Source organism: Acrocarpospora catenulata, from assembly GCF_018476525.1.
In the GTDB taxonomy this organism is placed as follows: domain Bacteria; phylum Actinomycetota; class Actinomycetes; order Streptosporangiales; family Streptosporangiaceae; genus Acrocarpospora; species Acrocarpospora catenulata.
The window spans coordinates 1-49,253 of the sequence record NZ_JAHCST010000068.1 but is presented as its reverse complement, the minus strand read 5'-3'; the positions used below and the strand labels follow the sequence as shown (position 1 = coordinate 49,253).

48 protein-coding genes are annotated in these 49,253 nt (G+C 68.2%); 33 read left to right on the top strand and 15 right to left on the bottom strand.

What is annotated here, in order from left to right:
- The coding region (locus KIP79_RS39555) for an AMP-binding protein (RefSeq protein WP_214110150.1) at positions 1–934 on the bottom strand (934 nt) is incomplete at its 3' end.
- Between the two features lie 392 nt (positions 935–1,326).
- Between KIP79_RS39555 and KIP79_RS39550 the strand changes: the two genes are divergently transcribed.
- Complete coding sequence (locus KIP79_RS39550) at positions 1,327–2,313, top strand: hypothetical protein (protein ID WP_214110149.1); 987 nt, start codon at positions 1,327–1,329, stop codon at positions 2,311–2,313.
- Here KIP79_RS39550 and KIP79_RS39545 read toward each other — a convergent pair whose 3' ends face one another.
- Entirely contained in the window at positions 2,314–2,556 is a 243-nt protein-coding gene (locus tag KIP79_RS39545; RefSeq protein WP_214110148.1) for a cell division protein SepF, read from the bottom strand.
- Positions 2,557–2,578: 22 nt separating this feature from the next.
- Positions 2,579–2,950: a nucleotide pyrophosphohydrolase gene (locus KIP79_RS39540; RefSeq protein WP_308170126.1), complete on the bottom strand. Its 372-nt coding sequence runs from the start codon at positions 2,948–2,950 to the stop codon at positions 2,579–2,581.
- A 36-nt stretch (positions 2,951–2,986) separates the two neighbouring features.
- Here KIP79_RS39540 and KIP79_RS39535 point away from each other — a divergent pair, with 36 nt between their 5' ends.
- The 4 genes from KIP79_RS39535 to KIP79_RS39520 all read left to right on the top strand — a co-directional run bounded on the left by KIP79_RS39535 (position 2,987) and on the right by KIP79_RS39520 (position 6,038).
- Positions 2,987–3,574, top strand: coding sequence for a phosphoribosylanthranilate isomerase (locus KIP79_RS39535; RefSeq protein ID WP_214110146.1), 588 nt, complete (start codon positions 2,987–2,989; stop codon positions 3,572–3,574).
- Positions 3,575–3,616: 42 nt separating this feature from the next.
- Entirely contained in the window at positions 3,617–4,537 is a 921-nt protein-coding gene (locus tag KIP79_RS39530) for an NAD(P)H-binding protein (RefSeq protein ID WP_214110145.1), read from the top strand.
- A 615-nt stretch (positions 4,538–5,152) separates the two neighbouring features.
- Positions 5,153–5,428: a hypothetical protein gene (locus tag KIP79_RS39525; protein WP_214110144.1), complete on the top strand. Its 276-nt coding sequence runs from the start codon at positions 5,153–5,155 to the stop codon at positions 5,426–5,428.
- A 70-nt stretch (positions 5,429–5,498) separates the two neighbouring features.
- Positions 5,499–6,038: a DinB family protein gene (locus KIP79_RS39520; RefSeq protein ID WP_214110143.1), complete on the top strand. Its 540-nt coding sequence runs from the start codon at positions 5,499–5,501 to the stop codon at positions 6,036–6,038.
- Between the two features lie 5 nt (positions 6,039–6,043).
- Here KIP79_RS39520 and KIP79_RS39515 read toward each other — a convergent pair whose 3' ends face one another.
- Together KIP79_RS39515 and KIP79_RS39510 are read right to left on the bottom strand one after the other, a co-directional pair.
- Positions 6,044–7,060 (bottom strand): LLM class flavin-dependent oxidoreductase, encoded by a 1,017-nt coding sequence (locus tag KIP79_RS39515; RefSeq protein WP_214110142.1) that lies wholly within the window; start codon positions 7,058–7,060, stop codon positions 6,044–6,046.
- 36 nt (positions 7,061–7,096) lie between these two features.
- Positions 7,097–7,480: a LysR substrate-binding domain-containing protein gene (locus KIP79_RS39510; RefSeq protein ID WP_308170125.1), complete on the bottom strand. Its 384-nt coding sequence runs from the start codon at positions 7,478–7,480 to the stop codon at positions 7,097–7,099.
- On the opposite strand from KIP79_RS39510, the gene KIP79_RS39505 reads away from it, so the two are divergent.
- The gene (locus tag KIP79_RS39505) at positions 7,389–8,138 is read left to right on the top strand and encodes an MBL fold metallo-hydrolase (RefSeq protein ID WP_214110140.1); all 750 of its coding nucleotides are present in this window, start codon (positions 7,389–7,391) and stop codon (positions 8,136–8,138) included. The two genes, KIP79_RS39510 and KIP79_RS39505, sit on opposite strands and share 92 nt — an antisense overlap.
- A 7-nt stretch (positions 8,139–8,145) precedes the next feature.
- On the opposite strand, the gene KIP79_RS39500 is transcribed toward KIP79_RS39505, so the two are convergent.
- From KIP79_RS39500 to KIP79_RS39475, 6 genes are read right to left on the bottom strand one after another with little or no spacing between them, the layout of a single operon-like run.
- Entirely contained in the window at positions 8,146–8,673 is a 528-nt protein-coding gene (locus tag KIP79_RS39500; protein WP_214110139.1) for an SMI1/KNR4 family protein, read from the bottom strand.
- A 14-nt stretch (positions 8,674–8,687) separates the two neighbouring features.
- Positions 8,688–9,536 carry a sugar phosphate isomerase/epimerase family protein gene (locus tag KIP79_RS39495; RefSeq protein ID WP_214110138.1) on the bottom strand — a complete coding sequence of 283 codons (849 nt, stop codon included), beginning with the start codon at positions 9,534–9,536 and terminating at the stop codon, positions 8,688–8,690.
- Complete coding sequence (locus KIP79_RS39490; RefSeq protein ID WP_214110137.1) at positions 9,533–10,582, bottom strand: Gfo/Idh/MocA family protein; 1,050 nt, start codon at positions 10,580–10,582, stop codon at positions 9,533–9,535. Before KIP79_RS39490 ends, KIP79_RS39495 begins: the two co-directional genes overlap by 4 nt.
- Positions 10,579–11,052, bottom strand: a complete 474-nt coding sequence (gene rraA, locus KIP79_RS39485; protein ID WP_214110136.1) for a ribonuclease E activity regulator RraA — start codon at positions 11,050–11,052, stop codon at positions 10,579–10,581. The genes KIP79_RS39490 and rraA overlap by 4 nt, the downstream gene beginning before the upstream one ends.
- Positions 11,053–11,063: 11 nt before the next feature.
- The gene (locus KIP79_RS39480; RefSeq protein WP_214110135.1) at positions 11,064–12,188 is read right to left on the bottom strand and encodes an MFS transporter; all 1,125 of its coding nucleotides are present in this window, start codon (positions 12,186–12,188) and stop codon (positions 11,064–11,066) included.
- Positions 12,189–12,204: 16 nt separating this feature from the next.
- Positions 12,205–12,903, bottom strand: a complete 699-nt coding sequence (locus KIP79_RS39475) for a GntR family transcriptional regulator (RefSeq protein WP_214110134.1) — start codon at positions 12,901–12,903, stop codon at positions 12,205–12,207.
- Positions 12,904–13,142: 239 nt separating this feature from the next.
- Between KIP79_RS39475 and KIP79_RS39470 the strand changes: the two genes are divergently transcribed.
- The 11 genes from KIP79_RS39470 to KIP79_RS39420 all read left to right on the top strand — a co-directional run bounded on the left by KIP79_RS39470 (position 13,143) and on the right by KIP79_RS39420 (position 26,176).
- Positions 13,143–14,285, top strand: coding sequence for an ABC transporter substrate-binding protein (locus KIP79_RS39470; RefSeq protein ID WP_214110133.1), 1,143 nt, complete (start codon positions 13,143–13,145; stop codon positions 14,283–14,285).
- Positions 14,286–14,306: 21 nt separating this feature from the next.
- Positions 14,307–16,055, top strand: coding sequence for an ABC transporter permease (locus KIP79_RS39465; RefSeq protein WP_214110132.1), 1,749 nt, complete (start codon positions 14,307–14,309; stop codon positions 16,053–16,055).
- Positions 16,048–17,157, top strand: coding sequence for an ABC transporter ATP-binding protein (locus tag KIP79_RS39460; RefSeq protein ID WP_214110131.1), 1,110 nt, complete (start codon positions 16,048–16,050; stop codon positions 17,155–17,157). The genes KIP79_RS39465 and KIP79_RS39460 overlap by 8 nt, the downstream gene beginning before the upstream one ends.
- Positions 17,158–17,171: 14 nt before the next feature.
- Complete coding sequence (locus KIP79_RS39455) at positions 17,172–18,248, top strand: isocitrate/isopropylmalate dehydrogenase family protein (protein ID WP_214110130.1); 1,077 nt, start codon at positions 17,172–17,174, stop codon at positions 18,246–18,248.
- Entirely contained in the window at positions 18,245–18,919 is a 675-nt protein-coding gene (locus tag KIP79_RS39450) for an aspartate/glutamate racemase family protein (protein WP_214110129.1), read from the top strand. Before KIP79_RS39455 ends, KIP79_RS39450 begins: the two co-directional genes overlap by 4 nt.
- A complete protein-coding gene (gene otnK, locus KIP79_RS39445; protein ID WP_214110128.1) occupies positions 18,916–20,133 on the top strand; it encodes a 3-oxo-tetronate kinase in 1,218 nt (405 codons plus the stop codon). The genes KIP79_RS39450 and otnK overlap by 4 nt, the downstream gene beginning before the upstream one ends.
- The gene (gene otnC, locus KIP79_RS39440; RefSeq protein ID WP_214110127.1) at positions 20,130–20,741 is read left to right on the top strand and encodes a 3-oxo-tetronate 4-phosphate decarboxylase; all 612 of its coding nucleotides are present in this window, start codon (positions 20,130–20,132) and stop codon (positions 20,739–20,741) included. The genes otnK and otnC overlap by 4 nt, the downstream gene beginning before the upstream one ends.
- Complete coding sequence (locus KIP79_RS39435; RefSeq protein ID WP_214110126.1) at positions 20,738–21,796, top strand: Ldh family oxidoreductase; 1,059 nt, start codon at positions 20,738–20,740, stop codon at positions 21,794–21,796. Before otnC ends, KIP79_RS39435 begins: the two co-directional genes overlap by 4 nt.
- Complete coding sequence (locus KIP79_RS39430; RefSeq protein ID WP_214110125.1) at positions 21,784–22,089, top strand: putative quinol monooxygenase; 306 nt, start codon at positions 21,784–21,786, stop codon at positions 22,087–22,089. The genes KIP79_RS39435 and KIP79_RS39430 overlap by 13 nt, the downstream gene beginning before the upstream one ends.
- Complete coding sequence (acnA, locus tag KIP79_RS39425) at positions 22,086–24,665, top strand: aconitate hydratase AcnA (protein WP_308170124.1); 2,580 nt, start codon at positions 22,086–22,088, stop codon at positions 24,663–24,665. Before KIP79_RS39430 ends, acnA begins: the two co-directional genes overlap by 4 nt.
- Before the next feature lie 101 nt (positions 24,666–24,766).
- Positions 24,767–26,176 carry a hypothetical protein gene (locus tag KIP79_RS39420; RefSeq protein ID WP_214110124.1) on the top strand — a complete coding sequence of 470 codons (1,410 nt, stop codon included), beginning with the start codon at positions 24,767–24,769 and terminating at the stop codon, positions 26,174–26,176.
- A 56-nt stretch (positions 26,177–26,232) separates the two neighbouring features.
- Here KIP79_RS39420 and KIP79_RS39415 read toward each other — a convergent pair whose 3' ends face one another.
- Positions 26,233–27,015 (bottom strand): neutral zinc metallopeptidase, encoded by a 783-nt coding sequence (locus tag KIP79_RS39415; RefSeq protein WP_214110123.1) that lies wholly within the window; start codon positions 27,013–27,015, stop codon positions 26,233–26,235.
- A 578-nt stretch (positions 27,016–27,593) separates the two neighbouring features.
- Here KIP79_RS39415 and KIP79_RS39410 point away from each other — a divergent pair.
- The 3 genes from KIP79_RS39410 to KIP79_RS39400 are packed head-to-tail and all read left to right on the top strand — an operon-like array spanning position 27,594 to position 31,544.
- A complete protein-coding gene (locus KIP79_RS39410) occupies positions 27,594–28,211 on the top strand; it encodes a TetR/AcrR family transcriptional regulator (RefSeq protein WP_214110122.1) in 618 nt (205 codons plus the stop codon).
- The gene (locus KIP79_RS39405) at positions 28,208–29,845 is read left to right on the top strand and encodes an MDR family MFS transporter (protein ID WP_214110121.1); all 1,638 of its coding nucleotides are present in this window, start codon (positions 28,208–28,210) and stop codon (positions 29,843–29,845) included. The genes KIP79_RS39410 and KIP79_RS39405 overlap by 4 nt, the downstream gene beginning before the upstream one ends.
- A 4-nt stretch (positions 29,846–29,849) precedes the next feature.
- Positions 29,850–31,544 carry a cation:proton antiporter gene (locus KIP79_RS39400; RefSeq protein WP_214110120.1) on the top strand — a complete coding sequence of 565 codons (1,695 nt, stop codon included), beginning with the start codon at positions 29,850–29,852 and terminating at the stop codon, positions 31,542–31,544.
- 36 nt (positions 31,545–31,580) lie between these two features.
- On the opposite strand, the gene KIP79_RS39395 is transcribed toward KIP79_RS39400, so the two are convergent.
- Positions 31,581–32,114 carry a MarR family winged helix-turn-helix transcriptional regulator gene (locus KIP79_RS39395; protein ID WP_214110119.1) on the bottom strand — a complete coding sequence of 178 codons (534 nt, stop codon included), beginning with the start codon at positions 32,112–32,114 and terminating at the stop codon, positions 31,581–31,583.
- A 65-nt stretch (positions 32,115–32,179) separates the two neighbouring features.
- On the opposite strand from KIP79_RS39395, the gene KIP79_RS39390 reads away from it, so the two are divergent.
- The 3 genes from KIP79_RS39390 to KIP79_RS39380 all read left to right on the top strand — a co-directional run bounded on the left by KIP79_RS39390 (position 32,180) and on the right by KIP79_RS39380 (position 34,929).
- Positions 32,180–33,061 (top strand): EamA family transporter, encoded by an 882-nt coding sequence (locus KIP79_RS39390; RefSeq protein WP_308170123.1) that lies wholly within the window; start codon positions 32,180–32,182, stop codon positions 33,059–33,061.
- Between the two features lie 129 nt (positions 33,062–33,190).
- Positions 33,191–34,357 carry a helix-turn-helix domain-containing protein gene (locus KIP79_RS39385; protein ID WP_214110118.1) on the top strand — a complete coding sequence of 389 codons (1,167 nt, stop codon included), beginning with the start codon at positions 33,191–33,193 and terminating at the stop codon, positions 34,355–34,357.
- The gene (locus tag KIP79_RS39380) at positions 34,354–34,929 is read left to right on the top strand and encodes a PIN domain-containing protein (protein WP_214110117.1); all 576 of its coding nucleotides are present in this window, start codon (positions 34,354–34,356) and stop codon (positions 34,927–34,929) included. The genes KIP79_RS39385 and KIP79_RS39380 overlap by 4 nt, the downstream gene beginning before the upstream one ends.
- A gap of 324 nt (positions 34,930–35,253) precedes the next feature.
- Here KIP79_RS39380 and KIP79_RS48810 read toward each other — a convergent pair whose 3' ends face one another.
- Positions 35,254–35,388 (bottom strand): hypothetical protein, encoded by a 135-nt coding sequence (locus KIP79_RS48810; protein WP_256447668.1) that lies wholly within the window; start codon positions 35,386–35,388, stop codon positions 35,254–35,256.
- A 623-nt stretch (positions 35,389–36,011) separates the two neighbouring features.
- On the opposite strand from KIP79_RS48810, the gene KIP79_RS39375 reads away from it, so the two are divergent.
- From KIP79_RS39375 to KIP79_RS39340, 9 genes are all read left to right on the top strand, one after another.
- Positions 36,012–36,269 (top strand): hypothetical protein, encoded by a 258-nt coding sequence (locus KIP79_RS39375; RefSeq protein ID WP_214110116.1) that lies wholly within the window; start codon positions 36,012–36,014, stop codon positions 36,267–36,269.
- A gap of 131 nt (positions 36,270–36,400) precedes the next feature.
- Positions 36,401–38,470: a DEAD/DEAH box helicase family protein gene (locus tag KIP79_RS49865; RefSeq protein ID WP_214110115.1), complete on the top strand. Its 2,070-nt coding sequence runs from the start codon at positions 36,401–36,403 to the stop codon at positions 38,468–38,470.
- A 53-nt stretch (positions 38,471–38,523) separates the two neighbouring features.
- Positions 38,524–39,063, top strand: a complete 540-nt coding sequence (locus tag KIP79_RS49860; protein WP_214110114.1) for a winged helix-turn-helix domain-containing protein — start codon at positions 38,524–38,526, stop codon at positions 39,061–39,063.
- Complete coding sequence (locus tag KIP79_RS39360; protein ID WP_214110113.1) at positions 38,973–39,608, top strand: transposase; 636 nt, start codon at positions 38,973–38,975, stop codon at positions 39,606–39,608. Before KIP79_RS49860 ends, KIP79_RS39360 begins: the two co-directional genes overlap by 91 nt.
- 115 nt (positions 39,609–39,723) lie before the next feature.
- Positions 39,724–41,787, top strand: a complete 2,064-nt coding sequence (locus KIP79_RS39355; RefSeq protein WP_214110112.1) for a DEAD/DEAH box helicase — start codon at positions 39,724–39,726, stop codon at positions 41,785–41,787.
- Positions 41,788–41,825: 38 nt separating this feature from the next.
- Complete coding sequence (locus KIP79_RS39350; RefSeq protein WP_214110111.1) at positions 41,826–44,489, top strand: site-specific DNA-methyltransferase; 2,664 nt, start codon at positions 41,826–41,828, stop codon at positions 44,487–44,489.
- Between the two features lie 271 nt (positions 44,490–44,760).
- The gene (locus tag KIP79_RS39345; RefSeq protein ID WP_214110110.1) at positions 44,761–45,114 is read left to right on the top strand and encodes a four-carbon acid sugar kinase family protein; all 354 of its coding nucleotides are present in this window, start codon (positions 44,761–44,763) and stop codon (positions 45,112–45,114) included.
- 15 nt (positions 45,115–45,129) lie between these two features.
- Complete coding sequence (locus tag KIP79_RS48795) at positions 45,130–45,261, top strand: hypothetical protein (protein WP_256447667.1); 132 nt, start codon at positions 45,130–45,132, stop codon at positions 45,259–45,261.
- A complete protein-coding gene (locus tag KIP79_RS39340; RefSeq protein ID WP_214110109.1) occupies positions 45,254–45,610 on the top strand; it encodes a cyclase family protein in 357 nt (118 codons plus the stop codon). The genes KIP79_RS48795 and KIP79_RS39340 overlap by 8 nt, the downstream gene beginning before the upstream one ends.
- A 19-nt stretch (positions 45,611–45,629) precedes the next feature.
- Here KIP79_RS39340 and KIP79_RS39335 read toward each other — a convergent pair whose 3' ends face one another.
- Positions 45,630–46,772, bottom strand: coding sequence for a zinc-dependent alcohol dehydrogenase (locus tag KIP79_RS39335; RefSeq protein WP_214110108.1), 1,143 nt, complete (start codon positions 46,770–46,772; stop codon positions 45,630–45,632).
- Positions 46,773–47,065: 293 nt separating this feature from the next.
- Between KIP79_RS39335 and KIP79_RS39330 the strand changes: the two genes are divergently transcribed.
- Positions 47,066–49,111, top strand: a complete 2,046-nt coding sequence (locus KIP79_RS39330) for a WD40 repeat domain-containing serine/threonine protein kinase (protein ID WP_214110107.1) — start codon at positions 47,066–47,068, stop codon at positions 49,109–49,111.
- Positions 49,112–49,253 lie beyond the last annotated feature (142 nt).

Sequence of the window (49,253 nt, the reverse complement as noted above, 5' to 3'; positions counted from 1 at the left end):
CGGGGGTGTGGTGGAGGAGGGTGAAGGGGGTGGTGAGGTCGGTGGGTGGGGGTGTCGTGAGGATGACGGTTTGGAGGGTGGTGAGGGTGTTGGGGGTGTGGTGGTGGGCGGTTAGGAGGGCTTGCAGGCGGTGGGGGGATAAGAGGGTGACGGTGGCGTGGTGGTGGTCGATCAAGGTGGGGGTGAGGGGGGCGGGGGTGAGGATGGCGGTGCCGCCGGCGATCAGGCAGCGGCCCAGGTAGGTGGTGGTTAAGGGGGCGGCGAGGTGGCCGGAGATGAGGTAGCGCTGGAAGGCGGTCATCGCGGTGGCCAGGGTGGGGGGCCAGTCCTCCGGTTGGAAGGCCAGGCCGTACCGGCGGTAGGAGAGGGGGCGGGCGGCGGGGCGGCCGGTCGCGTCGGTGTGGAGGGTGAGGCGGGCGGTGTCGTCCGGGTGGGCGGCGGGGACGAGGGGTGCCGCGGGGTGAGCGGCGAGGGTGGTGAGGTCGAGAGTCTGGGCGGTGGCCCCGGGGGCGGTGCCAGAGGTGGTGCCTGGGACGGTGCCAGAAGTGGTGCTTGGGACGGTGCCAGAGGTGGTGCCAGAGGTGGCGCCTGGGGCGGCATGAAGGGTGACGCCGGGGGCGTCGGGGGTGGTGATGAAGGCGTCGATTGGGTGGTTGAGGGCGGTGGTGATCTGGGAGGGTGTCCAGCCGGGGCGGAGGAGGGTGACTCGGCAGCCGAGGGTGTGGGCGGCCAGTTCCGCGGCGTATGCCTCGGGGGAGATGGCGGTCGTCAGCACGACGCCCGAGCCTGGTCCCAGCCCGGCCGCGCGTAGGCCCGTCACCATTCTGGCGACGGTTGCCCGCAGCTCGCCGCGGGTCACCGCGCGCTCGCCGAATTCCAGGGCGGTACGGCCGGGCTCGATCCGCAACGCGTCCAGGACGGGGGCCGGGAACATCGATCTCCTCCTCAATGGGGATCACGGGAATCCGGCCGTTATAACAGCCCAGCAATCCCCAGACAACAGGGTGCCAAGGTAGACAATCACATCGGTATGTGACGGCACCCCAAGCTGGAGGACGAGCCTCCGCTCGACGGTGGCCATGGGCGGACATACAGGCCAGACGTCGCCGAGCGCGGCACGGCGGGGTGCGGATCGACGTGCCGGTGTCGGGGCGGCACGGGCCTGCCGTACCTGATCGTCGGTTTTGGGGAGCCGTGTCATGCGTAAGGGGATTTGGGGGCGACAAACCCCCATTTCTTCCGGTAAGTCGTCTACCGTGGCCCTCAAGGGCACGGCCCACCCCACCAGTTCCAGGTGTACGGCCGGACCCTCGAAAGGATCCCCCGATGACCGACCCCGAGAACCCGCTGCTGGCCGCGTCCCAGTGGGTCCGGCCCGGCGAGCCCGGGCTTAGCGCGTGCTGGGAGAACGTGGTCAGTGGCATCGAACGAGGCTGGCTGAGCACCGAGGACGTCTACGAAGTGATCACCCGGCTGCGGGCCGGGCACGACATCGGGTTCCAGGGGCTCTCCTTCGACCGGCTGGGCAACCGGCTCCGGGTCACCAACCACGACGTGGAGGCGTGGTGCCCGCCGGAGGAGATGATCCGGCTGCTGACCACGCTGATCCAGGGCCTGCCGCCGTCCGCGCGGGACTTCCCGGCCATCGCCGTCGTCTGGTCGCACACCGGCGACGGGGAGTTCCCGTACCGGGCGGAGGCGGCGGGCGACGAGCTGACCATCCGGGTGAACGACTTCCCGGCCGAGCCGCCGTACACGCTGATCGTGAACGGGCGGGCGCACCTGGACCTGGAGGACTGGCCGCCGGGCTGGGTCCGTCCCGAGATCCCGCTGCCCCTGGCGGAGGGGGCGCAGGCGCGGCGGCGTCCGGTGCCGCTGGACGCCGGGCTGCTGCTGGAGTGGGCCGAGATGCTCTGCCGGTTCGGCTCGGACGATCCCACGCTGGTGGCCCCGGCGCTCGGGTTGCCCGGGGAACTGCTCCCCCGCCGGGGCGAGGTCGCGTTGCGTCCGGCGCCGCCCGGGGCGGCCGAGCTGGTGATCGGGAGCCGGGACGGGCGGTTCCGGTACGTCAAGATCATGCTCGCGACGACCACCATCATCCGGGCGGACCTGGACGCGCGGCTCGGTGCCGGATACATCCCGCCCCGGTTGCACTGGGACAGCCCGCACACCCTGGTCTACCGGGTGGAGGTGCCCGGCGCGCCCTACAGCTGCGACGTGGCGGCGGACTTCTACTTCACGGAGGAGCCGAAGGCCACGGCCACCGTGCTAGAGGTGACCTTGCGGCGTATTCCGGTCTATCCGCTGATGTGATCACTCGCGGCTTTCCGAGGGCCCGGCGAGACCGGCGGGAAGCAGCAGGAAGACCTTGTGCGTGAGGCGGTCCATGTCGCCGCCCCGGCCGAACACCAGCCCGGCGGCGAAGTCGATGAGCTGCTTGGCCTCGCTGTCCGGGAGCTCGGTCAGGTCCATCACCACGGGGTTGCCGGTGCGGAAGTAGTGCCCGACGTAGATGACCTCGTTGTAGTTCTGCGGGCGCAGTGTCTTGATGAGCACCCTGCTCAGTCTGCCCGTGCTGTCACGAGTGCGGTAGCCCGTCCTGGAACGGGGGCGCCTTCCGTGCCGAACCCCGATAGGTCGGCACGTCGTAGCGCCGCTCGTTCTCGCCGAGTTTCGCGTGCGCGGCCTCCACCAGGTCCACGCCGACCGCGTCGGCCAGCCTGACCAGGTACAGCATCACGTCCCCCAGCTCGGCCCGCACCCGGCCGAGGGCTTCCTGGTCGAGCTCCCCGGACTCCTCCGGCGTCAGCCACTGGAACTCGGCGAGCAACTCCCCCGCCTCCCCCGCCAGCGCCATCGCCAGGTTCTTCGGCGTGTGAAACCGCTCCCACTCCCTGGCCCGTACGAACTCCCGCAGCCTGTTCGCCAGCTCGTCCAGCTCCCTCGTCACGTCTGGCGACCCTACCTTGGCCTTAGGGTGCTGCATGTGTACGTCAAGATCTGTGGCCTTCGTGAGCCCGAGCATGTCGCCGCCGCGGTCGAGGCGGGCGCCGACGCCATCGGTTTCGTACTGACCAGGAGCAAGCGGCAGGTGACCCCGGCACGGGCGCGGGAACTGGCGGCGGCCGTGCCGGAGCGGGTGCTGACCGTGGGCGTCCTCATGGGCGAGTCGCCCGAGGTCGTCCGGGCCATGGCGGTGGAGTCCGGCGTACGCGCGGTGCAGTTGCACGGTGATCATCCGCACGGCGACTTCCTGGCTCTCAAGGACATTCCGCTGGTACGGGCGGTGGCGGCCGACGCCGACCTTCGTTGCGGTGTCTTCGGCGAGGACCTGCTCATCGTGGACGCCCCGAAACCGGGTTCCGGCGAACCGTGGGACTGGTCGGCGATCCGTGGCCGTCCATCGGGGAACTGGATGCTGGCCGGTGGGCTGGACCCGGCGAACGTGGGGCGGGCCATCGCGGAGGCCGAACCGTGGGGAGTGGACGTCTCCAGCGGCGTGGAACGCGACGGCGCCAAGGACGCCGGCCTCATCCGGGCCTTTGTGACCGCCGCCAAAGGTTCTTTGCGCTGATCATTGATTGCGGTGTGACCATCGGGGGCAGGGCCGAACCTTGTGGGGGATCTCAGGCCGATCCTGGTCACCGGTGCCGCGGGGGGAGTCGGCGCGGTCGGCCGGGCCGTGGTCGAACTGCTCCGCCAGGACTCGCTTCCCGTACGGGCGTTGGTCCACCGTGAGGACTCCCGTGCCGAAAGGCTGCGAGCCACCGGAGCGGAGGTCGTAGTCGGAGACCTGACCCGCGCTCCGGATGTACTGCGCGCCGTCGACGGCTGCCGCCGCATGTATTTCGGCATGAGCGTCTCAGCGCAGTACCTGGAAGGCGCGCTGACCACCGCCGCGGTCGCCCGCCATTACGGCGGCCTGGACGCCTTCGTCAACATCTCCCAGATGACCGTCTCGCAGATGACCTTCTCCAGCACGGCGGAATCAACCCAGCAACGCCACCACTGGCTGACCGAACAAGCCCTCAACTGGTCCGGCCTCCCCGTGATCCACCTCCGCCCCACCGCCTTTCTGGAGAATCCCCTCTTCACCGTTTTCATGTTCGCCTCAATCCAAAAGGACGGCACCATCCGCCTTCCCTTCGGCTCCGCCCGCACCTCCCCCATCGCCGCCCACGACGTGGCCGAGGCCGCCGCCTCTCTCCTCCGCTCCCCGGAAGGCCACATCGGAAAGACCTACGAGCTGACCGGCCCCCAATCCCGCGATTTGGCGACCATGGCCGGCGAATTGACGCAACTGCTCGACCGCCCGGTGACGTACCTCGACATTCCCCTCGGCCAATGGATCGATCAGTATCTCCGCCCCCAGAACCTCCCGCCCCACCTCTTCGACCACCTCGCCACCATGGCCCGCCTCCACGCCGAAAACCGCTACGACCGCCAAACCGGCGACTACACCCTGCTCACCGGAAAACCCGCCTCGGACTTCCGCGCCTTCCTCAACCTCCACCCGGAGTTCCGGGAACGCGATTAATCCGCCCCTGGAATTGCAGTCACCTCCAGGGCGGATCCAAGTGCCGGCCGCCACGATTCATCTCCGTCGGATCACGTACAGGTCGGGAGAGACATGAGCAGGCTCGTACACGGACTTGTGGCCGGTCTGGCGGCGGGGGCCGCCCTGGGAGTGATGGGCGTGGCCATCGCCGCCCCGACCGGTGGAAGCGGGGTGATCACCGCCTGCGTACGCCCGGACGGAACCGTGCGAATCCCCCAGTCCACACCGGATCCCACCCCGAGCGCGCCCGAGTCCCTGATCGCGACCCCATCCCCGTTGCCGACCCGCTTGCCCCCCTTGACGTGCGAGCTCGACGAGACGGAGATCAGCTGGAACCAGGTAGGCCCGACGGGGCCCAGGGGGCTGCAAGGCCTGACGGGAGCACAAGGTCCCGTGGGCCAAACCGGGCCCGCCGGCGCAACCGGCCCCAAGGGTGACACGGGAGAAAGGGGTTCCACGGGCTACCCCGGAGAAAGAGGCCCCGCAGGTCCGCAGGGCAACACGGGCCCCATAGGTCCGAAGGGCGACCCAGGGCCCGCGGGTCCGAAGGGCGACCCGGGCCCCGCCGGGCCGGCCTGGGATTGGAAGCCCAGAATGGTGCTGGAAACGAAGATCCTCCTCCCCAACGAGGGCGCCGCGGTGGCCGCGACGTGCCCCGCGGGCAGGGAGCTCCTCACCGCCGGCTGGGACGCGCGAGACGCTGTCAGCGGCGCGTACTACAAGGGCCTGCAATTCAGCATGGCGGCCCAGAACATGGGCGTGCCCTACCCCACCTCATATGAGGTCGTGGTGCACAACCCGGCGACTTTCCCGGTACGGCTGGCGCTACTGGCGCACTGCGTGGACTTCCCTCCGCCACCGGCCGGATGAATCCGAGCTGAGCGGGTGCGCGCTCCGGACGGCTTCCCTGGCGGGGCCGCCGATCCTAGACTCATCGCACGTGATCAACATTGATGAGCACGGCCGTCCGGAGCCGCCGATCGCGGGCGACGAGGTCGCGACCCTCCTGGGCTTCCTCGACTACCACCGCGCGACGCTGGCGTGGAAGTGCTCGGGCCTGGACGCGGAGGGGCTGCGGGCGACCGTCGCCCCCTCGCCGATGACCCTGGGCGGGATGCTCAAGCACATGGCCTTCGTCGAGCACCACTGGTTCTCCCGCGAGTTGCACGGGCACAAGTTCCAGCCCCCCTGGGACACGGTGGACTGGAAGTCCGACCCCGACTGGGAGTGGAACTCGGCCGCCGAGGACTCGCCGGACCAGCTCCGTCAACTCTGGGAGGCCGAGGTCGCTCGTGCGCGCACCCTGGTGGCGGAGGCACTGGCCGACGGCGGCCTGGATCGACCGGCCCGGCGGTCGTGGTCCACCGGCCAGACGCCGAGCCTGCGCTGGATCGTGGTCCACATGATCGAGGAGTACGCCCGCCACAACGGCCACGCCGACCTCCTCCGGGAATCGGTGGACGGGCAGACCGGCGAGTAACGGGGTCAGCAGGCCTGAAGGCGGGGCAGCACCTCGGCGCCCAACCGGGCGATGTTCTCCCGGGTCCGGGCCGGACAGCCCGTGCCCTCCACCATGAGGATCAGATGCCGCAGACCGGTCGCCGCCGCCGTGGCCTGGATCACCTCGACACAGTGCTCCGGCGAGCCGACCGGGTGGATCGCGCAGAGCCGCTCGACATAACCGTTCGCGTCGGTGCGGGAGCCGCCTTGGCCGTCGACCCGTACGTAACCGGCCAGTCCCGGCTCCAGCCACCGGGGCATTTCGGTACGCACCTCCCGCACGGCCGCCGCCGTGGAGTCGGCCACATGGGCCAGCACGGCGGCCACGTGGCCGTTCACTCCATGGCCGGTTTCATCCCCGGACAGAGGTCCCGCCTTGGCCGACCGCTCATAGTGCGCGATCATGGCGGCCTTCTCCTCGTCGTCGATGTGCATTCCCAGCAGCATGGGCAGCCTGCGCGCCGCGGCCAGCCGCACGGTGCTCTCCGACGTACAGGCCACCAGCGGCCGCAACCGGGCGGGCGGCATCATCGGCACCCGGCCAAACCTGAAGAACTCGCCGTCCGCGCCCACCTCGTCCTGTGAGAGAGCCGCGCACAGCAGATCGAGACCTTCGGCGAACCCGCGCTCGAACCGGGCCAATCCGGTACCGAACACCTCCAGGTCCCGCCACGGGCCACCACGACCGACCCCGAGCAGAAACCTGCCGCCGGAAGCGTGGTGGAGAACCGCCGCCTCCTCGGCAAGCGCGACCGGATGCCGGGTCGACAAGGTGGCCACCGCCGTACCAACCGCGATCTTCGTAGTCCGCCCCAGCGCGACACCCGCCAGCGTGGTGGCAGAGGGACACACCCCGTAGGTCATGAAATGGTGCTCAGCGATCCACGCATCATCGAATCCGGCAGCCTCAGCCGCCGCCACGGCCTCGACGGTCTGCGAAAGGACCTCTCCCGGAGAGCGCTCCGGACGACACGGGGCAATCAGGAAAACACCCAGACGCATCTTCCCGTTCTAGACCACACCCGTCGGCAAGGTCCATCAGGTGTGGGCCGATCGGTAGGTGCTCGCGGCGATGTGGGCGAACGAGCGGATCAGCGGGCTGGGGCGGTCGGTGACCCAGGCGACCACGAGGCGGCTTGGGGGCATGTCGGTCAGAGGCACCGCGATCAGGCCATCGGGCAGGGGGTGAGCGAGGGGCGCCAGGCCGACCGTGCCGTTGCCGTTCCAGAGGGCCGCTTGCACGCATTCGTGGACGGTACGTACGACTGGGCCGGCGCGGAACTCGCCGGCGGGTGTCATCCCGTTCCAGTAGGCGCGCCAGACGGGATCGGTGCCTCCCGGCAGTTGGAACCACGGCCGGTCGGCGAGGTCGCTCAGCTTCAGGGGGCCGCGGTCGGCGAGCGGATCGTCCACCCTGACCACGACGCACTTCCACCCCGAGCACGCATTCGGCGCACAAGCCTTCGCAGGCGAGGCGACGTATCTCGTCAACAGCGCGCAGGCCGCGGACCTCGCCGCCAAGGGGTCGAGTTACCTCGAAATGTTCCGCGGCCTCGGCGCGCCGATCGCGCGGGAGCTGGAGGGCGTCAAGCTGGTCACGCCCGACAAGGTCTACGACGACGTGTACGACCTCGACCTGGGCGGCCGGGTCGTGCGACTGCGTGCCACCGGACGCGCCCACAGCAAGGGCGACCAGGTGGTGACCGTCCCCGACGCGGGCGTGCTGTTCACCGGCGACCTGGTGGAGGCCGGGCAGTTCTCGATCTTCCCTTGGTTCCCGCCGTACGACACCGACGTGTCAGGGCTGCGCTGGATCGAGATGATGCACCGGCTGGTCGCCACCGAGCCGGACATCGTGGTGCCCGGTCACGGCGACATCTCCGGCCCCCAACTGCTCGCCGATGTCCGCGACTATCTCGAACTACTGCGGGACGAAACCTGGACGCGCCGCGACTCGGCCATGAGTGAGGAGACGATCGTCGCGGAGGTCAGGGCACTGATGATCGAGCGGCACCCGGAGTGGGCCGGCCGGGACTGGATCGAGAAGGGCGTCGGCTGCTTCTGCGCGGAGCACGCGTGAGGCACCGTCATTCCGCCAGGCGTTCCCGGGCCGCCGCCCACTGCGCCATCTCGATGTCCTCGGAAGGCTCCTCCCCGTACCATCCGGTCTCGGCCAGCCAGGTTTCCAGCCAGGCGGTCAGGCTGTCGGCGTCCACGTACCAGGCGTTGTGCCAGTCGTCCTCGATGCCGTTCGGTTCGAACAGCAGGATGGGCACGTCGGGGTCGCGGCAGTCGGCGGCGGCGTACATGCCGCAGCCCCAGTCCAGCAGGGGAAGAACCTCCGCCGGCCAGGAGGTCCGGCGTTCGTCGTGGTACGAACTCACCGCTGTCCGGCCGTCTCCCACCAGGGGCAGTACCTCGTAGGCGGGTCCGAAACCTCCGTTGGCCACTTCCGTGTACAGCCGGACCAGCTTCGGCGGAAGCGAGAAACCCAGCGAACGCTCCGCCTCGGCGACCTCGGCAGCGGTCACGGTGCGGGGTAACCGGTCCCCGGCCGCCTTGGCGGCCACCCGCGCGAACAGCTCATCGCCCACGTCGCCATGCGCAAGATTCATGTGCTGATCATGGCCTAAACAGGACCGGCAGCGTGCCAGCGCACCAGATCGGCCCGCACCCGTGCCGCGTCCGCCTCAGCGGCGTCCTGGACGATCAGCGGCACCGGGGCGATGCGGGCCAGCTGCGCGAACACCGCGGGGTAGTCCATCATTCCGGTTCCGGCGGCGGCGTAGCCGGAGACGACGACGTCCTTGGCCTGGGCGCCGACGATGCGGTCACCGAGCAGGTCGATCGCTTCGCCGATGATCTCGTCTTGACGGGCGACGGTCGCCGGGGTGAGCAGGTTGGCCGGGTCTAGCACGATGCCGATCGGTGCGTCCGTACCCAGTTCGGTGAGCAGCCGCGCGGCGGTGGGCGCGTCGCGGACGAGGTTGCCGGGTTCGGGTTCCACCCCCAGGCTTACGCCTGCCGCACTGGCCGCCTCAAGCAGGGGCTCCAGGGTTCGGCGCAGGTCAGCCCACGCGTCAGGAGCGGTGTTGCCGGGGTGGGCACGCCACATGTTCTCCGGGTCTCGCGTGCCGGTGCACAGCGTGACCACATCGGCGCCCAGCTCGGGCGCCAGACCGATCAGGCGTACCGCGTGGCTGGTCTGATGTGCGCGAAGCGCGGCGTCCGGGTGAATCACGTTGTAGGTGGCCGACACGCTCGGGATGGCGAGGCCGACCTCGTCGAAGGCGTCGCGCACCCTGGCGAAACAGTCGCTGTCCACGCCCTCGGCGAGGGTGGGCAGGCCGATCGCGGCGAAGTTCCAGTGCGCCAGCGCATAGCCGGCGCCCGCCACCGCGGCGGCTACCTCGGTGGGGGTGGCACGGACGAAGGTACGCGCGAAGATGCCGAGGCGGCTGGCCAGGTCGCCGCTCACAGCGTGATCTCCTCGCCGTCGGCTGCCGCTGTGGCTTCGATCAGGCGGATGGCGTGCAGCCCGTCGCGGACGTCCGGGACCGGGCGGCTGCCCTCCCGGACCGCTCGTGCGAACGCCTCGGCCTGCCGCTCGTAGGCGTCGCCGTCGGTCAGCTCCGGCATGACGGTCTCACCGTCGGCGTACGCCCGGACGCTCGACGCCTGCCGGTAGAAGGGGAACGGCGTGTCGACCCGGATCGAGCCGGACGCTCCGAAAACCTCGATTCCCTCCGACGGCACGCCCGGCACGTCGACGGTGATGCTCACGGTGCCGATCGCGCCCGACGCCATGGTCAGCAGCACCTGCCAGACCTGGTCCCGGCCGTGCTGCCGATGCCGCGCGATGACCGACCCGACATCGCCGAGCAGGAACCGGACCGTGTCGAAGATGTGCGCACCGTGGGTGGCCAGCAGATACCGCTGCCGATCCGCCTTGAACGCCGTCTCGCTCTCACGGGCTGCCTGGTCGGCGTAGACGTACGGGAACAGCGTCGCCTCGATACCAGGCCGCAGGTCGCCGATGCGGTACCAGGCGTTGAAGGACCGGACCTCACCGAGCCGCTCCGCGACGAACCCCCGCGCGTACTGCAGGCCCTGGTCGTGCCGCTTCATCGCGCCGACCTGCAGCACCAACCCGGTCCGGTCCACCAGTTCGACCAGCGCTTCGGCCTCCGCGGACGTGGCGGCCAGCGGCTTTTCGACCAGGACATGTTTGCCGGCGGTCAACGCCTCCGCCGCGATCGGGTAGTGGAACCGGTCCGGCGCCGCGACGAGCACCGCCTCCACCGCCGGGTCGGCGAGCACCTGCTCCTGGGCCGTGTACGCGGCCGGCACACCGTAGCGCCGCGCGACGGCCCGAGCGACCTCCTGACTCGGATCAACGACGGCGACGAGCTCGACGCCGGCTGCCTTCTCCAGCGCCGGCAGGTGCGCGACCTGGGCGATCCGGCCACATCCGACCAGCGCCAGACGCAGGGGCTCCACCACGAGGGCCTCTCTTTCACTCAATCCAACAAGGTGACCAGGATGCCGTCATCGTCGCTGTACAGCTCCGCGCCGGGATGGAAGGTGACACCGCCGAAGCTGACCGGGACATCGCGCTCGCCGGTGCCCTGCTTGCCGCTCTTGCGCGGGTTGGAGCCCAACGCCTTGATGCCCAGGTCCAGCTCGCGCAGAGCGGCGACATCTCGTACCGCGCCGTTGACCACCACACCGGCCCAGCCGTTGGCCACCGCCAGGCCGGCGATGATGTCGCCCATCAGGGCGGTGTGCAGGGAACCGCCGCCGTCCACCACGAGCACGCGGCCCTGGCCGGGTTCGGACAGCACCGACTTCAGCAGGGCGTTGTCCTGGTGGCAGCGGACGGTCACGATCGGGCCGGCGAAGGAGCGGCGGCCGCCGTACTGGTTCAGCTGCAGGTCGCAGGAGTCGAGCCGGTCGCCGTGTTCGTCGTACAGATCAGCGGTGACGACGGTCATGGTGGCACCTTTCAGGGGTCGACGGGAAGCCGCCGGGCGGCCACGCCGGCCCAGCCTAGGCTGAGGCCGGTCGCGAACAGGACGCCGCCGGTGCCGAGTCCGGCCGCCATGAGGCCGGCCGCGCCGGGGATGAGGAGCTGGCCGGTGCGGTTGCCGAGCAGGCGCAGCGACATGGCCCTGCCGCGCATTCCCGGCGGCGCGGACTCGGCGAGCCAGGACATGGTCAGCGGCTGGCCGACGCCGAGACCGAAGCCGACCACCAGGAGCAGTGCCGCCAGCAGCCACAGCGGCATGGGCACGGAGATGAGCAGCATGGCGGCGGCCGCGGCCAGGGTGCTGACGACCAGCAGCCGGCGTCGGCCGACGGCGCGCGAGAGGCGGCCGAGGAAGAAGCGCGAGGCCATGGAGGCCAGACCCCGGACGGTCAGCAGGAGACCCACGGCGCTCGCGGTCAGGCCGTGCTCGGTGCCGAGCGCGGGCAGGTACACCAGGGTGATGTCGACCGCCGCCAGCACCACGCAGCTGGTCAGCAGGGCGTGGGCCAGGCCGGGCAGGCGCAGCAGTGTCCTCACTTCGCCGCTCTCCACCTGGCCACGGGCAACGGAGCGTCTCGGCGGCAGCAGGGCGGCCAGCACGAGGAGGACCAGGCCCAGGACGCACGACCAGAGAAAGATGCGGTCGGTGTCGGGGATGGCGCCGTCGCCACCTACTGCGGCGATCAGCAGCGGACCCACGGCCTGGCCGAGGGAGGCGGCGAAGGTGTAGTAGCCGAAGGCGGTGTCGTGGCGGCCGCGGTCGGTGGTGTTGGCGACCAGGGCCTGCTGGGCGATGACGCTGCCCAGATGGCCGGTGCCGAGCAGGACACCCGCCAGGACCAGCCCGGCGATCGTGTGGCCGAATACAACGAAGGCGACCGCGGACGCGGTGAGCAGGAGTGCGCCCGCCACCGCGATCCGGCGTTCGCCGTAGCGGTCGGTGGCGTGGCCGGCGGGCAGGGCGAGCAGCAGCGGCGCGATGGCGAAGGTGGCGCCGAGCACGCCGAGCCAGGCCGTCGGCACGTCGAGTTCGAGCGCGCGGTAGGACAGGCTGGGGCGCAGCACGAAGGTGATCACCTGGGTGCCGACCGTGTGCGCCATCAGAAGATGACGGCGTTCAGACATCCCCTGTGTCCAGGCCGGGGTGGAGCTTGCGCAGGCGCCAGGCGGCCTGGGCGCCGAGGCTGGTGTCGATGTGCTCGCGCATGACGGCGGCGGCGGATTCGGCGTCGCCCGCGATCACGTACTCCACCAGGGCCTCGTGTTCGGCGGCCTTGCGGTCGCGCTCCTCCTGACCGCGCTCGATCTCCAGGGCGAAGCGGCGGTAGCGGTCGGCCTTGTCCCACAGGCTGTCGAGGGTCTGGATGAGCAGGTCGTTGTGTGCGGCGCCGTAGAGTGCGGCGTGGAACTTGCGGTGGGCGACGAGCTGCTCGTAGGCGGGGTTGCCGGGGAGCGGCTTGAGGCCCTCGACCGCGGCGCGTATCGCCGCGATGTCGGCCTTGGTACGGCGTTCCGCGGCCAGCGCGACGGCCAGCGGGTCCAGCGAGCGGCGCAGTTCGAGCAGGTCGCGGGCTTCCTCGGCGGCCAGAGGTGCGACGCGGGCGTCGCGGTGGGCGTCGAGTTCGACCAGTCCTTCGCTCTTGAGCCGGCGCAGGGCCTCGCGCAGGGGGGTGGTGCTGATGCCGATCCCGCGAGCCAGTTGGGCCTGGGCGATGACCGAGCCGGGAAGCAGCTCCCCGGAAAGGATCAGCTCCTTGACACGGACGTAGGCGTAGTCCGCCTTGGTCGTGTAGAGGTCGGCCGCTGGTTCACTCATCGCAGTCCCGTCTCGTCGGTAGCGGTTATAACCTACACCGCCTCCCCGCCCTGTCGGCAAGTGTCCACCATTACCGGTAGATATCCACCAGGGCTGCCTTCCACCTCTATAAGGCATCAAGGATGTTCATCGCGTTACATTCCGGAAACGAGGGGTTGACGTCATAGGTTATAACGAAGCAGAGTGTGCGCCATCGCAGGCGACGGCGGACAGCCTCGCCTGGTCTAGGAGGACAGCACATGACGACCTTCCACTCCACATTCCGGGCCGTCGGCGTCGCCGTACTCGCGCTCGGCCTGCTCACGGCCTGTGGCGGGGGCGGGACGGCGGCGGAACCGCCGGCGAACTCGATCGCCACCGGCCAGGCCCCGTCGTACTACCCGAGCGACTACGCCCAGCTGATCGAGACCTCCAGGCAGGAGGGCGGCACCCTCACCATCTACTCCAACACCGACCAGGAGAACTGGGCGCCGATCTTCCGCGACTTCCAGAAGAAGTACCCCTGGGTGACGAAGATCGCGGCGAACAACCTCGACAGCGACGAGGTGTTCCAGCGCGTGCTGAGCGAGCAGGCCACGGGCAACTCACCGGCCGACCTGGTCGTGTCGAACGCCGCCCAGGCGTGGGCCGACTTCGCCGCCAGGCCGGGCACCCTCCTGGCGTACGCCTCCCCGGAGAAGGGCCGGCTGCCGGACTTCGCCGAGCTGCTGCCGAACGTGTACGCGATGTCGGTCGACCCGATGTCGATCGCGTACAACACCTCGCTGCTGCCGGAGAAGCCGACCGGGCTGAAGAGCCTGGCGGCGATCCTGGCCAAGGACCCCGCCCAGTACCAGAGCAAGATCACCGCACGGGACGTCAGCGGCGCGTTCGGCTTCACCGTCTCCCACGCCTTCGCCGAGGCCCGCCCGGACTCCTGGACGTCGCTGCAGTCGGTGCTCCCCCTGGCCAGGCCGGAGACCTCGTCCGGCACCCAGCTGGAGAAGATCACCTCCGGGGAGTACGTGGCCGGGTTCTTCGTCAGCGCCGCTCCGGCGTACCCGGCGGTGGCCAAGAGCGGTGGCCTGCTGGCGATCTCCTTCCTCGACGACGGCACCGTCGCGCTGCCGCGCGGCATCGGCGTGGCCGCCAAGGCGCCGCATCCCGCCACCTCGAAGCTGTTCGTCGACTTCGTCCTGTCGCAGGAGGGCCAGCGAGCGGTGGCCGAGGGCGGGCTCACCTCCTACCGCGAGGGAATCCCGGCCGAGGGCGGGCTGCACACCTACCAGGAGCTCGTCAAGTCCGTGGGTGAGGCCAACGTCATCCTCGCCGAGTACACGAAGGTCGACGACGCCGCGGTCAAGTCCTTCACCGACAAGTGGAACGGCCTGCTGGGTCGCTGACCTGAGGCCGAAAGGATCGAGATGACCACCCTGTCCCCACCTCGTCCGGCGGTGCATCCCCCGCCGCGCTACCGCCGCCCCCTCGGGCTGGCCCGGGAGAGCTGGCTGCACTACGGCGTACTGCTCCTGCTGGCCGTGCTGGTGCTGGCGCCGGTCGTCCCGACGTTGTACCAGTCCTTCCTCGACCGCCCGTTGTACGAGGCGGGCGGCATCCTGAGCGTGGACAACTACGTGCGGTTGTTCACCGAGGCGGGATTCGGCCGCGTCGTGCTCAACACCGCGCTGTTCGCCGGGCTCACCACCCTGCTCAGCCTGCTCATCGCGGTGCCGATGGCCGTGGTCGTGGTCCGCACCAAGCTGCCGGGCGGCCGCCTCTTCGCGGCCGCCATGCAGTGGCCCTTCTTCATCTCCTCGCTCATCCTGGGCTTCGGCTGGATCACCATCTACGGCCCGGCCGGGTTCGTCAGCGTCGAGGTGCGGCGGATGCTCGGCTTCCTGCCGTGGAACCTGTACTCCATTCCCGGCATGGCGGTCACCGAGGCCGTGGCGCTGGCCCCGATCGTCTACACCTTCTGCGCCAACGCGCTGCGCCAGAGCGACGCCTCGCTGGAGGCGGCCGCCCAGGTGTGCGGGGCGGGCCCGCTGCGCATCCTGCGCTCGGTGATCCTGCCGATGCTCCGGCCGCCCATCGTCTACAGCTCGATCCTGGTGATCAGCATGTCGGTGGAGACGCTGAGCGTGCCGCTGCTGTTCGGCCAGCCGGTCGGCATCGACGTCTTCTCCACGTTCCTGTACCGCAACGGCCTGCAGTCGATCAGCCCGGACTACGGGGTGCTGGGCGCGGCCTCGGCGATCATCCTGCTGGTCACGGTCAGCCTGGTCGCGCTGCAGGCCAAGCTGCTGAAGAACGCCCAGCGGTTCGTGTCCGTACGGGGCAAGGCCACCCGGCCACGCCGCCTGGACCTGGGCTGGCTGAAGTGGGTGAGCGTGGCCGCCATCGCCTGCTACGTGGTGCTGGGCGCCCTGGTGCCCATCGGCGGGCTCGTGTTCCGCTCCTTCACGCTGGTGTTCACCCCCCTGCAGTCGCCGTTCAGGACCCTCACCGGCGCGAACTACGAGCGGATCTTCACCTATCCGGTCTACGTGCAGTCCATCGTCAACAGCCTCCTGGTGGCCGCCATCGGCGCCGTCCTGGTCAGCGGGCTGTCGCTGCTGGCGGTGATGGTGGCCAGGCGGTCGGACTTCCGCTTCGCCCGCGCGGTGGAGTACCTGGCGCTCGCCCCGCAGGCGATGCCCGGCATCATCGTCGGCATCGGCCTGTTCTGGGCGCTGGCCTTCGCCCCCTTCGGCCTCGGCACCCTGGTTCAGGGCACACTCTGGGCGTTGATCATCGGCTTCGGCCTGCGGGCGCTCCCCAGCGGGTTCGGCTCCATCTCACCGTCGATCATGCAGATCGGCCGGGAGCTCGACAACGCGGCCCGGGTCTCCGGCGCGGACTGGGTCCGTACCTTCACCCGGATCCTGGCCGCGCTGCTGCGGCCGGCCTTCGCCGGAGCGCTGATCCTGACCTTCGTGACGCTGCTCAAGGAGTACTCACCGGCGGTGTTCCTGGGCTCGGCCGACTCCAACATCATCGGCACCACGATGCTCGAACTCTGGGTCCAGGGCAACACCGGCTCGGTGGCCGCGCTGGCCAGCCTGCAGATCGCCATCACGGCCACCTTCGTCGGGCTCGCCGGACTACTTCTCAAGGGACGCAACGATGCCTGAGGTCAAGGTTTCCCGCCTGTCCAAGCAGTTCGGGGACAACGCGGTACTGCGCGACATCACCTTCACCATCGCCGACGGGGAGTTCTTCACCCTCCTGGGCCCCAGCGGCTGCGGCAAGTCCACCACGCTGGCGTGCATCGCCGGGCTGGAGCGGCCGACCAGCGGAAGCATCGCGGTCGGCCCGGCCACCTTCGTCGACTCCGGCACGTTCGTTCCGCCGGAGGGCCGCAACCTCGGCATGGTGTTCCAGTCGTACGCGCTGTGGCCGCACCTGACCGTCGCCCAGAACCTCGCCATGCCGCTCAGGATCCGCAAGGTCGACCGGCGCAGGCAGGACGAGCTGATCACCGAGTCCCTGGCCAAGGTGGGCCTGGCCGAACTGAAGAACCGCTACCCCCACCAGCTCTCCGGCGGCCAGCAGCAGCGCGTCGCGCTCGCCCGCGCGCTGGTCTACTCCCCCAGCGTGCTCCTGCTGGACGAGCCGCTGTCCAACCTGGACGCGCAGCTGCGCGAGCAGGCCCGCGCCTGGCTCAAGCGGCTGCAGGCGGAACTCGGCATCACCACCGTGTACGTCACCCACGACCAGGAGGAGGCGCTGGCCCTGAGCGACCGCATCGCGGTGATGTCCGAGGGCGACATGGTGCAGATCGGCACCCCCAAGGAGATCTACGAGACGCCCGCGACCGCGCGGGTGGCCGCCTTCGTCGGCCGGTGCAACTTCCTCACCGGCACCGTGACCGGCCAGGCGGAGGTGCGGCTCGACTGCACCGGGCAGACCCTGGCCGTCCTGCCCGGAGCGGCCGGCGACGGCCGGCGGGTCAGCGTCGCCATCCGCCCGGAACGGCTGGAAATCCTGCCCGAGGGCCGCACCGCCCCCGCCGGCGTGAACGTGCTGACCGCCCAGGTGCTCACCGGCTCCTACATCGGCTCCCGCTACGAGTACGACCTGCGCCTGGGCGACCACGTCATCCAGGTGGAGAGCAACCGCGCCGGCCTGACGGGGGAGGTCACCCTGCTCGCCGACCCGTCCGCCTGCCTCGTCTACCCCACCACCGACGTCCTGCCCGAGGACGCCGAAGCACTCCTCACCGTCTCCCACTGAAGGACGTATCCCCCGTGACTTCCTACCGTCTTGGCGTACTCGAAGGTGACGGCATCGGCCCCGAGATCGTCCCCGCGTCCGTACTGGTGCTGGACGCCGCACTCGCCGCGGTGGGCGCGCCGCCGGTGGAGTGGGTGCGGCTGCCGCTGGGCGCCTCGGCCATCGACGCCCACGGCGACGCGGTGCCGGAGTCGACGCTGGCCGCGCTCGCCGAGTTGGACGCCTGGCTGCTCGGCCCGCACGACAGCGCCGCGTACCCGGAACCGCACCGCTCCAGGCTCAACCCCAGTGGCACCATCCGCAAGCACTTCGACCTGTTCGCCAACATCCGGCCGGCCAAGGCCTTCGAGGGCGCCTACGCGATCGTCCCCCATACCGACCTGGTCATCGTCCGGGAGAACACCCAGGGCTTCTACGCCGACCGCAGCACCTACAAGGGCAGCGGCGAGTTCATGCCCAGCCCCGACGTGGCCATCGCCATGGGCATCATCACTCGGCCAGCGGTCGAGCGGATCGCCGTGGCGGCGTTCGAGCTGGCCGCCCGCAGGCGCGGAAAGCTCACCATCGTGCACAAGGCGAACGTGCTGAAGCTGACCACCGGCATGTTCCGCGACGTCTGCCGCGAGGTCGCCGCCCGCTACCCGGACGTCGAGGTGGACGACTTCCACATCGACGCCATGACCGTCCACCTGGTACGGCGGGCGAACGACTTCGACGTGATCGTCACCGAGAACATGTTCGGCGACATCCTGTCCGACCTGGCGGGCGAGATCGCCGGATCACTCGGCATCGCCCCCTCCATCAACGCCTCCCACGAGCGCGCCATGGCCCAGGCCGCCCACGGCTCCGCCCCCGACATCGCCGGGCAGGACGTGGCCAACCCGATCGCGATGATCCTCTCCAGCGCCATGCTGCTCGACTGGCTCGGCGCCCGCCACCAGGACGCCGCCCTGACCCAGGCCGCGGCGCTGATCGAAGCGGCGGTCGCCGGCACGGTCCGCGCCGGCACCCGCACCAGGGACATGGGCGGCACGGCGGGCACCCGTGAGTTCGCCGAGGCCGTGGCGGCCGACCTCAAGAGGACGCGATGAGGCCCACGGTCGCGGTCGTCAACGCCACCCCCGCCTCCATGGAACCGGCAGCCGACGGGCTCGGCGAAGGGTTCCCCGAGGCCACCGCGTGGCACCTGCTGGACGACCGGCTGGTGACCGAGGCGGATGCGGCCGGGGGCATGACACCCGCGCTGACGCGCCGGATGCTCGCCCTCATCGACTACGCGGTACGCGGCGGCGCCGACGCCGTGCTCCTGTCGTGCTCGATGTACGGCCCGGTCGCCGAACTCGCCCGGCGGACCTGCGACGTGCCGGTCACGGGATCGGACGAGGCGATGTTCGCCGAGGTGGCGCGGCGTCGTCCGGGCAGGGTCCTGCTGCTCGGCTCGCTCGAGTCGGCCGCGGCCGACTCGGCGCGGCGGCTGACGGAAGCGGCCGGCGGGGTCGAGGTGAGCGCGGTCGCGGCGCCGGGAGCCGCCGCGGCGGCGTCCGCCCGCGACTGGCCCGACCTGGTCGGCGCGCTGGCGCGGGCCGCCGAGCCCCGTCTCGACGGCGTGGAGCTGGTGCTGCTCGGGCAGTACTCCATCAGCCCGGTCCACGCCGAGCTGGCCGATCGCCTCGGGGTCCCGGTCCTCAGCCCGCCGCTCACGGCGGCGCGGACGTTGCGCGCGGCGTGGCTGCCGCCGGCCTCCCGCGAGGAGCCGGCATGACCGTGCTCGGCTGCGTCGCCGACGACTACACCGGCGGCACCGACGTGGCAGCCGCCCTGCGCCGTTCGGGACTGCGCACGGTCCTGCTGTTCGGCACGCCACCGCCTGGCGTGGACATACCGGACTGCGACGCCGTCGTCGTCGCGCTCAAGACCCGCTCGGCACCGGCGCGGGAGGCCGTGGCCGCGTCGCTGGCCGCGCGGGACCGGCTCACCGGGCTGGGCGCTCGGCGGGTGTACTTCAAGTACTGTTCCACCTTCGACTCCACCGACGAGGGCAACATCGGCCCGGTCGCCGACGCGCTGACCGAGGCGGCCGGGGAGCGGCTGACCGTCGTCTGCCCTGCCGCGCCGGAACACGGCCGCACGGTCTACCAGGGCCACCTGTTCGTCGGCGACCGGCTGCTGTCCGAGTCGCCGATGCGGCACCACCCGCTCACCCCCATGACCGATCCCGACCTGGTCCGCGTGCTCGGCGCGCAGACCCAGTACGGTGTCGCGCTGGTCGCGCACCAGACAATCGCCCGTGGCCAGGACGCGGTGCGGGCCGCGCTGGACGAGCTGGAGGCGCGCGGCGTCCGCTACGCCGTGACCGACGCCGTCGATGACCGTGATCTCGACGTCGTCGCCCGCGCCGCCGCGCACCTTCCCGTCCTCACCGGAGCGGCTGGGCTGGCCCGCGCGGCAGGAGCCCTGGCGGCGAGCCGCACGCCCGTCCGGGACGACCTGCCCGTTCTTCCGTCGGGGCCGGGTGTGGTGCTGGCGGGCAGTTGCTCGGCGGCCACCCTGGAGCAGGTGGCGCGCGCCAGGGAACACATGCCCTCCCACCGGCTCGACCCGGCCGGAGGTGACCTGGCAGGAAAGGCCATCCACTGGCTGGAGACCCACTTCGGCGGGAGTGGCCAGGTCATGGTCTACTCCTCGGCCCCGCCCGAGGAGCGCTCGCCCGGCTCGGCCGAGATCCTGGAGCAGGCGCTGGCGGCTGTCGCGGCCCGCGCCGCCCAGCTCGGCGCCCGCCGCATCGTCGTCGCCGGTGGTGAGACCTCCGGGGCCGTGGTCAACGCGCTCGGGGTGACCGGGGCGGTGGTGGGCGGCGAGGCGGACCCGGGCGTGCCGTGGCTGCTCACCACCGGCCACCCACCCCTGGCGCTGCTGCTGAAGTCCGGCAACTTCGGCCGGCCCGACCTGCTCGTCCAAGCCGTGGAAGCACCATGACCGAAATATCCCTCCAGATCGCGCAGCTGGGCGCATCCCTGTTCCACCGGCGCCTGACGCACGGCCGTACCGGCAACATCAGCGCCCGCACCGGGGACGGCTTCCTGATCACACCCACCGGCGGTTCGCTCGGTGACCTGTCGCCCGATGGCCTGTCGCTCGTCAGCCTGACGGGAGAGCACCTGACCGGGCCCCGCCCCTCCAAGGAGGCGTTCCTGCACGCGGCCGTCTACCGGGCCCGCCCGGACGCCGGCGCGGTGGTCCACCTGCACAGCACCTACTCGGTCGCCGTGTCCTGCCACGACGGCCTGGACCCGGACGACGCGCTGCCGCCGCTGACCGCCTACTACGTGATGCGCGTCGGGCGGCTGCCGCTCCTGCCCTACCACGCGCCGGGCGACCCGGCGCTGGGACCGATCGCCGAACGAGCCGCCCGTACGGCACACGCCCTGCTGCTGGCCAACCACGGACCCATCGTCGCGGGCGGCGACCTGGGCTCCGCCGCCGACGCGGTGGAGGAACTGGAGGAGACGGCACGGCTGTGGCTGCTGCTGCGCGACCGCCCCATCCGCCCACTCACGCCCGACCAGGCCAGGAGCCTCACATGATCCATCCGCCAGAGCTGATCGCTTTCGGGACCGCGGTCCTGGCCTCACTCGGCGTCCCGGAACAGGACGCGGCCCTCGTGGCCGACAGCCTGGTCACCTCCGACATGTGGGGACACCCCTCACATGGCATGCTGCGCCTGGAGTGGTACGCCGCCCGGCTGCGCTCCGGCGCCATGCGTGCGGCGACCGAGGTGGCGACCGTGATCGACGGCGGCGCCGTCGCCGTACTTGACGGCCAGGACGGCGTCGGCCAGGTCGTGACCGCCCACGCGGCCCGCGACGCCGTACGCCGCGCGGGCGCGCACGGCGTCGGCGTGGTGGCGGTCCGCAACAGCAACCACTTCGGCACCGCCGCCTACTTCACCCGCATGATCGCCGAAGCGGGTTGCGTCGCCGTCCTAACCACCAACGGCAGTCCCGCCATGGCGCCCTGGGGTGGCCGGGAGAAGGCCGTGGGCGCCAACCCGTGGTCCATCGCGGTCCCCGGCGGCCGACGCGGTCCGGTCGTGCTGGACATCGCCAACACCACGGTGGCCCGCGGCAAGATCTACGCCGCGCTGGAACGGGAACAGCCGATCCCGCAAGGCTGGGCGCAGGCGGCGGACGGCACCCCCACCACCGACCCGCGGTCGGCCATCGACGGGCTCATCCTGCCCATGGCCGGGCACAAGGGGTACGGCATCTCCCTCATGATGGACATGCTCTCCGGGGTGCTCACCGGGAGCTCCTACGCCACCGACGTGACCGGTCCGTACGTGCCCGACCGCCGCAGCGGCTGCGGCCATCTGCTGCTGGCCCTCCGCCTCGACGCCGTGGCCGACCCCGGCGACTACGCCCGGCGGCTCGACGACCTCATCGACCGCGTCAAGGCCGTGCCACTCGCGCCCGGCTTCGACGAGATCTTCTACCCCGGCGAGATCGAGGACCGCAACGCCGCCACAGCGGCCACCGCCGGGGTTCGACTGCCCGACCGGACCCTGCGCGCCCTGGAACGGCTGGCCGGCGCGTGCGGGATCCCGCTGCCCGAGTGGATGGTGGCCGCATGTTCGTCGTGATCGTCAACCTCCAGGTGCGGCCCGACCGGCTGGCGGCGTTCCTCGACGGCATCCAGGCCAACGCGCTGGCCAGCCGCCAGGAGCCCGGCTGCCTCCGCTTCGACGTGCTCCGCAGCGACGAGGACCCGCACCGGTTCCTGCTGTACGAGATCTACCGCGACGAAGCGGCCTTCTACACCGAGCACCGCGCCGCGCCGCACTACGCCGTCTGGCGCCGGGTGGCCGAGGAGTGCGTCGAAGATCACCGCAACACCTTCTGCCATCCCGTCTCCTTGCAAGGGCAGGACTCGTGACCGGTTTCCTCACGGTGGGGTCCCGCCGCTACCGCATCCACCCCGTCAACGCCGCCGCCCGGCTGCCCTACAGCCTGCGCATCATGCTGGAGAACCTGCTGCGCCACGGCGCGCCCGCCGAGCAGGTGCGGGCCGTGGCCGGCTGGGAGCCGAACGCCGAACGGACCGCGGCCGTCGACCTGCACCCCGCGCGGGTGTTCCTGCACGACACCAACGGCGTGCCCGCGCTCGCCGACCTGGCCGCCATGCGGGACGCGATGGCCGCGCTCGGCGGCGACCCCGGCCGCGTCAACCCGGCCGTCCCCGCCGAGCTGGTCGTCGACCACTCGATCATCGCCGACGTCTTCGGCCGGCCTGACGCCCTGGCGCGCAACGCCGAACTCGAGCACGAGCGCAACGCCGAACGCTACCGATTCCTGCGCTGGGGGCAGGCCTCACTGCGCGACTTCACCGTGGTGCCCCCGGGCAAGGGCATCATGCACCAGATCAACGTCGAGCATCTGGCCCGCGTGGTCATGCGGGACGGCGAGGAGGCGTACCCGGACCTGTGCCTGGGCACCGACTCGCACACCACGATGGTCAACGGCCTCGGCACGCTCGGCTGGGGCATCGGCGGCATCGAGGCCGAGGCGGCGATGCTCGGCCAGTCGGTCTCCATCCTGGTGCCCGACGTGGTGGGGGTGCGCCTGCACGGCGACATGCCGCCCGCCACGACCGCGACCGACCTCGTGCTGACGCTCACCGAATTGCTGCGGCGGCACGGCGTGGTCGGCAAGATCGTGGAGTTCCACGGGCCAGGCGTCACCGCGCTGCCGGTCACCGACCGGGTCACCATCTCCAACATGAGCCCCGAGTTCGGCTCCACCGCCGCGCTGTTCCCCATCGACGCGGAAACCATCCGCTACCTGCGCTTCACCGGCCGCGACGCGCACCACGCCGAACTGGTCGAGGCCTACGCCAAGGCGCAGGGGCTGTGGCACGACCCCGACCGTCCGCCCGCCTACACCGCCGACCTCGACCTCGACCTGGCCGGTGTCGTCCCGTCCATCGCCGGTCCGCGCAGGCCGCAGGACCGCATCCCGCTCGACGCGGCCAAGGCCGCCTTTCGCGCCCAGGCCCACCCACCCGTACGGGCGCGGCTGGCGGACAGCGGCCAGGAGATCGGGCACGGCGCCGTCGCCATCGCCGCCATCACCTCGTGCACCAACACCTCCAACCCCTCCGTCATGGTGGCCGCCGGGCTGCTCGCCAAGAAGGCGGCCGAACGCGGGCTGCGGGCCAAGCCATGGGTGAAGACCACCCTGTCGCCCGGCTCGCGGGTCGTCATGGACTACTACGCCGAAGCGGGGCTGACCCCGTACCTGGAGCGGCTCGGCTTCACCCTGGCCGGCTTCGGCTGCATGACCTGCATCGGCGCCTCCGGGCCGCTCGTCGACGAGGTGTCGCGGGCGGTGGCCGAGCACGACCTCGACGTCGCCGCCGTCCTGTCCGGCAACCGCAACTTCGAGGGCCGCATCCAGCCCGAGGTCCGCTCCAACTACCTGGCCTCTCCCCCGCTCGTCGTCGCGTACGCGATCGCCGGCACGGTGGACCTCGACCTCACCACCGAGCCCCTCGGCTGCGACGACACCGGCCGGCCCGTCTACCTGCACGAGCTGTGGCCCACGCCGGAGGAAATTCGCGACGTCATCGAGCAGGTGATCCGCCCGCGGATGTTCACCCGCGCCTACGCCGACGTCCTCGAAGGAGACCTTCGATGGCAGCGTCTGGACGTCTCCGGCTCGGCCACCTTCCCCTGGGACCCCGCTTCCACCTACGTGCGCCGGCCCCCCTACCTCGACGGCATGCCGCCGGAACCTCCGCCTCCGGCCGACATCACCGGCGCCCGCGTGCTGGTCATGCTGGACGACTTCATCACCACCGACCACATCTCACCGGCCGGGGCCATCCTGCCGACCAGCCCCGCCGGCCGCTACCTCACCGAACTCGGCGTGCCACGCCCCCAACTGAACACCTACGCCTCCCGGCGCGGCAACCACGAGGTCATGATGCGCGGAACCTTCGCCAACGTCCGCCTGCGTAACCGGCTCGCCCCCGGGACCGAGGGTGGCCGCACCCCGAACTTCCTCTCCGACGGCGTGCTCACCAGCGTCTACGACGCCGCTCGTGCCTATCACGCGGCCTCGGTCCCCGCCGTGGTGATCGCCGGAGAAGGCTACGGCGCCGGTTCCTCCCGCGACTGGGCCGCCAAAGGGCCCGCGCTGCTGGGCGTGAAGGCCGTCATCGCCAAGTCCTTCGAACGCATCCATCGCTCGAACCTGGTCGGCATGGGCATCCTCCCGCTGCAGTTCCTCCCCGGCCAGGGCCCCGAAGAACTCGGCCTCACCGGCCGCGAAGTCATCACCATCCACGGCCTCGCCTCACTCACCTCCAGCCGAATTCCGCCAACCCTGACCGTCACCGCCAACGAGATCACCTTCCCGGCCCGCCTCCGCCTCGACACCCCACGCGAAGCGGACTACTACCGGCACGGCGGCATCATGCCCTACGTCCTGCGCGAGTTGCTGATGCCATAGCCCGCGGTTTGCTCCGCCCGGCCGGTCACCGGTCGGCGGCTGATCGGTCACGAATGCGGGTCGGCGCGAACCACGGCCGGCCACGGGTCATCTTTCCAGGCATGAGGAACGTGGCCTGGGCCGGTCATCCGCTGAACGTCGCCGCCGTGGTGGTCCTGTTGCTCAACGACCACGTGTTCAAGGCGCTCTGGCCGGGCGTGGTGACCGGCAAGCTCAGTGACTTCGCCGGGCTGCTCGTCGCCCCGCCGCTGCTCAACCTGCTCATCGGCCGCCCAAGAGTGGCGATCCTGCTGACCGGTGCCGGCTTCGCCCTGGTCAAGACCACCGCCACCGGCGCCGCTCTCGCCTCCCAGGCCTGGACCCTCGTCTGGGGCCCCTCCCAGGTCCTGGCCGACCCCACCGACCTGGTCGCCCTGCCCGCCCTGTACGCCGCGTGGTGGATCTGGAACCACCCCGACCCGGGCGCGGTCCGCCTGGCCCGGGCCCTGGTGGTGATTCCGGTCGCCGTGCTGGCCGTGGCGGCCACCAGCGCGGCCGAGGTCTACCAGCCGTACAGCGCCTTCGCGGTCGAGGTGCATGAGGAGGTGATCCTCGTGGCGGTCCGCGGCGGCCCGTCGTTTGCGCGCAACCCGACCGGATACGCCTCCACCGACGCGGGGAAGTCCTGGTTCCGCCGCGACGTCGAAATCCCTCCGCCCGCGCGTTCACTCGCCTGCCCGCCCGCCCAGCCGGACCGCTGCTACCGGATCGTGCCCGGCAGGCTCAAGGTCGAGGAGTCTGCCAACGGCCGGTGGGTGACGGCGTGGGAGATCTCCCCCGACGACCAGGATCGGCTGTGGCGGGCCTACCCGCCCGACCTGCCCGAGGACGCCGAGGTCGTCGCGTCGCTGGGGATCGCGGTCCAGCCGGTGCCCGGCGGGCACGTGGTGGTCGTCGCCAACGGCGCGGACGGGATCGCCCTGCGGGACGTCTCGGGCACCTGGCGCCGCCTGGGCTGGACCGCGCAAGGGTTCGACGCCGCGGCCGCGGTGTCCCTCACCGCGCCAGGCCGATACGACGACTCCGTCTCCACGGCGGCCCTGCTCGCGGCCTTCGCGGCAGGGTTGGCGGCCATGGCCGCGGGGGTGCGCCGGTTCGACTTCGCCGCCCTCGCGCTGACGGCGTGGGCGGGATTTTGGCTGGTCAGCCTGGAGTCGCTCTTCCGCCCGGTCTACGCGCTCGTGGGCTTCTGCCTGACGCTCGCCGGCGTGGGCGGCATGATCGCAATCGGACACCGCAGCCGGACGCGGCCGCGGGTGTGGGTGATCGGCCTGGCCACCATGCCCGTCGTCCATTTCGCGGTCATGGCGCCGTACTACGTGTGGAGCGCCGGCGGCCTTGGAAACTACTCTCAGGCCACCACGCTGTCGGTCACCCTGGCGATCGTGACGTCCACGACGGCCGTACTCCTGACGGCCAGACCGGCGGACATCGTCCGCAGGCTCAGGAAACGATCAGACATCAGCGGATAGCACCCCGTGGATATAGGACCACAGTTACATTAACTGTGGTCCTATATCGCGGCCGGTCAGGCGACTCGGGAATCGGGCGCCGACCAGGTGTTGCAGGCCTTGGGGTCGCGGGTGGTGAAGCCGCGGTTCATCCAGTAGGCCATGCTCTTGGCCGTGCCGACGAAGTCGTTTGCCTCCTTGCCCATCAGCTTCACGACGGTCTTCCAATCAGCGGACGGGCGCGGCATCGAGCGGTAGACGCTTCCGATGAAGGCGGCCGCGAGGCAGTTCTCCTGGAGTCTCATGCGCCGCGAGAGCGCCGGGAGAGCTTCCACGAAGTCCTCGTCGTCGGAGTCCGGGATGTGCTCGCGCATCGCCGCGTCGATGCCGGTGAGGTTGAGTACGTGGTCGGCGTACAGGTTGGCGGTGAGGTTGAAGATGTACAGGTCGTGGGGGTCCAGGTTGAGCAGCCGCCGGTCGAGCACGATGACGAGCGACTGGTCCTTGTGGCAGTACTCGGAGAACCAGTCCTTGAGCCATTCCTCGCCGCAGAAACGGCGGGGGTTCTTGGTCAGCAGCGACACCTTGGGCTTCTTGAACTTCTGGCCCGACTTGGCGAGCTGCTTGGACCACACCCGGTCCAGGCAGCGCAACACGGAGTTCACGTAGATCTTGGCCACCGCGGGATTGTTCCGCTTGCGGATCGGCTTCTCGGCGCAGACGGAACGGGGGATCACACCGCTGCGGTACAGGGCGTTGTCGGTAAGGGTCGTGTCGTCCTTCGGGTCGGCATGAGCGGGGGTGGCGAGAACCGGAAGGGCGACCGCTAAGAGCAGACCAGGAATCAGGATTCGTTTCACAAGCCTCACATGGTTCCGGCCTGACTCAGATGACGCAAACCCGTTTATCGGTGCTGGAATCGGGTCACTCGGTCGGTGCCGTCGCGCCGCCCCGGGGTGGCGTGGTCGTGGACTTGCCCTGTCGCCGAGACGTACGTGAGGTGCCCGAGGCGGAAATTGAGCAGGGTGGTACTCAATCGGCCGGTCCGGTGGTTCCTACCGTCGGGCGGCATGAGGAGATTCACAGCCGCTCTTGTCGGGCTTGTCACCGCTACCACGATGTTGGCGGCCCCCGGCGGCGGCTCGCGCCCCCGATCGCGATCGGCGCCCAACAGCCCCGCGACTGCAAAGCCGTTCCCATTGGCACGGTCGGGGCGTACTGGCGGAACGAGCTCAAGCGCAGCACGTCCGTCAAGGGCTGCCCGGTCGGCGTGACCGGGGTCAACCTCCCGGGCTACGCGGCGGGCACCTCCCGGCAGCACTTCGAGTACGGCGCCCTGACCTACTGGCCCGACGCCGACGGGCCAACCCGGCTCCTGGAGGCTGATCTCCCAATAGCTGCACTTGTGCAAGTTTGCACTCGTGCATAGTATGCATCTATGCAAGAACATCAAGTTGGTCTCCGGGAGCGCCATCGCGTTCAGACCCTCCGCCAGTTGCACGAGGCTGCGGTGGCGCTCGTGCGGGAGGGCGGTCTGTCGGCGGCGACAGTGGAGGCGATCACCGATCGCGCCGGGGTGTCGCGGCGGACGTTCTTCAACTACTTCGCCTCGAAGGAGGACGCGGTTCTGGGCACCACGCCGCCGTCCGTCCCCGAGGAGGAGCTGTCACGCTTCCTCGATGAGGAGTCGGATGCGGACCAGTTCACGCGGACCATCCGTTTAATCGTCGCGATCATACGTACGACGATGCAGGCGGGTGGCGCCCCAGGGGAGCGCCGTGAGTTGGTGGCCCGGTTTCCCGAGTTGCGGGATCGGCTGTCTCAGCACGTATCGACGGCTGAGGGGCTTATCGAGGCAGTGCTTGCCGAGCGCCTCTCCGGGTCCGGTCCCGCGCAGTCCCGTTCCGCGGAGTCGTCGCGCGCCCTGTTGATGATCGCGAGTGCGGTGCTGCGTTTCGCCTACACCCGTGATCCGGGCGCGGTGGACGCCGCGAGCCCGGACGCGATCGAGTCGGCGATCTCCGTCTTCCGCGCTGCTCTCAAGGAGATTCTGTGACAACCACCATCGAATCGGAGGCCGTACCCGACAAGGGCACCAGTTCCAAGAACATCGGCCTGCTGTTCGCGGGCCTGATGGTGACGATGCTGCTGGCGGCGCTGAACCAGACCGTGCTTTCCACGGCGCTGCCGACGATCATCGGCGAGCTGGACGGCGTGGATCACATGACCTGGGTGATCACGGGCTACATCCTCGCCTCGACGATCATGATGCCGGTCTACGGCCGCATCAGCGACCTGCTGGGCCGCAAGCCCGTTCTGATCACCGCGATCCTGCTGTTCGTCGGCGGCTCGGTCGTCGGTGCGCTGGCCGGCGACATCGAGTGGCTCATCGTGGGCCGGGTGGTCCAGGGTCTCGGCGGCGGCGGATTGATGATCCTCTCGCAGGCCGCGATCGCGGATGTCGTGCCCGCTCGTGATCGCGGAAAGTACATGGGCGTCATGGGCGCCGTGTTCGCCGTCGCCTCGGTGGCCGGCCCGCTGCTGGGCGGCTGGCTCACCGAGGGGCCCGGCTGGCGGTGGGCGTTCTGGATCAACCTCCCCCTCGGCATCGTCGCGGTGCTCGCCACGGTGTTCTTCCTCCGCCTGCCCAGGAACCACCACTCCGCAGGGCACCGGATCGACTACCTGGGCATGATCCTGGTTGCCGCGGCGACCACCGCGATCGTGCTGGTCTGCACCTGGGGCGGCCACACCTACGCGTGGAACTCACCGCAGATCATCTGGCTGATCGTCGCCGCCGTGATCCTGTCCTCGTTGTTCGTGCTCGCCGAGTCCCGCGCGTCCAGCCCGATCATCCCGCTGGCGCTGTTCAGGGACCGCAACTTCACCCTGACCACGATCGCCGCACTGTTGACCGGCGTGGCCATGTTCGGCGCGATCGGCTACATGCCCACCTACATCCAGATGGTCACGGGCGTGGACGCCACCAAGGCCGGCCTGCTGATGATCCCCATGATGGGCGGCCTGCTCATCGCGTCGGTCATCTCGGGGCAGATCGTCTCGCGTACCGGGAAGTACAAGCTGTTCCCGGTGGCGGGCTCGGTCATCATGGGCATCGGCCTCGCGCTCCTGTCCACCCTGCGGGTCGACAGCCCCACGCCGTTGATGTGCGCGTACCTCGCGATCATCGGCGTCGGCATCGGCCTGGGCCTGCAGATCCTCACGCTGATCGTGCAGAACTCCTTCCCGGCTCGCATCGTCGGCACCGCGACCGCGGCGAACAACTACTTCCGGCAGGTCGGCGCCACCCTCGGCTCCGCGGTCGTCGGCTCGATCTTCGCCTCCCGGCTGACCGGCCTGCTGACGGAGAAGCTCGCCACGCTCGGAGCCAATGGCGGCGGCAGCGACACGGGCCTGAACTCGCTCACCCCAGCCGTGGTCAACGAGTTCCCGGACGCGATTCGCACCCCGATCATCGAGTCCTACAACGAGGCGCTCCTGCCGATCTTCCTGTTCATCGTCCCCCTCGCGGCGATCGCCTTCATCACCCTGCTGTTCATCAAGGAGAAGCCCCTGGCGACCAGCATCGAACGGGACGTCGCCGCCGAAGGGCAGCTGGCCGGCACCTCGCCGGTCGATCGGGACGGATCGCTCGGCCAGGATTCCCCCCGGAAGACAGCCGACCTCTGAGCCCATGGAGCAAGTCGCACTTCTCGCCGTAGCGGCGGTACTGATCATCGTCGTGGTGTCCTACTTCGCCCCCAAGCTGGGCATCGCGGCACCGGTGCTTCTGGTGCTCGTCGGCATCGGGTGCAGCCTGATCCCCGGAGCGCCCGAACTCCTGGTCGACCCGGAGTGGATCCTGATGGTCGTGCTGCCGCCGATCCTGTACGCCGCGGCGGTCAACATGCCCGTCGTCGACTTCCGCCGCGACTTCGGCGCGATCGGCGCCCTGTCGGTGCTGCTCGTCGTGGTCTCCGCGTTCGGCACCGGCCTGCTGATCTGGTGGTTGCTGCCGACCATCGGCCTGGCCGCCGCCGTCGCCCTGGGCGCGGTCATCAGTCCACCGGACGCGGTCGCCGCGACCACCATCGGCAAACGTCTCGGGCTGCCTCCCCGGCTCGTGACCATCCTCGAAGGCGAGGGCCTGGTCAACGACGCGACCGCACTGGTGATGCTCCGTACGGCTGTCGCCGCGATCGCGGGCTCGGTCTCCTTCGGGAGCGCTGTCGGCGACTTCGGCTTCGCCGTCGTCATCGGCGTCGCCGTCGGCGCGGTCGTCGGGATCGTCTCCGTGTGGGCACGCGCCAAGATCCGCCAGCAGCCGGTCCTCACGACGGCGATCTCGCTCGTCGTACCGTTCCTCGCGTTCATCCCGGCCGAGGAGCTGCATGCCTCCGGAGTGCTCGCCGTTGTCGTGGCGGGCCTCATCACCGGCAATCAGAGCGCCCGCCGGTTCGCCGCGCAGGATCGCATCTCGGAGCGGACCAACTGGCGCACCATCCAGCTGCTGCTGGAGAACGGCGTGTTCCTCCTCATGGGCTTCGAGATCACCGTCATCGTCGCCGAGGTTCAGAACACGGGACAGGAAGTATGGAGGGCGATCGGCATCGGCCTGCTCGCCACCCTCGCACTGATCATCCTCCGGGTCGTGTTCGTCGTCCCGCTCATCGGCGCCCTGCGGCGCCGGCAGCGCAACGCCGCCCGGCTCACCCGGCGGATCGACACCGCGCTCGACAGCCTGGCCGCGCTGGACCGTGCGAAAGCCACCCGCTTCCTGCGCCGACGCCACGCGGACGCGGTCTTCCTCACCAGGGAAGGGCTCGGCTGGCGTGGCGGCGCCGTCATCGCCTGGTCCGGCATGCGCGGCGTCGTCACGCTCGCCGCCGCCCAATCGCTCCCCGCCGACGTGCCCCACCGCGCCGAGCTGATACTCATCGCCTTCACCGTCGCGATCGTCACCCTCATCGCCCAGGGCGGCACCCTTCCGCTCCTCATCAAGACGCTCGGCATCCAAGGCACCGACGCCGACCACCAACGCCGCGAGCTCGGGCGCCTGGCCACCGAGATCACCACCGCCACCCACGCGGTTCTCGACAACACGATGCTTCGGAGAGAGAACGGCCAGCCGTTCGACGCAGCCGTGATCGACCAGCTGCGCACGCGCCGCCTCGCCACCGCTGAAGCGATCGACGCCATGCTGAACTCGACCGACGCCGACGGGCCGCTCCAGCAGAAACGCGAACTGCAACGCCTCCTGTTCGACGCGGAACAGACCGCGCTCCTGGACGCACGCGCCGCAGGCACCTACAGCTCACACACCCTGGAACGTGCACAACACTTCATCGACAACGAGATCGCACGGCTCGAAAAACATGTTCCTGGGTGACCTTCACTGCGTACACCAACGATTCTCGGCTCGCCCTTACTCGGCTGACCTTCCGTCGCCGCCCTCGGGTCGAGGTGTCTCGAAGCAGGCCAGCCAGGCGGCCAGCAGTGCCTCCAACTGGGCGGCCTGCTCCGGCGTCAGGCAGTCGAGCAGACGGTGCTCGTTCGCCATGTGCTCGGTGAACGCCTGGTCGATCAGCTCCCGGCCCGCCCGGGTGAGCGCCACGACCCGGCCACGGCCGTCGGTGACGCTGCGCCGGCGGGCGACCAGCCCCGCGCGTTCCAGCCGGTCGATGCGCTTGGTCATCGCACCCGTGGTCACCATGGTGTGCGCGGCCAGTTCCCCGGGCGCCCGCTCGTACGGCTCTCCAGCGCGCCGGAGCGTGGCCAGCACATCGAACTCTCCTTCGCCCAGCCCGTAGCGACGGTAGACCGCGCAGAGCCGATCGGTCAGGTGGCCGGCGAGCCGGTGAAGCCGGCCGATCACGCCCTGGGGGCTCACATCGAGATCCGGTCGCTCGCGGGCCCAGGCCTGCTGGATGCGGGCGACGTGGTCAAGGTGCTCAGTCACAATGCCAATATAACTTCCCGGGAAGCTATATTCCTTCCATGGAAGGTATTTTCCGATGGTCGGCGGTGACCGCATTTGCACCGATCGCCTGGGGCTCCACCTATCTCGTCACTCACCGATACCTACCGCCGGACCACCCCCTGTACGGGGCCGTGATCCGCGCCCTGCCGGCCGGCCTGCTCCTGCTGCTCGTGGCGCGGCGGCTGCCCCGGGGTCAATGGTGGTGGCGCTCCCTGGTTCTCGGCACGCTGAACATGGGCGCCTTCTTCGCGCTGGTCTACCTGGCGGCGCAGACGTTGCCGACGAGCATCGCATCGACGGTCATGGCGACCTCCCCGGTGATGATGATGCTGTTCGCCTGGGCGGCGCTCGCCGAACGTCCCCGGGCGGCGCACGTGACCGGGGCCTGCATCGGGATCGCGGGCGTCTGCCTCCTGCTCCTCGACGGCACGGCGTCGGTCGACGCGTCCGGCGTACTGGCCTCCGTCCTGGCCATGGTCATGTCGTCGTTCGGCTTCGTGCTGGCCAAACGGTGGAGCGCGCAGGTCGACGTCATCTCGCTCACCTCGTGGCAACTCATCGCCGGCGGAATCGCCCTGCTGCCCGTCGCCTTCATAGTGGAAGGCGCCCCGCCGTCCCTGGACGGCCCGGCGACCCTCGGCTTCGCCTACATCACGGTCGTCGCGACAGCACTCGCCTTCGCCGCCTGGTTCGCCGGGCTGCGCCATCTGACCGCCGCGACGGTAGGCCTCATCGGACTCCTCAACCCGGTGACCGGGGTCCTGCTCGGCACCGCACTCGCCAACGAGAGACTCACCGCGCAACAGATGTGCGGACTCATCCTCGTCCTCACCGGCATCCTGCTGGGCCAGCCCGCCACAGCCCGCCTCGTCAGGCGCCTGGCGACGAGAGGCGGGCTGTCGCAGTCGCGAGGAGCCGGCCCGTGACCCCGACGCCCATGCCATCGTCCGGGATCAGAACCTCACCGCGCACCCTCTGCGCGCAGGAACGGCAAAGGTGGAAACTTCATATGATCAGAGTTGCTATATTGGAAACCATCTGACAACGTTAGTGCCATGAACGAGCAGTCGGTAGGTGCGCGAATCGCTGCGCTGCGGGCGGTGCGAGGCATCACCGGAGCAGAGCTGGGCCAGGCGCTCGGTCTGACGAAGTCCCAAGTCTCGAAGATCGAGAACGGCACTCGGAAGCTCGACGTCAGCGAGGTCGCATTGGTCGCCGAGGCTCTCGGCGTCACACTGGCGGAGGTGCTCGGCGTGAGTCGTAAGAGCACCTTGGCGCTGGCCGCACGCGTGATGAGCGAGCCGGGCCAGGACGAGACCCGCCCGGCCCGGCGCCGCGTCAGGCAACTCCTTGAGTCCGAAGCGGCCCTGAGCGACGCCGTCGGGTTGCGGCCGGCACCGCTGTCAACGGCTGGCACCACCGTTATGCGACGGGCCGAAGCCGAGCGTCTGACGGAGGGCTCCCCGGTGAGCGCGGGAGCCCGCCTGGCTGCGATCGTTCGTGAAGAACTCGGCCTGGGTCGCGCGCCGATTGCGGATCTGCCCGCCCTCTGTGAGCGGCATTTCGGGCTGAATGCACTGGTTTGGCCGATAGGCAAGGCGGTCAGCGGCCTCTGCGCCCACGGCGCGGATGTCGCAGTCATACTCGTGAGCTCTTCGTACCCGCGAGGGCATCAGCGTTTCACCGGCGCGCACGAACTCGCTCACCACATCCTCGGTGACCCCCGCGAGGTAATCGTCGAAACTGACGTGTTCATGGTCAGGACACCCGCTGAACAGCGAGCGAACGCTTTCGCTGCCGCCCTGCTCATGCCGGTCGACGGGCTCCACGAGGTGATCGCCGGGCACCCACTCGACGAGGGCGTTCTCGGCGAGCTCATGCGGGAGTTCGATGTCAGCTACCGTGCGCTGGTCTACCGGCTCGCCGACCGCTCAGTTCGCCTGCTCAGCGACGCCCAGCGCGATGCCTGGCTGGCACAGACCCCAACAAATGTGCTTCGAGCCGCAGGCGACCTCACCCCACACGATCTGACCGCGCCCGACGAGACCCGACGCCTTCCGCCGCGCCTTTGGATGGCCGCTCAGCAGGGCTACCAGAACGGCCACGTGGGGCTCGGAGTGCTCAGTTCATTGCTCGACGAGGACCCGGACATCCTGTACGCGCGCCTCGCCGACGCCAGCATACAGCCTCCCGCCGTTCAGGACGACCTGGCTGATCTATGACCGAGACTCCGGCTTTCCTTTTCGACACCTGCTCGATCATCAATCTGTCGTACTCGCCGGTCGCCGCTCTGTTCAAGAATCGGTACACCGGCCGCGCCGGATGGACGCGCGCAGTACAGACGGAACTGACCCGGCAGCGCACACGAAAGCCTCCCCACCCACAAGCAGGGCGAGCCTGCAACTGGGCGACAAGTTGGCTCGGGCACCCCATCGAGATCACTGACGAAGCCGACCATGTCGCGATCGAGGGCATTCGCGCCGCGATCGCTGTCGGCTGTGATGACGACAGCCTCGATCACCTCGGGGAGGCCGCCAGCATCCACCTGCTGACGAAGGCCGGCACCGGCCGCCTTATCAGCGACGACCACGGTGCCCGAGCGATTGCCCGCGACCGCCGTTACAGCGTGCGTGCCGCGTCCACAGTCGGCGTCCTCAGCGAGTTACTCGCCCGTGGCATCGCCTCCCCCGAGATCGTCGACGACTACCTCGACACTCTGCGCGCTCATAACCGGATGCGTGTGAAGCTCACCTCAGCCGATCTGCTCGTCGGTGATCTCGGCCCCTGGTTTTGAGGCGTTACCTCGCCATTCGCCACGTGAACTGCCTGACCGCCAGGATCCGCGACAAATCATCGAGCCTCGGGTGAAATCTACGGGGTGCCACGAGTCCACGCCGGCCTACGAGAGATCGACAGGCCGGTCGCCTCTGGCTTCTCCAACCTGGTGCAACGAAAAATTCACCCGCGATCGGGCCGAGCCGGATCTGGGCCGCTGACATCACCGGTGTGATCCATCACAGCGATAAGAACAGCCAGCGCAGCCTCGACAAGGTCGCGCGGTAAGGTCGCGCGGTCCAGGACCCGGTCATAGTGGCTCCTGCGGCTGGTCAGGCGCCGATCAGGTCTCACAGGGCTTGGGGTGACGGGTGGTGAAGCCGCGGTTCATCCTGTAAGCGATGCTCTTGGCCGTGCCGGCGAAGTCGTTCGACTCCTTGCCTATCAGCTTCACGATGGTCTTCCAGTCGGCGGACATGCGCGGCATCGAGCGGTAGACGCTTCCGATGAAGACGGCCGCGCGGCAGTTCTCCTAGAGGCTGAAGCGCCGGGAGAGCGCGGGGAGCGGGATCACCCCGGTGATGGAAGTGACTGCCGAGGGCGGCCGGATCTCTATCGCCGTTCTGGTGGCGGGTCAGGCCGGCTGATCCGACCGCTGGGGCCCGGTTGATCTATGGAAGTGACTGCCGAGGGCGGCCGGATCTCTATCGCCGTTCTGGTGGCGGGTCAGGCCGGCTGATCCGACCGCTGGGGCCCGGTTGATCTATGGAAGTGACTGCCGAGGGCGGCCGGATCTCTATCGCCGTTCTGGTGGCGGGTCAGGCCGGCTGATCCGACCGCTGGGGCCCGGTTGATCTACCGCATACGCGCCCATCGCGGACGCAAGGGCGAGCCGAAGGGTTTTGGCACCTGCTGATACGCGGCCTTGTTCGATGCGGCGCATCAGCAGCCCGGGGCGCCGCTGATGGTGTAGGACAACCTGAACAACCCATCACTCGGCCAGCCCGGAAGCGCGAGCTGATCACCACCGGCCCGTACTGACTGTTTCTACTGCCCGCCTACGCGCCGGAACTCAACCCGGTCAAGGCGGTCTGGGCGCACGTGAAGAAGTTTCTGGCCAACCCGGCAGCCCGCACCTCGGATCAGTTCGGGCTGGTCAAGAACCGGCTGAAATTGATGCAGTACCGCCGCTGGCTGCTGAGCGGGTTCTCGCCAAGACCGGCCTGGAACTCCAGCCTCCAACCTCAGCAATTAAGCTCTCTGGTACTCGATTACTTTTTCGAGAAGTCCGACTTCTCCACCTTGCCACAAACATGCCCACTTCAGAGTCTCTGTCAGCTTATGTGCCTGACTGACTGAAACGGGTACATCATAGCCGTAGTTGCGTTACCTAAACGAAATGCATGGACGGCGTCAAATCTTTACACAATGAAGAACCGAGCTCACAATTATGCTCGCAAGTATCACCATTCACTCCGAAAGGGCAGTTGGTGCTCTCCGTCCCCCCGACAGACACCTTCGCCGAGTTCCTACGGAACCTCAAGTTCGCCCGACAGATGGTGGACAGCGCCCAGTGCATGGTCGGGCTGAAGGTTGGCTCCTTCGACGTCGACGACCTTTATCGGGCTGCCTGGGTCCAGGCGGTGTCTGCCATGGATCACTGGGCGCACGAGGAGATCTACGACCGAGCTGTCTACTTCGTTCAGGTTCACGAAGCAGCCATGCCGAGCAGATTTCGCGACTTCGAGATCCCCATGACGGTGCACGACGCACTCAGCCTGGGCGCTGATCCCGCTGAGAAAATCTTCCGGGAACATCTCAAGAACAAGCTGGGGTGGCAGTCGTTCCAGAATCCCGACAAGATCAAATCGGCGCTGGCGCTGATCAGTGATGTCAAGCTCTGGGAGACGGTAGCCCGCATCCTCACCAGCGAGAATTCGAACGGTGCGCGGGTCACTTCTCAGGACGTGACGGACGAACTCACCAAAATTGTCCGTCGTCGCAATCGGATCTCCCATGAGGCCGATCGTGATCCTGAAAATCCCGGAGACAAGACGCCGATCTCCGCCGAACAGGTTGAACGAGTGATCGAACGCGTCGAACAGCTGGTGAGAGCAATGCTGCTGGCGATCGGTGATATCGATCGCTCCGTACTGCCACAGGGAGGTCGGCGCAGCACCTTCGTCAAGATCGAGCAACAGGATCGCGCGCACCGCTTTGAGAGTCTGCTCTCCCAACACCAGGCTGAGGCCCACTCAGTGCTGTTGCTACTCAGAGACTGGACCAGACTCGGCGGCTGGATCACCTACGGTTCCCATGAGGAGACCTCCTGTGTCCCCATCTTCAGCAGTGCGGACACCGATCATTGGGCCATCGCGATCTACCCAGTCACCGGCAAGGTCTTCGTGACCTTCGACCGCCTCGCTCAGCGCCCTCCGTTCGACGACAGAGACCTACGCACAGCGCTACTCGACCGATTGAACCGGATTCCAGGGGTGGCGTTACCCGAGGACGGATTGGAATGTCGGGCCGGTTTCCCGCGCTGCGTGGACAGGGAGCGGCCTGCCTGCGGGACGCGCTCATCTGGTTCGTCGAACAGATTCCCGGTGAACGTAGGGACGAAAGGGAGTTCTCGCATGAGTGATGTGATCCTTGACGACCCGATCCTCAACTCTCCCTACGATGAGCCCACGCGACACTTCCGGTTCGGCAAAGACGGCATTACCAACGAGATCATCGAGCGTCGACGCCCCAGTTCGTACTTCATGCCTGTCCCCAGATCTCGCAAGAATGGACAGCAGATGGAGATCCCGGAACTGTCCGCCGACCGGATCGAGCCAAATACCCAGGTCAACGAGATCCGCACCCGGGTAGAGGTGTGGCGGAGACGCGGTTACCCCAATGTCACCGCGACCACTCGCAAGCTGCTGGAGTACTGGGCGGACCCGGGTCGGGACAATCCAATCCTGTTCTGTCAGCGGGAGGCTGCCGAGACCGCGATCTACATCGCCGAGGCGGCCGTCAAGGATGGCCAGACCTGGATTCGCAACTACCTTAATGACCAGAACCTTGAGCACAATGACGGGCTCCCCCGGGTCGCGCTGAAGATGGCGACCGGCTCGGGCAAGACTGTGGTGATGGCGATGCTGATCGCCTGGCAGACGCTGAACTACGCGGCCGGAGAAAAACGTGGACAGTATGCTCGCCGGTTCCTGGTGGTGACGCCGGGCATCACGATTAGAGATCGCCTGCGTGTGCTGCTCCCGGAGAGCGCCGAAAACTACTACAAGCAGCGTGACCTGGTTCCTGCCGGTCTGTGGAACGCACTACGGCAGGCGAGGATCGTCATCACCAATTTCCACGCTTTCCACCCACGCGAGACCAGGCAGGGACAAGGAGCGTCAAAGATCACCAAGGAAGTAGCGGCCGGCGGTGCCGGACGCCCCAGTCCCTTCCAGGAGAGCTGGAGCCAGGTGGTCAGCCGGGTCTGCCGAGAACTCGGCGGCACATCCGGCATCGTGGTACTGAACGATGAGGCTCACCATTGCTACCGAACTTAAATGCGTCTTGTCGGGTAGCTGACGAGGGCTGACCCGCCAGGTACGACCGGTGTGTGCGGTATGCGCAAGGCGGCGGCTTCACCCCCCAGGAGCAACAGCGTCGCGAAGCGGTACGGCTGCGAGCAGCCGAGATGTTCCAGCAGGGGGAAACCAACGCGGCAGTGGCCCGCACGCTGCGCGTCACCGAACGTTCGGTCGAGCGGTGGCGGCATGCCTGGCGAGAGGGCGGCGCCCCGGCGCTGGCCTCCAAGGGCCCGCCCTCGCTGCCCAGACTGAGCGCGGTGCAGTTCACCCGCCTGGAGGCCGAACTGGAACGCGGTCCTCTGGCACACGGGTTCGCCGACCAGCGGTGGACGCTGATGCGGATCAAGACGCTGATCGGCCGGATGTTCCACATCGGCTACACGGTGCCGGGCGTCTGGCTGCTGCTGCGCCGCAACGGCTGGTCGGTCCAGCGGCCGGCACGGCGGGCGATCGAACGCGACGAGGCCGCGATCGAGGTGTGGAAGCAGCAGGTGTGGCCGCGGGTGGAAGATCCGCGGCGGCCGACGGCGCCTGGATCTGCTTCGAGGACGAAGCCGGTCAAGGGCTGAGGCCGCCTCGCGCTCGTACCTGGGGCCGGCGCGGCCGGACCCCGGTGGTGCACGTCCGCGCCGGCGGGAGCGGACGGGTGAACATCGCCGCCCTGGCCTGCTACAAGAGCGGTGAGCGTTCACGGCTCATCTACCGCTTGCACGTCTACCGGGGCCGCAAGGGCGAGCCCAAGACCTTCGGCTGGATGGACTACCGGGACCTGATCCTCACCGCCCACCTCCAGCTGGGCGGCCCGATCGTGCTGGTCTGGGACAACCTCAACCGGCATCTGGTGCCCGGCATGAAGACGTTCGCCGCCGACCACGCCGATTGGCTCACCGTCATCCAGTTACCCGTCTACGCCCCCGATCTCAATCCTGTCGAGGGCATCTGGTCCCTGCTCAAACGCGGCGTCTTGGCCAACCTCGCCGCCGCCGATCTATCCCATCTCATCCGCGTCATCAAGCGTGGCCTGAAGAAGATCCAGTACCGACCACACCTCGTCGACGGGTGCCTCACCGAGACCGGCCTGACTCTCACGACAGGAGTCGACATCACGAATTAAAGATCAGTATCGAGGCAAGCAGTACGCCTCCGAACACGACGCAGGGAGCCTAAAAGGCGAAGCCAAGAAGGAAGCAGAAAACCGCAACCGGCAGGCGCGGATCTGGTTCCGGGGGTTGCGCGCCATACAAATCAAGCTCGGCGTCAAGACGGTGTATGACTTGTCTGCCACCCCATTCTTCCTCGCGGGTTCCGGCTATCGAGAGGGCACCCTATTCCCCTGGGTAGTCAGCGACTTCTCGCTCATCGACGCGATCGAAGCAGGCATCGTCAAGATTCCGCGGCTACCGGTGGACGACGACCGCCGTTCGCCCGATGTCACCTACCTCAACCTCTGGTCGGAGATCAAGGAGGGACTGAGCAAACGCGGACGCAAGGCACAGGGCGGAATGTCTCCAGACCACATGCCGATAGCCTTGGAAGGGGCACTGCATAGTCTGTACGACTCTTACAACAGAGCGTTTACCAAGTGGAGCAACTCTGAGGCAGCTACGCATGGAGAGCCCCCGCCGGTCTTCATCGTCGTATGCAACAACACGACCACTTCCAAGATGGTCTACGACTGGATCTCGGGCTGGGAGAAGCAGATCAATGACACGTCGGTCTTAGTGCCCGGCAAGCTGGAGCTCTTCTCCAATGTCGAGAACGGTAAGTGGCATGACCGACCGTACTCAATCCTGGTTGACTCGGAGGTACTGGAGTCCGGCGAGCCGCTACCCCCAGAGTTCAAGAAGGCCGCCCAGCACGAGATCGAGGACTTCAAGGCCGAATACCGTGCGCGCTATCCCGGCCGTGCCGTCGACGAGATCGATGATGCGACTGTTCTGCGTGAGGTCATGAACACCGTCGGTAAGAAGGGCAAGTTGGGGGAGCACATCCGGTGTGTGGTCAGTGTCTCCATGCTCAGCGAGGGTTGGGATGCCAACACCGTCACTCACATCCTGGGGGTGCGCGCCTTCGGCACGCAGCTGTTGTGTGAGCAGGTAGTCGGCCGCGGATTACGCCGCCGTTCGTACGCCACCGAGGAACGCGGCTACTTCACGCCCGAGTACGCCGACGTGTACGGGGTGCCGTTTCAGTTCATCCCCACGGTCGCTCCGACCAAGGACCTCACACGCAAACCGTCAACCCGTGTCCACGCCGACCGGGAGCGATCGAATGCCAAGATCACCTATCCGAGGCTGATCGGCTATCGCATGGAACTTCCCGACGCACCGCTGGGCTGGTCCTTTGGGCCGGAGACTCGTTACGTGGTGGACAAGAGACACGTGCCTACCCACACCGAGACAGCGGGTGTGGTAGGTGAGATCGACGAGCACACGCTGGAGAACTTGGAGCGTATGCGTCTCCAGCAGGTCGCCTTCCGACTGGCCAAGCGAGTGGTGGAGACCAAGCTCTCCGACACCGACAACCCCAAGCCTTGGTACTTTCCACAGGCACTGCGTTGCGCCAAGGAGTGGCTGAAGGAGTGCGTCACATATCGAGACGAGACGTTTCCGGGGCTGCTGACTCTGGCGCAGAACGCCGAGGATGCAGTCGAGCGCATCTGGAATGCAATCATGCGCCAGCAAGGGCTCTCCGGCCGACCGGAACCGTGGGTGGTGCCAATCTTCCGACCGTTCGACCCTGTGGGCTCGACTGTGGAAGTCGACTTCTTCACCACTAAGCACATCTGGGCTACCGCCGAGGACAAGTGCCATGTCAACTTCGTCGTTCTCGATGGCCCAGACGGAAACACCTGGGAGCAAACCGTCGCCGAGGCCCTCGAGCGGCTGCCCCAGGTCGCGGCCTATGTGAAGAACGATCACCTCGGCTTCTCGATCCCCTACTCCTTCCATGGAATGAACCGACAGTACCTACCCGATTTCCTGGTGCGCCTGACAGACCGTGACGACGGTGTACCACGAACCCTGATCGTCGAGATGTCAGGCGGACGCAAGAACGCAGGGGAAAGCCTTGCGAAAGCGTCGACCGCAGCCAACCTCTGGGTGCCTGCCATCAACAACCACGGCACACATGGCCTATGGGACTACTGCGAGCTCCGTGACCCGAACACGGTGGAGACCCGGCTCACCTCCGTACTCACGGCACTTCACGATCGCGAAACCGGACAACGCCTCCTCAGCCCGCCTGCACGCGTATCCCCTGAGGAACGCCAAGCACCCGGACCGGCCGCATGACCATTGATCGTTCCGACGGAGAGGAAGGACCTTAGGCGATGGCGCACAACAAGAGCACCGGGTCAAAGCCCGTCGAGGCGATCAAACACGACGACAAACGGCTCAACATCCCTCCAGCCGAGGCCGCCGAACTGGTTGACCAGGAAAAGGCGCGAACCACATCAATGTGCTGGCCTCGCGACCCATCCCTGGACCCGCAGCTCGTATGGCGGGGCAAGGACGAAACCGACGTGCAGGACCTGATCGTCGATGCGCCGCCCATCTACATCCAGGAGAAGATCGACCCGAGGGTTCTGGTTGACAACCTCCGTCGTGCCTCGGAACTAACAATCTTCAACACCGAAGAGTTTGACGGGCTCAGTGGCTGGGACTCAGTCGAGTACTACCTGCACGGCGCCAACTGGTCCAACCGCATGATCCTGGGAGACTCGCTCCAGGTTATGGGCTCACTAGCGGAGAAAGAGGATCTGCGCGGCAGGGTTCAGATGATCTACTTCGATCCGCCGTACGGGATCAAGTTCGGCTCCAACTGGCAGGTCTCCACACGCAGCAACAAGGTTTCCGATGGCAAACTTGAGGACACCACCCGCGAAGTCGAACAGATCAAAGCGTTCCGCGATACGTGGGAGCTGGGCATCCACTCATACCTTTCTTACTTGCGGGATCGTCTCACGGTCTCACGCGACCTACTGACGGAGTCGGGTTCGGTCTTTGTTCAGATTGGCGACGAGAACGTCCACCTCGTGCGCGGCCTGTTGGATGAGGTGTTCGGTTCGGAGAATTTCGTCTCCCTCATCACCTTCAAGACCACCTCCGGAGCCGGGAGCTTCGCGGGCGGAACCAACGTGCTGGCAGCGGTGAACAGTTACCTCGTGTGGTACGCGAAGGACCTGCCCAACATCAAGTACCGACAGATGTTCCGAACGAAAGAGGCAGGAGGACAGGGAGGGGGCCAGTACACGTGGGTGGAGCGTCCTGACGGTTCTCGCGCACGGCTATCAGGCGCGTCCCCGGAACCAGGAGACCGCCTCCTGCGCCCCGATCAGCTCACCTCACAGACGACCCGCGTCGGCCAGACCACCGTTTTCCCGGTAGAAGTAGGCGGACGAAAATACCTCCCCAACACCGGCGGATGGAAGACCAATCGCGCCGGAATGTTACGTTTGGCCAACGCTCGCCGCTTACTGCCCATCGGCAACACGCTAACTTACGTTCGCTATCTAGACGATTTTCCCGCCTTCCCCTACAACAACCTATGGGACGACACGGTAACGTCAGGTTTCGCCGACCCGAAAATCTATGTCGTCCAGACGAATACCAAGGTGGTCGAGCGATGCATGCTCATGACCAGCGACCCAGGTGATCTCGTTCTAGATCCAACCTGTGGCTCGGGAACGACTGCATGCGTAGCAGAACAGTGGGGACGTCGTTGGATCACGATCGACACTTCACGTGTTGCGCTCACTCTGGCACGCCAGCGAGTCATGAGCTCCCAATATCCGTCATACTTCCTGGCAGACTCTCCAGAGGGACGCAAAAAGGAGCAGGAGCTTACCGGCAAAGCAGAGCTAGGCGGCAATTCAACAAATCGAGATGTGCGCAAAGGTTTCGTCTATCGGCGAATTCCTCACATCACATTGAAGTCCATCGCAAATAATGTCGACCTAAGGGAAGGGATGTCTAGGGAAGAAATAGACGCAATCATAGGCCGAAACGCCGAGTTTGAACTTCTCTACGACAAGCCCTACGAGGACAAGAGTAAGGTCCGTGTCGCAGGCCGCTTCACAGTAGAAAGTCTGTCACCACATCGAAAGATCGCGACAGACACCCAGAGCTCCAGCGAGAAGGCGGGAGATGCGTCCATCGATAACCCTTCGTTCGAGCAAACGATCATCGACAACCTGCGATCCTCGGGCGTGCAGAACGGCCTCAAGAAGGAACGACTCCTGTTCGCTTCACTGGAATCGCATGCGGGTCGGTACATCCAGGCGTTTGGCGAGCCGAAGGAGAGTGAGAAGACCGGACCTGAGCGGATCGCGGTGAGCATCGGTCCACAATACGGAACCGTGGACGCGGAATGGGTGAAGGAGGCGGCCCGCGAGGCGTTGAGAGGCACCGGTGCACAGATCCTGCTTGTGTGTGCTTTCGCGTTCGATCCGCAGGCTGTTCCGGCAGCCAAGGAGTTCGCGCCAAGTGACCCAAATGACTTCGCATCTGTTGCTGCCGAGCGCAAGCTCGGCAAGCTGCCAATCCTGTTCGTACGGATGAACTCCGACTTGGTCATGGGTGATGTGCTGCTTAAGAAGACCAAGAACGCCAACCTCTTCATGGTCTTCGGCGAGCCGGACATCGAGGTCAACAAAATCGGAGGCGACGAACTCGTCGTTGAGATCCGCGGCATGGACATCTACAACCCATCGACAGGCGAGGTGAAGGCCAGCGGCACGGACGACATCGCGCTATGGATGATCGACACCGACTATACCGGCGAGGCGTTCTTCGTTCGGCATTGTTATTTCACCGGTGGCCAGGATCCGTACAGGAGGCTGAAGCATTCGCTCCGTGCCGAGATCGACGCCGGCACCTGGGCGTCACTGTACTCAACCCGTTCACGCCCATTCCCCACACCGGAGTCGGGCAGGATCGCAGTGAAAGTCATCAACCACTATGGAGACGAGGTCATCCAGGTCTACGAGGTTTGATCAACGGAATTACTGTCGAGTAGCTTGTTGATCTCATCCGGCACCTCGCATCCTGCCTAGCCTGGATCCACACGCGCTAATGCGCACTTGCCTGAGTCGACGGTGTGCGAGGTGATCAGGTTTCACCCCCAGCCATCCCACAAGCCCAGCCCCAGCGAGATGAGCACCTCGGCCGGAGATCCCCTCTGGAGGCACGATTCAACGATCTCGGCTCAGCCCGTGCGCCAGTCCTGGCCGCCCTGCCCGCAGCCGACGACGGGGTCGTCGTCGTGTGCGGTTCGCACGTGCCCACGACCACCCGTCAACTGACCGAGCTGGAACGCCGCCACCCGGGCCGCTGATCACGGCCGATCTCGACGCGCTCGACTCCGCCGCCCCCGACGAGGAGATCCGCTCCCTCGCCCGCGCGGCCGACCGCTCCATAGCAGCCCACGGCCTCGCCGTCGTGGCCACCCCACGAACGCTCTCGGCCAGACACAGCGGCCTCGCGTCGAACCGACGCATCGCCGACCGCCTGGCACGCGTGCTGCATGAGATGACCCGGCTCCCACGCACCGTCGTCGCCAAGGGCGGCATCACCTCCGCCGTCGTCGCCCGTGTCGGGCTCGGAGCCGCGACCGCCTAGGCGGCCGACCCCGTCATGACGGGCCTCGCGCAGTGGACCATCGACGGAGCGCACGGACGCCGCACACTCATCGTCTTCGCCGGCAACATCGGCAGCGAAGAGACGCTGGCCGAACTCGTCGACCGCCTGCGGGGTGCCCATGTCTGATTCCCCGGCCCGCCCGAACGTGCCGGCGGCCCAGGGCGGTGGCCGGTACGTGTCGGACGCGATCACCCACCGGCGCGGCGCCGCCTGGCCCGCACCGTCCCCGGACACGATGAAACTGCTGCTGTCCCGTGGCGTACGGTGCGTCGGCACTGACGGCGCGAGCATGGGCCCGGCCGAAGACGGCGCGGCGACCCACGTCGTCGGACTGTCCGGCGGCATGGTCTTCATCGAGTGCCTGGCCAACCTGCGCGAACTGCCCCCACAGGGCGCCTTGTTCGTCTTCCTTCCGGTGAAGGTCGCCCGCTCGTCGGGAGGCCCCGGCCGGGCGATCGCACTCGTGCCGCGCTGACCGGCGGGCTGGTGCCTGATCAGAGGGCGAGCGGGGCTCGGTGGAGGACGACCTTGGTGGTGCGCTCCAGGTAGGCATGCGGGGCGTCGTCCCAGTCGGCGAGCACGCTGGTGACCCGTTCGGCCTCGAAACCGGTGGTGGCGACGAAGTCGAGGAGTTCGGGCAGCACCGGCCGCACGTGTGAGACCCCGATGCTGAGCGTGGCGCTGGTGGCGTACATGTCCATCGCCGGGAGCCTTGTGCCCGTGCCCAGGTAGTAGCCGGTGCCGGTGCAGATCCCGCCGGGTCGCAGCGCGCGCAACGCGTCGCGCAGACCCTGTGGGTGCGACGACGCCTCGACGGCGACGTCGTAGCTGGTCGGGAAGCTGGACAGCCGGGACTTGCGGCGCGACTTCCCGACCTTGTGCACCCTCGCGCCGAACCCGGCGGCGACCTCGAGACGGGCGTCGCGGTCGTCGATGTAGTCCACGACCGCGGCACCGTGGGCGACGGCGAGGCCGGCGGCGTACAGACCGATGCTCTGTGCACCGCCACCCGTCACCAGCACTCGTCCCCCGGGCCGCAGACGCAGAGGCGGTACGACGGCGCGCCAGGCGTCGGCGAGGTTGTCGCTGCCCGAGGCCACCCGCAGCGGATCGAGACCGGCAGGGACCTTGGCGAGCATGTGATCGGCGAACGGAATGCGCAGCGAGTCGGCGATCATGCCGCCCCACGGACCGGAAGAGGGGCCGAACCCGAACGCCGCCAGAGTCCTGCCTGGGCTCCGCGCGGTCATCGTTGAGCATTTCGCGGTCAGCCCGAGCGCACACTCCCGGCAACTGCCGCACGAGATCGCCCACGGCACCACCACGATGTCACCGACGGTGAACGAGGTGACGTCGCCGCCGAGGGCGGTAACCTGCGCGACGCACTCGTGCCCGATCCCGAACGGACCCTGAAACGGCACGGAGCCGACGATCGAGGCCACGACCGGGTCGATCGCGCCCACCTTCAGCCCCAGCCACATCGGGCGGGAGACCGGACGGTGCAGCGGCAGCGTGTCGCCATCGCAGCGGGCCGCCACGAACGGCCGCACGAGCACGTCGGTCGGATCGACCAGCACCGGGTCAGGCCGGTCCCGCCACTCCAGCCGGCCGGTCCGAACGAAGGTCAGCTCACGCATCGAGCCCCCCTCGGATACTCGAAGGAGCGATCACCCTGTCGCGCCTCAACCGCTCCACCAAACCCATCGACATCGTCATCACCCGCATACGCCCACTGCTGGGGTAAACAACGACCCGGGAGCTGACACCTGATGGGCCGCCCAGGTCTCCACGTCGTATCGGCGGTGCCCGACGTCGGCGACCCACGCCAGTTGCGTCGGCTCTTCTCCGCTCCTCGGCCCTGGGCCGATCATCGACGACCTTCCAGTCGTATCGTATAAGTCGCCCGAGCGAATCCGGAGAAAGGAGCAGGATGCCGGAAATCCGCCCGCTCCGGGTGGGTGATCCAGAGCGGATCGGCGTCTACCGGCTGGTCGGCGTCCTCGGTTCCGGTGGTCAAGGAGTGGTGTACCAGGGGGTCGACGAGGCCGGGCGCGAGGTCGCCGTCAAGTTGCTGCACAGTCATCTGAGCCGCGACAACGACGCCACCCGAGGTTTTCTGCGCGAGGTGAAGGCGGCGCGGCGGGTGGCCGCGTTCTGCACGGCGGCTGTGTTGGACGTCGGACTGCTGGGCGAACAGCCGTACATCGTGAGCGAGTACGTGGCCGGGGACACCCTTCAGGCACTCGTACGCTCCACCGGCCCGCGGACGGGAGGCGCGCTGGACCGGCTCGCGATCTCCACCCTGACGGCGCTCGCCGCCATCCACGAAGCCGGGATCGTGCATCGCGATTTCAAACCGGGCAACGTGCTGGTCGGGCCGGAGGGCCCGATCGTGATCGACTTCGGCATCGCGAAGGCGTTGGATTCGACCACGATGGCGTCGGGGCCGATCGGCACGCCCACCTACATGTCGCCCGAGCAGTTCAAGGGCGAGCGCGTCGGACCCGCGTCCGACGTCTTCAGCTGGGCGGGCACGATGGTGTTCGCCGCGACCGGCCGCCAGCCGTTTCCGGGGCAGACCGTCCCCGCGATCGTGAACGCCGTACTCAACGAGGCTTCCGATCTCTCCGGAGTGCCCGCTCACCTGGTGGATTCCATCCGGGCGTGCTTCGCCAAGGATCCCGCGGCCCGGCCATCCGCAGCCGACCTGCTGCGGCAGTTGATCAGGCAGGCGGGGCCGATCCCGTCTTCGGCGAGGTCCGAATCTTCGCCCGTACCGGTGAGGGACGCGGAGACCCTGCCGCATCAGACCAGGAAGATCAGTCGCCGGGTTCTGATAGGCGGTGCAGTCGGCGCGGGCGCAGTGGCAATCTCTGCTTTCGCCATCTTCCGGGAGGAAGGTGGAATCTTCGCACCGAGCGTCGGCAAGCAGGACCAAGGCTCCTCCCTGACCACATCCTCATCCGCCAGCCCTGAGATTTCCCCACCCCCGACCCCGATCGCGGCCGAGCCCTTTGGTTCGGAGGTCAAGGGGCCGGTCCCCCTGGCCGAGGGAGATGGCGATCCGACGGTCATCACCGCCGCCGGGGCCACCGTCGTCTGCGGCACGTCCAAGGGGATCGCGTTCGTCTGGGACGCGAACACGGACACGCTCACCCGGCTCGGCGGCGGAGGCCGCGCGGTGACCTCGGTGGCGGCCGGCACCAGCGGCGGCACTCCCGTCGTGGCCGCCGGACACAGCGACGGCAGGATGCGGCTGTGGAGCCTGACGGGCGCGGAACTCGCCTCGCACCGGGCCGGTGACCCCATAATCGCGGTCTGGGCCGGTGACCGGGCACTGGCCGTCTCCCAGAAGTACGACAGCCTGCGTGACCTCCGCAGTGTCGTACGCCTTTGGGACATCGCCACCGGCAAGCAGATCGGCGCCACGATCACCGACCACTTCCAGGGCATCAGTGGCCTGGCGTTCGGCAGGCTCGGCCAGGAGGACGTACTCGTCACAGGTGACGGCGCGGAACGGATCCGTGTCTGGAGCCTTTCGACGGGAAGGCTGAAGCATTCCTTCCGCACCGGCGACATCGGCGGCATCGAACTACTCGCCTGCGGCAAGTTGGACGGCAGGCCCGTCCTGGTCTCCACCCACCTGGACGCCACCCTCCGCGTCTACGACCTGGCCACCGGCAAACGCCGGAAGAAGTGGTCATTCAGCGACCAGAGCCCCGACGACCGCGGCACCGCCGCCCTCACCACCGGGCAACGCGGCGACGTGCCCGTCGCGGTGGTCGCCCACAACCCGGCCGGTGGCGACATCACCGTACGAATCTGGAATCTCGAAAACGGCGAAATCATTGGCGAACTAGGCTCCCGTCCCAGCGGCGCGACCGCCACCGTGGCCCTGACCGAACTCACCGGCCGCTCCGTCGTGGTGGGCGCGACCCAGGACCGCACGCTTCGGGCCTGGAGCCTCGGCCAGTAGACCTTGTATCCGGCCGCAGGCGGCAACCGGCCCTGGGCTGGGCTGGATTTCACCGGGCCTCGGGCCTCGGGCCATCGTCTTCAACCCGTACCAACAGGCGACAGCCAAATCCGGCCGAAGGCCATAATGGGTGGGCGGGTGG

Coding starts and splice junctions, on each gene's coding strand:
- KIP79_RS39550 (WP_214110149.1), top strand. CDS start 1,327: ATGACCGACCCCGAGAACCCGCTGCTGGCCGCGTCCCAGTGGGTCCGG.
- KIP79_RS39525 (WP_214110144.1), top strand. CDS start 5,153: ATGGTGCTGGAAACGAAGATCCTCCTCCCCAACGAGGGCGCCGCGGTG.
- KIP79_RS39515 (WP_214110142.1), bottom strand. CDS start 7,060: ATGCGTCTGGGTGTTTTCCTGATTGCCCCGTGTCGTCCGGAGCGCTCT.
- KIP79_RS39500 (WP_214110139.1), bottom strand. CDS start 8,673: ATGAATCTTGCGCATGGCGACGTGGGCGATGAGCTGTTCGCGCGGGTG.
- rraA (WP_214110136.1), bottom strand. CDS start 11,052: ATGACCGTCGTCACCGCTGATCTGTACGACGAACACGGCGACCGGCTC.
- KIP79_RS39480 (WP_214110135.1), bottom strand. CDS start 12,188: ATGGCGCACACGGTCGGCACCCAGGTGATCACCTTCGTGCTGCGCCCC.
- KIP79_RS39475 (WP_214110134.1), bottom strand. CDS start 12,903: ATGAGTGAACCAGCGGCCGACCTCTACACGACCAAGGCGGACTACGCC.
- KIP79_RS39470 (WP_214110133.1), top strand. CDS start 13,143: ATGACGACCTTCCACTCCACATTCCGGGCCGTCGGCGTCGCCGTACTC.
- KIP79_RS39465 (WP_214110132.1), top strand. CDS start 14,307: ATGACCACCCTGTCCCCACCTCGTCCGGCGGTGCATCCCCCGCCGCGC.
- KIP79_RS39460 (WP_214110131.1), top strand. CDS start 16,048: ATGCCTGAGGTCAAGGTTTCCCGCCTGTCCAAGCAGTTCGGGGACAAC.
- KIP79_RS39450 (WP_214110129.1), top strand. CDS start 18,245: ATGAGGCCCACGGTCGCGGTCGTCAACGCCACCCCCGCCTCCATGGAA.
- otnK (WP_214110128.1), top strand. CDS start 18,916: ATGACCGTGCTCGGCTGCGTCGCCGACGACTACACCGGCGGCACCGAC.
- otnC (WP_214110127.1), top strand. CDS start 20,130: ATGACCGAAATATCCCTCCAGATCGCGCAGCTGGGCGCATCCCTGTTC.
- KIP79_RS39435 (WP_214110126.1), top strand. CDS start 20,738: ATGATCCATCCGCCAGAGCTGATCGCTTTCGGGACCGCGGTCCTGGCC.
- KIP79_RS39430 (WP_214110125.1), top strand. CDS start 21,784: ATGTTCGTCGTGATCGTCAACCTCCAGGTGCGGCCCGACCGGCTGGCG.
- KIP79_RS39420 (WP_214110124.1), top strand. CDS start 24,767: ATGAGGAACGTGGCCTGGGCCGGTCATCCGCTGAACGTCGCCGCCGTG.
- KIP79_RS39410 (WP_214110122.1), top strand. CDS start 27,594: ATGCAAGAACATCAAGTTGGTCTCCGGGAGCGCCATCGCGTTCAGACC.
- KIP79_RS39400 (WP_214110120.1), top strand. CDS start 29,850: ATGGAGCAAGTCGCACTTCTCGCCGTAGCGGCGGTACTGATCATCGTC.
- KIP79_RS39385 (WP_214110118.1), top strand. CDS start 33,191: ATGAACGAGCAGTCGGTAGGTGCGCGAATCGCTGCGCTGCGGGCGGTG.
- KIP79_RS39380 (WP_214110117.1), top strand. CDS start 34,354: ATGACCGAGACTCCGGCTTTCCTTTTCGACACCTGCTCGATCATCAAT.
- KIP79_RS48810 (WP_256447668.1), bottom strand. CDS start 35,388: ATGTCCGCCGACTGGAAGACCATCGTGAAGCTGATAGGCAAGGAGTCG.
- KIP79_RS39350 (WP_214110111.1), top strand. CDS start 41,826: ATGGCGCACAACAAGAGCACCGGGTCAAAGCCCGTCGAGGCGATCAAA.
- KIP79_RS48795 (WP_256447667.1), top strand. CDS start 45,130: ATGACGGGCCTCGCGCAGTGGACCATCGACGGAGCGCACGGACGCCGC.
- KIP79_RS39340 (WP_214110109.1), top strand. CDS start 45,254: ATGTCTGATTCCCCGGCCCGCCCGAACGTGCCGGCGGCCCAGGGCGGT.
- KIP79_RS39335 (WP_214110108.1), bottom strand. CDS start 46,772: ATGCGTGAGCTGACCTTCGTTCGGACCGGCCGGCTGGAGTGGCGGGAC.
- KIP79_RS39330 (WP_214110107.1), top strand. CDS start 47,066: ATGCCGGAAATCCGCCCGCTCCGGGTGGGTGATCCAGAGCGGATCGGC.